The sequence below is a fragment of the Streptomyces sp. NPDC005266 genome, assembly GCF_040607655.1.
Taxonomy (GTDB): Bacteria; Actinomycetota; Actinomycetes; order Streptomycetales; family Streptomycetaceae; genus Streptomyces.
The window spans coordinates 257746-312703 of the sequence record NZ_JBEXHC010000002.1 but is presented as its reverse complement, the minus strand read 5'-3'; the positions used below and the strand labels follow the sequence as shown (position 1 = coordinate 312703).

General features: G+C 71.5%; 58 protein-coding genes and 1 pseudogene (1 of these 59 cut by a window edge). 35 read left to right on the top strand and 24 right to left on the bottom strand.

Going from position 1 to position 54958, the window contains the following annotated elements; all coding sequences use genetic code 11:
* On the bottom strand, positions 1–181 hold the beginning of the coding sequence (locus ABZU99_RS05060; RefSeq protein WP_356045582.1) for a hypothetical protein. 404 nt of this gene lie to the left of the window's left edge; only the first 181 of its 585 coding nucleotides appear in the window; the start codon lies at positions 179–181; its stop codon lies off the left edge, out of view.
* Positions 182–375: 194 nt separating this feature from the next.
* On the opposite strand from ABZU99_RS05060, the gene ABZU99_RS05055 reads away from it, so the two are divergent.
* Positions 376–1095 carry a response regulator transcription factor gene (locus tag ABZU99_RS05055; protein ID WP_355947756.1) on the top strand — a complete coding sequence of 240 codons (720 nt, stop codon included), beginning with the start codon at positions 376–378 and terminating at the stop codon, positions 1093–1095.
* Between the two features lie 152 nt (positions 1096–1247).
* A complete protein-coding gene (locus ABZU99_RS05050) occupies positions 1248–2237 on the top strand; it encodes a hypothetical protein (protein ID WP_356045584.1) in 990 nt (329 codons plus the stop codon).
* A gap of 64 nt (positions 2238–2301) precedes the next feature.
* Here ABZU99_RS05050 and ABZU99_RS05045 read toward each other — a convergent pair whose 3' ends face one another.
* The 3 genes from ABZU99_RS05045 to ABZU99_RS05035 all read right to left on the bottom strand — a co-directional run bounded on the left by ABZU99_RS05045 (position 2302) and on the right by ABZU99_RS05035 (position 4998).
* Positions 2302–4014 carry a GAF domain-containing protein gene (locus ABZU99_RS05045; RefSeq protein WP_355947750.1) on the bottom strand — a complete coding sequence of 571 codons (1713 nt, stop codon included), beginning with the start codon at positions 4012–4014 and terminating at the stop codon, positions 2302–2304.
* A 93-nt stretch (positions 4015–4107) separates the two neighbouring features.
* Positions 4108–4596, bottom strand: a complete 489-nt coding sequence (locus ABZU99_RS05040; RefSeq protein WP_356045586.1) for an NUDIX domain-containing protein — start codon at positions 4594–4596, stop codon at positions 4108–4110.
* 42 nt (positions 4597–4638) lie between these two features.
* Complete coding sequence (locus tag ABZU99_RS05035; protein WP_356045588.1) at positions 4639–4998, bottom strand: hypothetical protein; 360 nt, start codon at positions 4996–4998, stop codon at positions 4639–4641.
* Positions 4999–5001: 3 nt separating this feature from the next.
* Here ABZU99_RS05035 and ABZU99_RS05030 point away from each other — a divergent pair, with 3 nt between their 5' ends.
* Positions 5002–5238 (top strand): hypothetical protein, encoded by a 237-nt coding sequence (locus ABZU99_RS05030; RefSeq protein ID WP_356045590.1) that lies wholly within the window; start codon positions 5002–5004, stop codon positions 5236–5238.
* 82 nt (positions 5239–5320) lie between these two features.
* Positions 5321–5767, top strand: a complete 447-nt coding sequence (locus ABZU99_RS05025) for a DUF2267 domain-containing protein (protein ID WP_355947741.1) — start codon at positions 5321–5323, stop codon at positions 5765–5767.
* 21 nt (positions 5768–5788) lie between these two features.
* Here the strand turns inward: ABZU99_RS05025 and ABZU99_RS05020 are convergent, their stop codons facing one another.
* A complete protein-coding gene (locus ABZU99_RS05020) occupies positions 5789–6127 on the bottom strand; it encodes a hypothetical protein (RefSeq protein ID WP_355947739.1) in 339 nt (112 codons plus the stop codon).
* Complete coding sequence (locus ABZU99_RS05015) at positions 6124–6534, bottom strand: ChaB family protein (protein WP_355947737.1); 411 nt, start codon at positions 6532–6534, stop codon at positions 6124–6126. Before ABZU99_RS05015 ends, ABZU99_RS05020 begins: the two co-directional genes overlap by 4 nt.
* Positions 6535–6691: 157 nt before the next feature.
* On the opposite strand from ABZU99_RS05015, the gene ABZU99_RS05010 reads away from it, so the two are divergent.
* From ABZU99_RS05010 to ABZU99_RS05000, 3 genes are all read left to right on the top strand, one after another.
* Positions 6692–7363: a peptide deformylase gene (locus ABZU99_RS05010; protein ID WP_355947734.1), complete on the top strand. Its 672-nt coding sequence runs from the start codon at positions 6692–6694 to the stop codon at positions 7361–7363.
* A gap of 203 nt (positions 7364–7566) precedes the next feature.
* Complete coding sequence (locus ABZU99_RS05005) at positions 7567–8325, top strand: GNAT family N-acyltransferase (RefSeq protein WP_355947731.1); 759 nt, start codon at positions 7567–7569, stop codon at positions 8323–8325.
* A complete protein-coding gene (locus tag ABZU99_RS05000; protein ID WP_355947728.1) occupies positions 8322–9152 on the top strand; it encodes a lysophospholipid acyltransferase family protein in 831 nt (276 codons plus the stop codon). The genes ABZU99_RS05005 and ABZU99_RS05000 overlap by 4 nt, the downstream gene beginning before the upstream one ends.
* A gap of 128 nt (positions 9153–9280) precedes the next feature.
* Here ABZU99_RS05000 and paaK read toward each other — a convergent pair whose 3' ends face one another.
* The 3 genes and pseudogenes from paaK to ABZU99_RS04985 form a co-directional block, all read right to left on the bottom strand.
* On the bottom strand, positions 9281–10597 hold the full coding sequence (paaK, locus tag ABZU99_RS04995; RefSeq protein ID WP_356045594.1) for a phenylacetate--CoA ligase PaaK: 1317 nt from the start codon (positions 10595–10597) through the stop codon (positions 9281–9283).
* Complete coding sequence (gene paaI / locus ABZU99_RS04990) at positions 10594–11013, bottom strand: hydroxyphenylacetyl-CoA thioesterase PaaI (protein ID WP_356045596.1); 420 nt, start codon at positions 11011–11013, stop codon at positions 10594–10596. The genes paaK and paaI overlap by 4 nt, the downstream gene beginning before the upstream one ends.
* A gap of 146 nt (positions 11014–11159) precedes the next feature.
* Positions 11160–11255 (bottom strand): annotated as a pseudogene (locus ABZU99_RS04985) (MerR family transcriptional regulator); the annotation flags it as partial.
* Positions 11256–11355: 100 nt separating this feature from the next.
* Here ABZU99_RS04985 and ABZU99_RS04980 point away from each other — a divergent pair.
* The gene (locus tag ABZU99_RS04980; protein WP_356045598.1) at positions 11356–11862 is read left to right on the top strand and encodes a hypothetical protein; all 507 of its coding nucleotides are present in this window, start codon (positions 11356–11358) and stop codon (positions 11860–11862) included.
* Here ABZU99_RS04980 and ABZU99_RS04975 read toward each other — a convergent pair whose 3' ends face one another.
* The gene (locus ABZU99_RS04975; RefSeq protein WP_356045599.1) at positions 11863–12060 is read right to left on the bottom strand and encodes a hypothetical protein; all 198 of its coding nucleotides are present in this window, start codon (positions 12058–12060) and stop codon (positions 11863–11865) included.
* 21 nt (positions 12061–12081) lie between these two features.
* Positions 12082–12618, bottom strand: coding sequence for a sigma-70 family RNA polymerase sigma factor (locus ABZU99_RS04970; protein WP_356045601.1), 537 nt, complete (start codon positions 12616–12618; stop codon positions 12082–12084).
* Positions 12619–12913: 295 nt separating this feature from the next.
* On the opposite strand from ABZU99_RS04970, the gene ABZU99_RS04965 reads away from it, so the two are divergent.
* The 5 genes from ABZU99_RS04965 to ABZU99_RS04945 all read left to right on the top strand — a co-directional run bounded on the left by ABZU99_RS04965 (position 12914) and on the right by ABZU99_RS04945 (position 19630).
* Positions 12914–15886 (top strand): BTAD domain-containing putative transcriptional regulator, encoded by a 2973-nt coding sequence (locus ABZU99_RS04965; protein WP_356045603.1) that lies wholly within the window; start codon positions 12914–12916, stop codon positions 15884–15886.
* Between the two features lie 382 nt (positions 15887–16268).
* Positions 16269–16910, top strand: a complete 642-nt coding sequence (locus ABZU99_RS04960) for a DUF4142 domain-containing protein (RefSeq protein WP_355947708.1) — start codon at positions 16269–16271, stop codon at positions 16908–16910.
* Positions 16911–16930: 20 nt separating this feature from the next.
* Positions 16931–18484: a DUF1996 domain-containing protein gene (locus ABZU99_RS04955; protein WP_356045605.1), complete on the top strand. Its 1554-nt coding sequence runs from the start codon at positions 16931–16933 to the stop codon at positions 18482–18484.
* Positions 18484–19419 (top strand): sigma-70 family RNA polymerase sigma factor, encoded by a 936-nt coding sequence (locus ABZU99_RS04950; protein ID WP_356045607.1) that lies wholly within the window; start codon positions 18484–18486, stop codon positions 19417–19419. The genes ABZU99_RS04955 and ABZU99_RS04950 overlap by 1 nt, the downstream gene beginning before the upstream one ends.
* Positions 19420–19465: 46 nt before the next feature.
* Positions 19466–19630 (top strand): hypothetical protein, encoded by a 165-nt coding sequence (locus ABZU99_RS04945; RefSeq protein ID WP_355947700.1) that lies wholly within the window; start codon positions 19466–19468, stop codon positions 19628–19630.
* Positions 19631–19753: 123 nt separating this feature from the next.
* Here the strand turns inward: ABZU99_RS04945 and ABZU99_RS04940 are convergent, their stop codons facing one another.
* Entirely contained in the window at positions 19754–20929 is a 1176-nt protein-coding gene (locus tag ABZU99_RS04940) for a helix-turn-helix domain-containing protein (protein WP_356045609.1), read from the bottom strand.
* 514 nt (positions 20930–21443) lie between these two features.
* On the opposite strand from ABZU99_RS04940, the gene ABZU99_RS04935 reads away from it, so the two are divergent.
* The 4 genes from ABZU99_RS04935 to ABZU99_RS04920 all read left to right on the top strand — a co-directional run bounded on the left by ABZU99_RS04935 (position 21444) and on the right by ABZU99_RS04920 (position 25449).
* Positions 21444–22169: a hypothetical protein gene (locus tag ABZU99_RS04935; protein WP_355947695.1), complete on the top strand. Its 726-nt coding sequence runs from the start codon at positions 21444–21446 to the stop codon at positions 22167–22169.
* A complete protein-coding gene (locus ABZU99_RS04930; protein ID WP_355947692.1) occupies positions 22166–23683 on the top strand; it encodes an NADH-ubiquinone oxidoreductase-F iron-sulfur binding region domain-containing protein in 1518 nt (505 codons plus the stop codon). Before ABZU99_RS04935 ends, ABZU99_RS04930 begins: the two co-directional genes overlap by 4 nt.
* A 192-nt stretch (positions 23684–23875) precedes the next feature.
* The gene (locus tag ABZU99_RS04925) at positions 23876–24874 is read left to right on the top strand and encodes an SCO0930 family lipoprotein (protein ID WP_355947689.1); all 999 of its coding nucleotides are present in this window, start codon (positions 23876–23878) and stop codon (positions 24872–24874) included.
* A gap of 86 nt (positions 24875–24960) precedes the next feature.
* Complete coding sequence (locus ABZU99_RS04920; RefSeq protein WP_355947686.1) at positions 24961–25449, top strand: hypothetical protein; 489 nt, start codon at positions 24961–24963, stop codon at positions 25447–25449.
* A gap of 41 nt (positions 25450–25490) precedes the next feature.
* Here ABZU99_RS04920 and ABZU99_RS04915 read toward each other — a convergent pair whose 3' ends face one another.
* Together ABZU99_RS04915 and ABZU99_RS04910 are read right to left on the bottom strand one after the other, a co-directional pair.
* The gene (locus tag ABZU99_RS04915; protein WP_355947684.1) at positions 25491–26168 is read right to left on the bottom strand and encodes an HAD family phosphatase; all 678 of its coding nucleotides are present in this window, start codon (positions 26166–26168) and stop codon (positions 25491–25493) included.
* Positions 26169–26503: 335 nt separating this feature from the next.
* Positions 26504–27439 (bottom strand): ScbA/BarX family gamma-butyrolactone biosynthesis protein, encoded by a 936-nt coding sequence (locus tag ABZU99_RS04910; protein ID WP_355947681.1) that lies wholly within the window; start codon positions 27437–27439, stop codon positions 26504–26506.
* Between the two features lie 106 nt (positions 27440–27545).
* Between ABZU99_RS04910 and ABZU99_RS04905 the strand changes: the two genes are divergently transcribed.
* Both ABZU99_RS04905 and ABZU99_RS04900 read left to right on the top strand, forming a co-directional pair.
* Entirely contained in the window at positions 27546–28175 is a 630-nt protein-coding gene (locus ABZU99_RS04905) for a ScbR family autoregulator-binding transcription factor (RefSeq protein ID WP_355947679.1), read from the top strand.
* A gap of 763 nt (positions 28176–28938) precedes the next feature.
* Positions 28939–29910: an alpha/beta hydrolase gene (locus ABZU99_RS04900; protein WP_355947676.1), complete on the top strand. Its 972-nt coding sequence runs from the start codon at positions 28939–28941 to the stop codon at positions 29908–29910.
* 14 nt (positions 29911–29924) lie between these two features.
* Here the strand turns inward: ABZU99_RS04900 and ABZU99_RS04895 are convergent, their stop codons facing one another.
* Complete coding sequence (locus ABZU99_RS04895; protein ID WP_355947673.1) at positions 29925–30515, bottom strand: HhH-GPD-type base excision DNA repair protein; 591 nt, start codon at positions 30513–30515, stop codon at positions 29925–29927.
* Positions 30516–30676: 161 nt separating this feature from the next.
* Between ABZU99_RS04895 and ABZU99_RS04890 the strand changes: the two genes are divergently transcribed.
* Together ABZU99_RS04890 and ABZU99_RS04885 are read left to right on the top strand one after the other, a co-directional pair.
* Positions 30677–31462, top strand: a complete 786-nt coding sequence (locus ABZU99_RS04890; RefSeq protein ID WP_356049083.1) for a SigB/SigF/SigG family RNA polymerase sigma factor — start codon at positions 30677–30679, stop codon at positions 31460–31462.
* Between the two features lie 37 nt (positions 31463–31499).
* Entirely contained in the window at positions 31500–32171 is a 672-nt protein-coding gene (locus ABZU99_RS04885) for a dienelactone hydrolase family protein (protein ID WP_355947668.1), read from the top strand.
* Between the two features lie 39 nt (positions 32172–32210).
* Here the strand turns inward: ABZU99_RS04885 and ABZU99_RS04880 are convergent, their stop codons facing one another.
* Complete coding sequence (locus ABZU99_RS04880; protein WP_355947665.1) at positions 32211–33272, bottom strand: ATP-dependent DNA ligase; 1062 nt, start codon at positions 33270–33272, stop codon at positions 32211–32213.
* Positions 33273–33350: 78 nt separating this feature from the next.
* Between ABZU99_RS04880 and ligD the strand changes: the two genes are divergently transcribed.
* Positions 33351–34355 carry a non-homologous end-joining DNA ligase gene (ligD, locus tag ABZU99_RS04875; RefSeq protein WP_355947662.1) on the top strand — a complete coding sequence of 335 codons (1005 nt, stop codon included), beginning with the start codon at positions 33351–33353 and terminating at the stop codon, positions 34353–34355.
* A gap of 33 nt (positions 34356–34388) precedes the next feature.
* The gene (locus ABZU99_RS04870; RefSeq protein ID WP_355947659.1) at positions 34389–35381 is read left to right on the top strand and encodes a helix-turn-helix domain-containing protein; all 993 of its coding nucleotides are present in this window, start codon (positions 34389–34391) and stop codon (positions 35379–35381) included.
* A 12-nt stretch (positions 35382–35393) separates the two neighbouring features.
* Here ABZU99_RS04870 and ABZU99_RS04865 read toward each other — a convergent pair whose 3' ends face one another.
* From ABZU99_RS04865 to ABZU99_RS04845, 5 genes are all read right to left on the bottom strand, one after another.
* Positions 35394–37493, bottom strand: a complete 2100-nt coding sequence (locus ABZU99_RS04865; RefSeq protein WP_356049082.1) for a SpoIIE family protein phosphatase — start codon at positions 37491–37493, stop codon at positions 35394–35396.
* 84 nt (positions 37494–37577) lie between these two features.
* A complete protein-coding gene (locus ABZU99_RS04860) occupies positions 37578–38432 on the bottom strand; it encodes a caspase family protein (protein WP_355947653.1) in 855 nt (284 codons plus the stop codon).
* A 35-nt stretch (positions 38433–38467) separates the two neighbouring features.
* Positions 38468–38977 carry a hypothetical protein gene (locus tag ABZU99_RS04855; protein ID WP_356049080.1) on the bottom strand — a complete coding sequence of 170 codons (510 nt, stop codon included), beginning with the start codon at positions 38975–38977 and terminating at the stop codon, positions 38468–38470.
* 467 nt (positions 38978–39444) lie between these two features.
* On the bottom strand, positions 39445–39930 hold the full coding sequence (locus ABZU99_RS04850) for a hypothetical protein (protein ID WP_355953978.1): 486 nt from the start codon (positions 39928–39930) through the stop codon (positions 39445–39447).
* A 50-nt stretch (positions 39931–39980) separates the two neighbouring features.
* On the bottom strand, positions 39981–40580 hold the full coding sequence (locus ABZU99_RS04845; RefSeq protein WP_356049078.1) for an ATP-binding protein: 600 nt from the start codon (positions 40578–40580) through the stop codon (positions 39981–39983).
* 364 nt (positions 40581–40944) lie between these two features.
* Here ABZU99_RS04845 and ABZU99_RS04840 point away from each other — a divergent pair, with 364 nt between their 5' ends.
* On the top strand, positions 40945–41766 hold the full coding sequence (locus ABZU99_RS04840) for an SDR family NAD(P)-dependent oxidoreductase (protein WP_355953996.1): 822 nt from the start codon (positions 40945–40947) through the stop codon (positions 41764–41766).
* Positions 41767–41920: 154 nt separating this feature from the next.
* On the opposite strand, the gene ABZU99_RS04835 is transcribed toward ABZU99_RS04840, so the two are convergent.
* A complete protein-coding gene (locus ABZU99_RS04835) occupies positions 41921–43324 on the bottom strand; it encodes a hypothetical protein (RefSeq protein ID WP_356049076.1) in 1404 nt (467 codons plus the stop codon).
* Positions 43325–43602: 278 nt separating this feature from the next.
* Between ABZU99_RS04835 and ABZU99_RS04830 the strand changes: the two genes are divergently transcribed.
* The 5 genes from ABZU99_RS04830 to uppS all read left to right on the top strand — a co-directional run bounded on the left by ABZU99_RS04830 (position 43603) and on the right by uppS (position 47368).
* A complete protein-coding gene (locus ABZU99_RS04830; protein ID WP_356049075.1) occupies positions 43603–44469 on the top strand; it encodes a helix-turn-helix transcriptional regulator in 867 nt (288 codons plus the stop codon).
* 25 nt (positions 44470–44494) lie between these two features.
* On the top strand, positions 44495–44710 hold the full coding sequence (locus ABZU99_RS04825; protein WP_355953993.1) for a DUF397 domain-containing protein: 216 nt from the start codon (positions 44495–44497) through the stop codon (positions 44708–44710).
* Positions 44711–44927: 217 nt separating this feature from the next.
* Positions 44928–45539: a hypothetical protein gene (locus tag ABZU99_RS04820; RefSeq protein WP_355953966.1), complete on the top strand. Its 612-nt coding sequence runs from the start codon at positions 44928–44930 to the stop codon at positions 45537–45539.
* A 60-nt stretch (positions 45540–45599) separates the two neighbouring features.
* Positions 45600–46412, top strand: a complete 813-nt coding sequence (locus ABZU99_RS04815) for an SAM-dependent methyltransferase (protein WP_355953963.1) — start codon at positions 45600–45602, stop codon at positions 46410–46412.
* 134 nt (positions 46413–46546) lie between these two features.
* Complete coding sequence (gene uppS, locus ABZU99_RS04810) at positions 46547–47368, top strand: polyprenyl diphosphate synthase (protein ID WP_355953960.1); 822 nt, start codon at positions 46547–46549, stop codon at positions 47366–47368.
* On the opposite strand, the gene ABZU99_RS04805 is transcribed toward uppS, so the two are convergent.
* Positions 47365–48591, bottom strand: a complete 1227-nt coding sequence (locus tag ABZU99_RS04805) for an acyl-CoA dehydrogenase family protein (RefSeq protein WP_355953958.1) — start codon at positions 48589–48591, stop codon at positions 47365–47367. The genes uppS and ABZU99_RS04805 overlap by 4 nt on opposite strands.
* A 168-nt stretch (positions 48592–48759) precedes the next feature.
* Between ABZU99_RS04805 and ABZU99_RS04800 the strand changes: the two genes are divergently transcribed.
* A complete protein-coding gene (locus ABZU99_RS04800) occupies positions 48760–49419 on the top strand; it encodes a TetR family transcriptional regulator (RefSeq protein ID WP_356049074.1) in 660 nt (219 codons plus the stop codon).
* Between the two features lie 34 nt (positions 49420–49453).
* Here the strand turns inward: ABZU99_RS04800 and def are convergent, their stop codons facing one another.
* A complete protein-coding gene (gene def, locus ABZU99_RS04795; RefSeq protein ID WP_356049072.1) occupies positions 49454–50011 on the bottom strand; it encodes a peptide deformylase in 558 nt (185 codons plus the stop codon).
* Between the two features lie 186 nt (positions 50012–50197).
* On the opposite strand from def, the gene ABZU99_RS04790 reads away from it, so the two are divergent.
* The 5 genes from ABZU99_RS04790 (at position 50198) to ABZU99_RS04770 (ending at position 54832) form a co-directional block, all read left to right on the top strand.
* A complete protein-coding gene (locus ABZU99_RS04790) occupies positions 50198–51436 on the top strand; it encodes a MurT ligase domain-containing protein (RefSeq protein WP_355953949.1) in 1239 nt (412 codons plus the stop codon).
* 22 nt (positions 51437–51458) lie between these two features.
* The gene (locus tag ABZU99_RS04785) at positions 51459–52196 is read left to right on the top strand and encodes a glutamine amidotransferase (RefSeq protein ID WP_355953946.1); all 738 of its coding nucleotides are present in this window, start codon (positions 51459–51461) and stop codon (positions 52194–52196) included.
* A gap of 169 nt (positions 52197–52365) precedes the next feature.
* Positions 52366–53391: a 6-phosphofructokinase gene (locus ABZU99_RS04780; RefSeq protein ID WP_355953943.1), complete on the top strand. Its 1026-nt coding sequence runs from the start codon at positions 52366–52368 to the stop codon at positions 53389–53391.
* Between the two features lie 120 nt (positions 53392–53511).
* On the top strand, positions 53512–54462 hold the full coding sequence (locus tag ABZU99_RS04775; protein ID WP_356049069.1) for a cytochrome c oxidase assembly protein: 951 nt from the start codon (positions 53512–53514) through the stop codon (positions 54460–54462).
* Between the two features lie 214 nt (positions 54463–54676).
* The gene (locus tag ABZU99_RS04770; RefSeq protein WP_355953937.1) at positions 54677–54832 is read left to right on the top strand and encodes a hypothetical protein; all 156 of its coding nucleotides are present in this window, start codon (positions 54677–54679) and stop codon (positions 54830–54832) included.
* Positions 54833–54958 lie beyond the last annotated feature (126 nt).

Sequence of the window (54958 nt, the reverse complement as noted above, 5' to 3'; positions counted from 1 at the left end):
CGCGCTCCTGGCGCAGGGCCTCGTCCACGGCGGTGCCCGCGGCCACCCCCGCCACCGGGCCGCCGACCGCCATCACCAGGCCCGCGACCAGCACGGCCCACGCCTCGATCACGTCCGAGCGGCGTCTGAGCGGATTGCGCCGCCACCGCCACATCCACCGCCCCCGCACTTCCGTGCCCATGCCGCGACCGTCGCACGTCCGGGAGCCGGGGCACGAGGGCCGGGCAGCCCCCTGTGCCGGGGGCCTTTCGGTCCCCTCGCCGCCTCGCAGGGGTCCGTTCGGCCCTGGTGCGGTGTCGGCGGGTGCGCCACGATCCTGTGCGGGGGCCGGGCGACGGGCGAAGAGAAAGCCGACGAGGTGCGAGGGGCGCCACCATGACCGAGACACGGGAAACACGGGCGACACCGGCACCCATCAGGGTGTTTCTGCTCGACGACCACGAGGTCGTCCGGCGCGGGCTGTTTGATCTCCTGGACGCCGAACCGGACATCGAGGTGGTCGGCGACGCCGGCACGGTCGACCACGCACTGGCCCGGGGCCCCGCGTTGCGGCCCGACGTCGCCATCCTGGACGTGCGGCTGCCGGACGGGGACGGCATCACGGTCTGCCGTGAGCTGCGCTCCCGGCTGCCCGGTCTCGCCTGTCTGATGCTCACCTCGTTCGACGACGACGATGCCCTGCTGGACGCGATCATGGCCGGGGCGGCCGGCTATGTCCTCAAGCAGATCAAGGGGTCGGACCTCGTCTCCGCGGTGCGCACCGTCGCGTCCGGCCAGTCGATGCTCGACCCGGCCACCACCGCCCGGCTGATGAGCACCCTGCGCGGTGACACCGCCCCGCAGGAGCCCCGGGACGAGGTGCTGGCCGGGTTGTCCCCGCGCGAGCGGGAGATCCTGGCGCTGATCGGCGAGGGGCTGACCAACCGGCAGATCGGCAAGCGGCTCTATCTGTCCGAGAAGACGGTCAAGAACCATATCTCCCGGCTGCTGGCCAAGCTCGGGGTCGAACGCCGCATCCAGGCGGCGGTGCTGGCGACCCACTCGGAACCGCACGCCACGGACGAGCGCGCGGTGCGACCGGCCCCGCACCCCTGACGGCATCCGCCCGTGCTACGCACGTGCCGTCCGGGCCCTCCCCCGGGACCAACGGCCCCTGCCCGTCCCGGGTGCCGCGCCGCACGCTGAGTGCGTGGGGAACCGCCCGCGCCCACCGCCGCCCACCGGCGCCCACCGGCGAGGAGAAGACCATGCAGCCCGCACCACTCGACGCGGCGGTCCTGGAGAAACTGCTCTCCGCGGCCGCGGCCGCCCCGTCCCTGCACAACACCCAGCCCTGGCGGTACCGGCTGGACCCCGACACCCTCACCCTGGAGGTCCGGGCGGCCCCGGAGCGGGGGCTGCGGTGGACCGACCCCATGGGGCGGGCGCTGAGCGTGTCCGCCGGGGCCGCCGTGTTCAATCTGCGCGTCGCCGTGGCCCACTTCGGCTGGGACCCCGTGGTCCGGCTGCTGCCGTACCGCGCCCAGCCGGATCTGCTGGCCACCGTGCGGCTGTGCCCGGCACTGCGCGCCGGCGCCGGGCACCACGAGGATCTGTACGACTTGATCTGGCGACGGCACAGCAACCGGTCCCCCTTCTCCGAGCACCGGCTGCCGACGGCGGTGCTGGCCGAGCTCGCCGACGCCGCGCGCGCGGACGGGGCGACGCTGTACGCGGCGGACCCCGAGGAGACCGCGCGGCTGCTGCGGCTGACCGCCGAGGCGGAGGAGCGCAACGCCCGCGATCCGCGCCGGGTCGCCGAGACCCGCGGCTGGATCCGCGAGGCCGGTCCGTACGGAATCCCCGGCGCCGCCCTCGGCCCGCGCGACGCCGGCGGGCGGCTGCCGCTGCGCGACTTCCATGGGCCCAACGGGCACCACGGTGGCCCTCCGCCGACCGCCGTGTTCGAGAGCGAGCCGACCCTCGCCGTGCTGGTCACGAGCCAGGACCGGCGCGCCGACTGGCTGCGGGCCGGGCAGGCGCTGGAGCATGTGCTGCTGCTGGCGACCTCGCGCACGGTACGGGCCTCGCTGCTGCACCAGGCGCTGGAGTGGTCCGATCTGCGGTGGGCGCTCGGCGACGGCCGCCGGGCTCCCGGCCATGTTCAGATGCTGATCCGCCTCGGCCACGGGCCCATGGGGCCGGCCACCCCGCGCAACCGGGCACACGAGGTGCTGGAGGACGGCCTGGCCACCTGAGGAGGCAGGGCCCGCCGCTCCCGAGACCGGATGCGGCCCTCCGCGCTGGGCGCGCCGGGGCGGGCTATCGGTCCGGCAGCGGGACGTCCCACACCAGACGGGTGCCGCCGCCCGCCGGTGCGCCGAGGACCAGCTCGCCGCCGAGCTTTTCGGCACGTTCGGCCAGATTCCGCAGCCCGCTGCGCCGGCCGCCCTGCGGGATGCCCACGCCGTCGTCGGTAACGGTCAGGGTGAGCCGGCCGGAGGCCACGACCAGGGAGATCTCCGCGGCGTCGGCGTGGGCGTGGCGGGCGACGTTCGACAGCGCCTCCGCCAGGACCGCGACCATGTCATCGGCGACGGGGCGGGGCACATCGGTGTCGACCAGCCCCTCGGTCCGCAGCGAAGGGGTGAAGCCGAGCGTGGTCACGGCCTCCTCGATGGTCTTGGCCGTGCGGACGCGCAGGCCCTGGACGGCGGGGCCCGCCTCGTGCGACCGCAGCCCGAAGATCGTCGAACGGATGATCTTGATGGTGTCGTCCAGGTCGTCCACCACCCGCAGCAGCCGCTCGGAGCCCTCCGGATGCTGGACGAAGCGCATCGTGCTCTGCAGCGTCATCCCGGCGGCGAAGAGCCGCTGGATGGCCAGATCGTGCAGATCCCGGGCGATCCGGTCGCGGTCCTCGAGCAGCGCGAGCTGCTCGGCGTCGCGCCGCCGCTCGGCCAGCTTCATCGCGATCGCCGCCTGGCCCGCGAAGCCGAGCAGGGTGTCGGTCTCGATCTGGGTGAAGGCGGGGCTGGTCACCGCACGGGCCAGCGACAGCACCCCGCCCACCCCGTCGCTGGTGCGCATCGGCACCGCGACGGCCGGGCCGAGGCCGTCCCAGCGCTGGGGCCCGTCGGTGATCCTTGGGTCGTTGGCGACATCGGTGCTGGTGACCGGCTCGGAGCCGGTGAAGGCGGCCCCGGCGAACGTGCCGCGGCAGGGCAGCACCAGACCGCGGTGGGCCTCCGCGTCAGTCCCCGCGGCGAGCCGGACCTCCAGGGCGTCGGAGCCGGTGACGGGCAGCATCAGCACGCCCAGGTCGGCACGGAGGATCCGGCGGGCGTGCTCGACGATGAGCTCCAGCACCCTCGTCTCGTCGACGCCGGACAGCAGGCTCTTGGTGACCTCGGCGTTCGCCTCCAGCCAGCGCTGGCGGTGGCGGGTCTCCTCGTACAGCCGGGCGTTCTCGATGGCCACTCCGGCGGCCACGGCCAGGGTGGCCAGCACCGTCTCGTCCTCGCCGTCGAACTCCTTGCCGCCGCGCTTCTCGGTCAGATAGAGATTGCCGAACACCTCGTCCCGCACCCGGATGGGCACCCCGAGGAAGGAGTGCATCGGCGGGTGGTTCGGCGGAAAGCCGTAGGACGCCGGATGTTCCGAGAGCTCGGCCAGGCGCAGTGGTTCGGGGTGGCGGATCAGTTCGCCGAGGATGCCGTGGCCGGACGGCAGCGAGCCGATCGCCCCGCTCTGCTCCTCGCCGACGCCCACCGGCAGGAACGCGGCCAGCCGCTGATCGTCGCCGATCACCCCCAGGGCCCCGTACTCGGCGTCCACAAGCACCACGGCGGCCTCGACGATCCGCCGCAGCACATGGGAGAGATCCAGCTCCCGGCCGACCGAGAAGACCGCTTCCAGCAGGCTGTGCACCCGGTCCTGGGTGCCGCGCACCGCGTCGATGCGTACCCGCAGTTCTTCCAGCAGCTCGTCCAGGCGCAGCCGGGGCAGGTCCTCGGCACTCCTCGCGCTCTCCATGCCCACCGTGCCTCCGTCGGCTTCAGCGCGTTCAGCGCGGCATCCCGCACGGCCCTCCTCTTCACGGTAGCCGCGCACCGGGCGCCGTGAGCGCTAGCCGTTCTTCTGGCGCTCCGCCCCGTTCACCAGCTCATCGAGCCGCTCCAGGAAGGGCTCCTGCTTCGCGACGATCTTCTTCCGGGCAGTGTCGCGATCGAACCAGGCGGCCCGGTCCACCTCGGGGAACTCCTGTATCCGGCCGGATCCCGACGGCCACTCCATCGCGAAGGTGCCCGGAGTGACCCGCTCCGGGTCGAGATCGCCCTCCAGTGCCCAGACGGTGACGAGCTTGCCGCCGGTCTGCCGTACGGACCCGAGCGGCAGGAGCTCCCCGTCGGGCACCGGCAGCCCGAGCTCCTCCTGGAACTCCCGGCGCGCGGCATCCACCGGGTCCTCGTCCGGCTCGTACTCACCCTTGGGCACGCTCCACGCGTGCTCGTCCTTCGCGGCCCAGTAGGGGCCGCCCATGTGGGCGAGCAGCACTTCGAGGTCGGTGCCCATACCGCGGAAGAGCAGGATTCCGGCGCTGCGTTTCTCGGTCACAGTGCCCAGTGTCCTCCGGGGCGGCCGGACCGGCGCCCGGGCTCAGCCCTTGCGGGCGTATCCGAGATAGGTGACCTGCGGCTTGGCGTCCGGGGCGAGGACGAAGCGGACGACGGGCGGGATCTGCTCATCGCCGATCCGCCCGCGCCGGCGCGCCATGGTGGCCTTGACCAGGCTGCGCGGGTCCTTGGGCTTGAAGGCGCAGGTGTCCTCGTGGCGCAGGCCCTGCCGGTCCAGTGCGGCGGCCAGTTCGGCGGGGGTGCGCAGGCGGGCCGCCGCATAGCGGCCGGCGGGCATGATCCGGGTCATCGGGAGGCGCTGGAAGGCGCCGAGGTAGATCAGCCGGGAGAGCAGGGTGCGGTTGACGGTGTCGTAGACCAGCACTCCACCGGGCCGCAGCACCCCGTGCTGCTCGCGCTGATGAACTGGGGCGACCGCTGGTACTCCGGCACCGCGGGGCCGCTGGCCACGCTCCACCACCTCACCTGCGGCCGGGACACCACCGCGGTCTGCGCGTGCGCGCACTGCGGCGACCCCCTGACGGTGCACAACACCACCCAGCTCCCGGGCCCCGGCGGTCACGTCGGCCCGGGCACCCGGGTTCTGGGTCCGCTGCTGGCCTCCCGCGCCCCGCAACGGTGACGCGGACGGTCCGACGCGGTTCGGGGCCACGGCGCTGGGCACCCGGCGATGAGCCGGGCAATCGACCAAGGGGGCCCCGATCATGCGCTACGAAGAACTGACAGGCCTGGTCCAGGCCCGCGCACAGCTGCCCGACCGGCAGTCCGCCGAGCGGACCGTGCGCGCGACGCTCGAAACCCTCGCCGAGCGGATTCCGGACGGACTGGCGGCCCATATGGCCGCCCAGCTGCCGACCGAGGCGGCGGAGCCCCTCCGCCGGGTCGCCGAGTCCCACGAGGGCTCGCCCGAGGAACGGGCGTACCGGCGCGACCACGGCGAGCGGTTCGATCTCACCGGCTTCGCGGGCCGGATCGCCTGGCGTATCGAGAGCTCCGAGGAGGAGGCACTGCGGGAGGCGAGCGCCTTCTTCGAGGTGCTGGACTCCGCCGTGGCCCCGGAGCTGATGGAGAAGCTGTACGGGGTGCTGCCGAGCGACATCCGCAAGCTGCTGCCGGAGGCGCGGGCGGAGCAGGGCGAGGGCGGGCGCTGAGGTACCGCCTCCCGGGTGGGGTCACTTCGACTGGCCCGGGTGGTCGGGATGGCCGTGGCGCGGAGGGGGACTCGGCTCGGCCGAGGTCTGCGGGGTCACCGGCGAACCGCCGCGCGGGGGAGAGGGCGCCTCGGGGATCGGCCCGGTAGCCGGCTCGCCCGGCGAGGGCGCGGCACCGCTCTCCAGCTGCCGCAGACGCGCCGTGAGCACCTCGATGACCGGGAGCCGGTCGGCGTGCGCACGCTCGTACTCCAGCAGCCGGCGCAGATCATCGGCGTTCAGGGGACGGATACGGTGCTGCAGGGCGCTGAGCGGAAGATGGTCGTAGCCGGGCAGCGGCAATTCGTCGTGGGTACTCATCCTTCCTCCTCCCGGGCTTGCCGGGTGCGCGCGCGGTTGCGCTTGCGGATGGCGTCCAGCAACTCCGGCCGGCTCATCCGCGAGCGGCCTTCGACGCCGAGCCGTTTGGCGACGTCGTACAGATGCTGCTTGGTCGCTTGCTCGTCGACGCCCTCGCCGGTGCGGCCGCCGGCCTGCCGTGGCCGGGCCGACCGGGGGTCGGAGGGCCCTTTGCGCCCCTTCTCCTTGCGCTCCCAGTGGTCGCCGACCTTCTCGTAACTGTGCTTGAGAGCCCCGTAGGCCACGCGGTGGGCGCGCTCCCCCTCGCCGTACTGCTCGACGGCCGAGTCATGGGCCTTGATCCAGGTGCGCTGTGCGTCCTCGGGCGAGCGCTCCAGGGTTGAGGGAAGCTCTTCGCGTCCAGGCACTGGGACACCTCCGCTGTCAGGCCCGAGCGGGTACCCCACGCATTGCAGACGAAAACGGCGAACAACGCCAAAAGCCTGCCGCCCCGCCGTGCCCAAGGGGAGAGACCGCCCGCCCCCGCGGATTGCCCCGGCCTGATCGACTTGCCACGCTGTCCCCATGCCGACCACGACCTTGTCCGAACTCGTCGAGGAACTGCTCGCCGGCACCCGACCGCTGCCGATCATCCCCGCGGGCGTCCCGGTTCTGCGCCGCCCGGCCCTGCCGTACGAGGGCCAGCTCACCGCGGAGCAGTTGGACCGGTTGCTGGGGGCGATGCGCGAGACAATGCACTCCGCCCCCGGAGTGGGCCTGGCCGCCCCGCAGATCGGGGTGCCGCTGCGGCTTGCCGTGATCGAGGACCCGGCCGAGGTGGCGGCCGAGGTGCGGGAGGCGCGCGGCCGGGTACCGCTCCCCTACCGGGTGCTGGTCAACCCGTCGTACGAGCCGGTCGGCGAGGACCGGGCGGCGTTCTTCGAGGGGTGCCTGAGCGTCCCCGGCTGGCAGGCCGTGGTCAGCCGCCCGCAGCGGATCCGGCTGCGCGGACAGGACGAGACCGGGCGGGACATCGACGAGGAGTTCACCGGCTGGCCCGCCCGGATCGTTCAGCACGAGACCGACCATCTCGACGGCGTCCTCTATCTCGACCTGGCCGAGACCCGCTCCCTCTCCTCCGCGCAGGCCGTCACCGACTACTGGTCCCAGCCCACCCCCGCCGCCGCGGCCCGGTCCCTGGGTTTCCCGGTCCGCGGCACCGGCTCGGCCACGGGCACCGGCACGGGCGCTCCGTGACAGCGCGCTGACCGGCGGCATGTGTTCGTCATCGGCTGGCAGCCGCCGAATCACCACACGGACACTGTGACGTTCGCCGCCACGGCAAGACTGAGGCAAGCCGGGCATGCGCACGCCTCCGCGCATCGTCCAGGTGAGTGAGGCGTCTCCTCCGCTGTGCCCAGTCCCCACCGCTCCTGACTTCCCCCGAACGGAGAACAGGAATGCCCGTGCTCACGACGTCCTCGGTATCGGCGTCCACCAGTTCCTACGTCACCTCCATCGCCCACACCGAGGAGCAGATCCACGCCGCGCAGCGGCTGCGCTACCGGGTGTTCGGCGAGGAGCGGGGAGGCCGGCTGGACTCGGCCGTCTCCGGCCGTGACGTGGACGAGTTCGACGAGGTCATGGACCATCTGATCGTCACGGACACGGCGACGGGAACCGTGGTCGGCACCTACCGGCTACTCCCCCCGGGGCGCAGCGAGCGGCTCTACTCGGACACCGAGTTCGATCTGCGCGGCCTCCCGGCGGAGGTCCGCTCCTCCATGGTCGAGGCGGGCCGGGCCTGTGTGCACGCCGACCACCGCTCGGGCGCGGTCATCAACCTCATGTGGGCCGGTCTGGCGCGCTATGTCCTGCTCTCCGGCCACCGCTATCTCGCGGGCTGCGCCTCGGTGCCGCTGGCCGACGGCGAACAGGCCGCGGCCAACGCCTGGCTGCTCGGCACCACCAAGCACGCCGCCCCGCCCGAGCTGCGGGTCCACCCCCACGACCCCTGGATACCGAGCCGGACACTGGACGCGAAGCCCGACTACGCCCAGCTGCCGCCGCTGCTCCGCGGCTATCTGCGGGTCGGCGCCTGGCTGTGCGGATCCCCGCAGCACGACCGGGCCTTCGACGACGCCGACTTCTTCGTGCTGCTGGACACCGAGCGGATGAACGACCGCTACCGCCGCTATTTCCTGGGTGAGTCCCGGTGACCCTGCCGGTGAACGCGAACCTGCCGGCGCATGCCTGGGCCGCCTGGTCCCCGTGCGGCCCCAACTGTGCCACCCACGCCGCCACCCGTGTCCCCGCCACCACGATCGCCCGGCGCTACGCGTCGTTCGGCCGGGCGATCGTGAGCGCGCTCAGGAGCGGGGAGCGGATCGCCGAGCCTGGGACGCTGCGCTCGCGGGCCGTGGCCCTGCTGGACGCGCTGGGCATCCGGCTGGAGCCGACGGGCGACGGACCGCTGAGCGCTCCGGGTGGAACCGGCACGCTCATCGTCGCCAACCACATCTCCTGGCTCGACATCATCGCCCTGCTGGCCGTCGAGCCAGTGATCATGCTCGCCAAGCGGGAGGTCGGGGGCTGGCCGGTGGTCGGCCCGCTGGCCAAGCGCGCGGGCACGATGTTCATCGACCGCGAGAGTCTGCGCGAACTGCCGCGGACCGTGGAGAGGATGGCCGACCGGCTGCGCGAGGGCCGCTCGGTGACGGTCTTCCCGCAGGGCATCACCTGGTGCGCCGGCACCGGAGGCAGCTTCCGGCGGGCGACCTTCCAGGCGGCGCTCGACGCGGGCGCGCCGATCCGGCCGGTGACCTTGGACTACGTCCAGCACGGCGTCCCGACCACCGTGGCCGCCTTCGTCGGCGAGGACGACTTCGGCACCTCGCTGCGCCGGGTGATCAGCGCCCGCGGGCTCACCGTACGGGTGACCGCGCATCCGCCTCTGCTGCCCATGGCCGGGGTCGACGACCGGCGCACGGTCGCCGCGCGGGCGCAGGCGACCGTGTGCGGGGCGCGGCTGTCCGCCCACTTCTGAGCGCGAACAGCCCGCCGCGCCCGCCCCGGAGGCCCGGGGCGGGCGCGGCGGTGCTCCAGGCCGTGGGGGTGCCGAGGCCCTTGGCGGTGCTCAGCCCCAGAGGGCAAAGCCGCCGGTGAGCGGCCCCCTCATCCCTTGTCGCGCAGATCCTTCACCCGGCGGATCTTGCCGACGGAGCGCTCCACCGTCTCCGGGTCCACGACCGCCACCTCCACCGTCAGCCCCACCGCGTCCTTGATGCCCCTGGCGATCGCCTCGGCGGCGGCCTCGCGCTGCTCGCCGGTGGCCCCCGGGCGCGCCTCGACCCGTACGGCCATGTGGTCCATCCGGCCGCGCCGGGTCAGTTCGAGCTGGAAGTGCGGGGCAACGGCCGGGACCCGCAGCACGATCTCCTCGATCTGGCTGGGGAAGACATTCACCCCGCGCACGATGAGCATGTCGTCGCAGCGGCCGGTGATCTTCTGGATGCGCCGGAAGGCGGGCCGGGCGGTGCCGGGCAGCAGCCGGGTCAGATCGCGGGTGCGGTAACGGATGACAGGCAGCGCCTCCTTGGTGAGGGTGGTGAAGGCCAGCTCCCCCTCCTCTCCGTCGGGCAGCACCGCGTCCGTGACCGGGTCGACGATCTCCGGGTAGAAGTGGTCCTCCCACACATGCAGACCGTCCTTGGTCTCCACGCACTCCTGCGCCACCCCCGGGCCCATCACCTCGGAGAGCCCGTAGATGTCCACCGCGTGGATGTCCATGCGCTCCTCGATCTCCCGGCGCATCTCCTCCGTCCAGGGCTCGGCGCCGAAGATGCCGACCCGGAGCGAGGTGGAGCGCGGATCGACGCCCTGGCGCTCGAACTCGTCGAGGAGCGTGAGCAGGTAGGAGGGCGTGATCATGATGATCTCGGGCTTGAAGTCCTGGATGATCTGCACCTGCCGGGCGGTCATGCCCCCGGAGGCGGGGACGACCGTGCAGCCGAGGCGCTCGGCGCCGTAGTGGGCGCCGAGGCCGCCGGTGAACAGGCCATAGCCGTAGGAGACATGCACCTTGTGGCCGGGCCGCCCGCCCGCCGCGCGGATCGAGCGCGCGACCACATCCGCCCACACCGACAGATCGTGCTCGGTGTAGCCGACGACGGTGGGGCGGCCGGTGGTGCCGCTGGAGGCATGGACGCGCCGCACCTGGCTCTGCTCCACGGCGAACATCCCGAAGGGATAGGTGTCGCGCAGATCGGCCTTGGTGGTGAAGGGGAACCGGGCCAGATCCTCCAGGGTGCGGCAGTCCTGGGGCCCGACCCCGGCCTCCCGGAACTTCTTGCGGTACAGCTCCACGTGGTCGTACGCATGGCGCAAGGTGGCCCGCAGCCGGGTCAGCTGAAGCGCCCTCAGCTCCGCACGGCCCATCCGCTCGGCGTCGTCGAGCAGCTCCACGGGCGGGGGCGCCGGCTCGGTGGTCATGAGCCCTCCTCCGTGCGGCGGCCGGAGGTGGTCCGGCTGCGGCCGCGGAACTCCGCGATCACCTCGTCGCCGCGCATCACGGTCACGTCATAGATGCCGCTGCGCCCGAACCGGGTCCGCTCCCGCGCCGTCGCCACCAGCACATCGCCCTCGCGGGCGGGGGCGACGAAGGTGATGTCGGCTCCGGCGGCGACGGTCACCGGGCCATGGCTGTTGCAGGCACAGGCGAAGGCCGTGTCCGCGAGCAGAAAGACATAGCCGCCGTGGGCGATGCCGTGCCCGTTGACCATCGAGGCGGTCACCGACATCCGGAGCACCGCAGAGCCGTCCCCGGTCTCCAGCAGCTCGATGCCCAGACCGCGCGACGCCTCGTCCGCGGCGAACATCTCCTCCGCCGGGCCGGCCGCCGTGTTCATGGAGCCTGCCACCTGGTTTCCACCGCCTCCCAGAACCGACCGAACATTCGGTTTACCTGTGGCCGCGGTCCAGTAATCCAGCATCCGACCTGGGCTGTCAAGGGTTTGAGCGCGTCACTCGACCACGTCATCCAGCCGCCGGATGCCTCGAGTCCGAGTCCCCGTTCACGCAGTGTCCGCACGAGGGTCGGACGAGCGACGGCGTCAGGGGTGCAGCGCCGGTGGCCGGCGGCGGTGCGGTCAGTGGTCGGTCTCCCGGCGGTGAACGATCAGCCGCGCGGCCACGTATCCGTGGATGTGATGTACGCAGTCGCAGCCGGATCCGCCACGAGAGGACCGCTCATGAACGACGCACCGCGCCCGGTCCCGACCGACGACCGCACCACGCGCCCCCGCGGGCCGGGTCTGGTACCGGTGGCGGCGGCGGTGTGTGCGCTGGTGGCCATCGCCGGATGCGGTGGCCAGGGCGGGAAGGCGGACGCCAGGGCCGAGACCGGACGGGACACCGCCCGCCCGAGCGCGAGCGCGAGTCCCGTCGCCAAGCCCGCGCGGGTCGAGCAACTGGCCTCGGCCGCCGGCTGCAAGCCCGACTTCACCACGAAGGTCGACGACTACCGGCAGGCGGTCTGCAAGACCGCCAAGGGCAAGTTCCTCTTTCTGGACTTCGTCAGCGCCAAGGGCGAGCGGGACTGGCTGGACACCGCGCAGATGTACGGCGGTGTCTATCTGGTGGGCAACAGATGGGTGCTGTCGTCGTCACCGAGGAAGAACATGGAGACCCTGCGGGCCAAGTTCGGCGGCACCATCGAGGACGGCGCCCCCTACGGCGCCTCTCCCAGCCCCCGGTGATCAGGTCACGTCAGGGGCCTTCTCGACAACAGTGGTCGGGTACCCGCCGAAGTCCACCTCCGTACGGCCGCCGTCCGGCCGGTACACCGTGACCACGAGCCCGGTCACCCCGGCGGTGGCGAGCCCGCCGAGCGGGGCCGCGTCTGGTTCGCCGGTGAGCGAGGCCAGGGTGACGAAGACGGTGCCGGCCGGATCCACGTGAGCGCGACGGGAGCCGGGTCAGCCGGCGGTGACCCCGCGCGCCGCCAGGGCCCGGCGCAGCGCGCGCATCGCGTAGTACGTGCGCGACTTGACGGTTCCGGGCGGCACCCCCAGCACCTTCGCCGCCTCATTGACGGTGCGGCCCAGGTAGTAGACATGCAGCAGGACTTCCCGCTGGAAGGGGGCGAGATCCGCCATGGCCTCGATCACCACCTGCGCGGTGAGCGCCTGCTCGACCGCGTCCGGCGCGGCCATCGGGGGCAGCTGCGCGTCGCCGAGCTCCAGGGGCCGCGCCGCCTGGGCCCGATGGCCGTCGATCACCAGATTGCGGACCACGGTGAACAGCCAGGGGCGGGCGCTGTCGTCCGCGGGGTCGATGTCGGCGCAGTGCTGCCAGGCGCGGATGGCCACCTCCTGCACGATGTCCTCGGCACGGTGCCAGTCCCCGCCCAGCATCCGGGCGGCGTAGCGGAGCAGCGCGGAGCCGTGCCGTTCGTAGAGCACCCGCAGAAAGGTCTCGGCCGCATCGTGGCGTGGCGCTTCCAGGTCGGGCACGGCACAGAGATAAGGGGTGCGGCGTAGGGGTCTTGGCGCCGCCTCGGTCACCACGGCTGCTGCGCAGGTATGCATCGTCCGATCCCCCCGGGTCTGCGATCGCACCGGTGCCAATGGGTCGGCGGTAATGGCGGGCCGGTGCGGCGAATACGGTCTGACGTCGGTGGCGTTGCGACCCGACGTCGGTGGCCCGAGCGTAGGGTGACCCCGATTCCGAATCAGTGCCGAAAGACTGACGGTGGCGGCGGCTGGAAGAGCGCTACCGCCAAAGGCCGCTCGACTACACTCCCGACTTGTGCGATTTACGGTGTTAGGCCCGGTCAGAGCGTGGCGGGGTGAGGCCGAGCTGGAGCTCGGGCCGCCCAAACAGCGTGCGCTGCTGGCGCTGTTGCTGGTGCGGGCGGGACAGCCCGTGGCGCTCAGCGAGATCGTCGACGTTCTGTGGGCGCAGGATCCGCCGAGCAGCGCCGTGAATGTGGTGCACCGGCACGTCGGGGCGGTGCGCCGGCTGCTGGAGCCGGGCCTGCCGGCGAAGGCCGCGGGCAGCCGGCTGGTGCGCAGCTCGGGCGGCTACCGGCTGAACGCCGACGCCGACGCGCTGGATCTGCTGCGATTCCGGCAGGTGAGCGAAGCGGCCCGCCAGGCCGCCGGAACGGACGCGCCGAACGAGGCCGCGGAGCTGTTCGCCCAGGCCCTCACCCTGTGGCAGGGTCCGACCGCCGCCGGGATCCCCTCGGACATACGGGCCCATCCGGTCTTCTCCGGGGTGGACGGTGAGCTGCTGGCCGTGGCCAAGGTGGCCGCGGAGGCGGCCCTGGAATCCGGGGCGCCGGAGCGGCTGCTGACCACCCTTCAGCCATTCGCCGCCCACCATCTACTGGACGAGACGCTGCAGGCCAGGCTGATCCTGGTGCTCGCCGCCACCGGCCGGCGGGCCGAGGCGCTGGAGCTCTATGGCACGGTGCGGGACCGGCTGACGGAGCAGCTGGGGGTCGAGCCCGGCCCCGAACTGCGCGCCGCCCACCTCCAGGTGCTCCCCCAGCCCGCCCCTGTCCCGGCCGCCACCACGCCGAAGGCCCGTACCGGCGGGGGCGCCCGGGCCACCGGAAGCTCCGCCGGGGCCGCCCCGCCGGGCGCGGAGCCCGCGCCCGGCCCCCCGTTCCCGCCGCCCCCGCGACCGCCCCTGCCGCCGCAGGAGCCGCCCGTTCCCGTCGTACGGCCCGCCCAACTGCCTCCCGATCTCGCCGCGTTCAGCGGCCGGTGCGCAGAGCTCGCCCGCACCCGTGATCTGCTCCCCGAAGGCGCCGAGGAAGGGTCGCCGACCCCCGTGGTGATCAGCGCGATCGACGGGATGGCCGGGATCGGCAAGACGACGCTGGCCGTGCACTGGGCCCATCAGATCGCGCACCGCTTTCCCGATGGTCAGCTCTACGCCAATCTCCGCGGCTTCGATCCGACCGGTTCGGTGATGCCCCCGGACGAGGCGGTGCGGTCCTTTCTGCACGCTCTCGGGGTCCCGCCGAGCCGGGTACCGGCCGGTCTGGACGCCCAGAGCGCGCTGTACCGCAGTCTGCTGGCGGGGCGGCGGGTGCTGATCCTGCTGGACAATGTGGTGGACTCCCAGCATGTCCGGCCACTGCTGCCCGGCTCCCCCGGCTGTCTGACCATTGTCACCAGCCGCAATCAGCTCCATGGTCTGATCGCCACCGAGGGGGCACGTCCGATCACCCTCGGCCCGCTGTCCCCGGCCGAGTCCCGTGAGGCGCTGGTCCGCCGGCTCGGCGCCGACCGGATCGCCGCGGAGCCGGAGGCCGTGGCCACCATCATCGCGCTGTGCGGGCATCTGCCGCTCGCGCTGGCCGTGGTGGCCGCCCGCGCCGCCACCCGTCCGGCCTTTCCCCTTTCTTCTGTCGCGGCGGAGCTACGCGAGAGCCATGGGAATCTCGACGCGTTCTCGGGCGCCGATCCCAGCACCGACGCGCGGACCGTCTTCTCCTGGTCCTATCGAGCCCTGCCCCCGGAGGCCGCACGGCTGTTCCGGCTGCTCGCCGTGCATCCGGGCCCCGATATCTCCACGGCGGTGGCCGCGAGTCTGGCCGGGCTCCCGGTCCGCAGGACCCGGGCGCTGCTGGCCGGACTGACCCGTGCCCATCTGCTGATCGAGCACGCTCCGGGCCGCTACACCTTCCATGATCTGCTGCATGCCTACGCGGTGGAGCTCGCCGAGGACCACGACCCGGCCGATGCCCACCGGGACGCCCGCCACCGTATGTTCGACCACTATCTGCAGACCGCGCACGCGGCCGCCACCCTGCTCGCCCCGCGGCGCATGGAGCGCATCCCGCTGCCCCCGCCCCGGCCCGACGCCATGCCCGAGCGGCTCACCGGGCAGGAGCGGGCCGAGGCATGGCTCACGGCCGAGCGGCCCGTGCTGCTGTCGGTCATCGACCACGCGCTGCACACCGGATTCCAGGCGCACGCCTGGCAGTTGGCCGTGACCCTGGAGCTCTTCCTGGACCGCCGGGGCCACTGGCAGGAGCAGGCCGCCATCCAGCGCACCGCGCTCGGCGCGGCCCAGCGGCTGTCCGACCGGATCGGGCAGGCGCACGCCCACCGCACGCTGGGTTTCGCCGAGGGCCGGCTGCGCCGCTACGAGGAGGCGTACCGCCATCTGGGGCGCGCCGTGGCGCTGTTCACCGAGCTCGGCGACTTCGACGGCCATGCCCGTACCCTGCGCAGCCTGGCGTTCCTCGCCAACACCGAGGGCCATTACCGGCAGGCGCTGCAGCACTACGAGCCCGCGCTCGAGCACTACCGCGCCTCCGCCGACCTCAGCAGACAGGCCAGCGTGCTCAATGAGATCGGCTGGACCCACATCCTGCTCGGTGAGTACGAGCACGCCCTCGCGCAGTGCGGGGAGGCGGTCGAGCTGCACCGGCGGATCGGCGATTCCAACGGCGAGGCCGCCGCGCTGGACAGCCTGGGGTACGCGTACCACCACCTCGGCCGGTACGAGCCCGCCCTCAGCTGTTACCGGCACGCGCTCGGCATCTACCGCGAGATCCACGACGGCTACCTGGAGGCCGACACGCTCACCCATATAGGGGACACGCATCTCGCCCAGGGCGACGTCGACACCGCGCTCACCGTCTGGCGGCAGGCGCTGGTCATTCTCAAGGAGCTCAACCACCCCGACGCCCGGGTCCTCGGCGACAAACTGCAGTGGTACGAGCAGCCCTCGCGGCTGACGCCGACGCTCAGCGGATGACGGCGGCGGACCGGGGTGGAGGTCAGGGACCGCGTCGGGTACCGATGTCCCGGACCGTCCCGACCTGCCGAAGGGACGGCGTCGGCCTGGTGTTTCCGGCTCTCACTGCCATGGCGGGCGCCCTTTCGTCTCGCGGGTCGCCGGCGGCCGGGGGCCGTGGACGGCCCGCCCGCACACCGGGTTCTCCCTGCCATACGTACCGGCGCGGCCAGTTGCTCAACGGGCGGGAAAAAACTTTTGAGACGCCCCCAAATGTGCGGCCGGGCAGGGTACCAGCCCGTAATGATCTCTGTCCCCGCTTTATTCACTAGTGATGAGGTCTCCACGACCGAGCTACACGAGGTACTAGCGTCCGGTGTCACTCCGAACCAAGGAGGGCGCTGTGCGATCAGCAATCCTCAGCAGATCCAACGCATCCAGCCGTACCATCGGCACCGGGCTCATCATTGGTGCTCTGGCCGTGACACTCGCGGCCATCCTCATCCCCGTGTCACTGTTCAGTCAGAGCAGCGCCGCGGCGCCGCGCAACGGTGTCACGGACGACGGTGGCGGGACGGTCAGCACCCAGTACGGGCCGCTCACGGCCGCTGACCGGGACTTCGTCCGCAAGGTCAGGCTCGCAGGAACGTGGGAGCTTCCCGCGGGCCGCATGGCTCAGGAGCGCGACAGCCGGGACGCGGTGAAGACCGCCGGTGAGCACCTCATCGAGGGGCACACCGAGCTCAACCGGCGGGCCGAGGAGGCCGGCAGGGCGCTCGGGATCCAGCTGCCCACCCAGCCCAACGCACAGCAGCAGGGCTGGCTCAACGAGATGAACAGCGCACAGAGCAGCGCCGATTTCGAGCGGGTGTTCGCGAACCGGCTGCGGGCCGCGCACGGGAAGGTGTTCAATCTCGTCGCACAGATACGGGCGGAGAGCCGTAACTCCATGGTCAGATCACTGGCCACCAGGGCCAATGCCGTCGTTCTCGACCACATCACGGTCCTCGAGGACACCGGGCTTGTCGACTACGACGCCCTCTAACGACTAAGTGAAGTGATCTTATGAGGCAACAGACCCACAAACGCGGGCGGTTCACCAACAAAACCGTCGCCATCGTCGCAGCGCTCGCGCTCGGCGGAGGCGGGGCCGCGATCATCGCCGCGAACGCATCCGCCCATGGTGACAAGAGCGACTCCGGCCAGAACAGCACCCTGTCAGCGAAGGCGGGGACGATCCAGTGCCCCGATGTGGGGCAGCAGCTGAGCGACGTGCCGGACAAGGCCCGGCCCGAGGTCGACAAGAACCTGGCCGAGCTGGACAACCAGGTGGCCAAGGCCTACCAGCAGATGAACTCGGAGCAGGGCTCCCAGCAGGGCGCGAGGGACGCGACGCTCTCCAAGCTCAACCAGCAGCGCTCCCAGACGCTCGACAACATCGGCACGGCCATGGGCGGCGACAACTCCCAGCAGCTGCAGGGAATGGCCGACTGCAAGTGGCAGGAGGTCGCCACCGCCGACGGGCAGGACCAGAACAACCAGCAGGCCGGCGACCAGCAGCAGGGCGACAACAACCAGCAGGGCGACAACGGCCAGCAGGGCGACAACCAGCAGCAGGGCGACAACGGCCAACAGCAAGGCGACCAGCAGGGCGGCGACCAGCAGGGGGACGGCCAGCAGGGCGGCGAGGGCGCCAACGACGTGCCCGGCAACGCCGGCGGCCAGGCGGGCAACGGGCCGTCGCAGGACGACTTCGTCGACATCACCAAGGTGCAGCCGAACGTCAAGCAGCCTCCGCAGGCACAGAACAACGGCTCCACCGGCACCTTCACCTCGGACTGCGGCGTCGGCGACCCGAACCTCCGCAACAGCGACAACGTCATCGTCGCGCCCGGTGTGGGCAACGGCGCCCACCACATGCACGACTACGTGGGCAGCGACAGCAACGACGCCTTCGCCAACAACCAGACCTTCGAGCAGGGGGGTACCTCCTGCGCGAACGGCGACGACAAGTCGACCTACTACTGGCCCGTGGTCCGCGCCCAGGACGGCAAGGACGAGCAGGACGCCAATGACCTCGGCGGTGGCCAGGAGGGCAACGTAGGCACGATCCTGACCCCCAAGAGCTCCACGATCGAGTTCAAGGGCAACCCGCAGAGCAAGGTCACGGCCATGCCGAAGTTCCTGCGGATCATCACCGGTGACGCCAAGGCCTTCACCAACGGCGACAAGAACGCCAACACCTCCTGGAGCTGCACCGGCTTCGAGGACCGGCAGCTGACGGACAAGTACCCGCTCTGCCCCGAGGGCAGCTCGGTGACGCGTACCTTCGACTTCCAGAGCTGCTGGGACGGCCAGAACATCGACAGCGCCAACCACCGGGACCACGTCGCCTTCGCCAATGAGGACGGCTCCTGCCCCAACGGCTTCAAGGCCATTCCCCAGCTGGTGAACACCATCACCTACGATGTGCCGGCCAACACCCCGTTCGCGGTGGACGGCTTCCCGGAGCAGCTGCACAAGCCCATCACCGACCACGACGACTTCATCAACGTGATGTCGGAAGACCTGATGAACAAGGCGGTGGACTGCATCAACAGCGGCCAGCAGTGCAACTGATGGCGGACAACCACCCGGCGCGCGTCGGCCGTAAGGCCGGCGCGCGCCGCGCTGCCATGCACCATGAGGCCGCGGACGACGCGGCCGCCGGCCACCCCGCCGCGGAACATCCGGACCCCGCCGCACGCCCGGGACATACCGACCGACCGGTCCGCCCCGGCACCGCCGGCCCGCTCTCCGACCAGGAGCTGACCCGGCAGCTCGTGGAGGGCCATGCGTCGGGCACGCACAGCCCGGCCGCGGGCGACATCCTGTACCGCCGCCATCACCCGGCGACGCTCGCCTACGCCCGCACCCGCTGCCGTGTCCCGCACGATGCCGAGGACCTGGCGTCCGAGGCGTTCTTCCGCACCTTCCAGGCCGTACGGGCCGGTGGCGGCCCTCGCGGCTCCTGGCGCCCGTATCTGCTGACCGTGGTGCGCCACACCGCGCTCGAATGGCACTCCGGGGAGCGTCAGATCCTGCTCACGGCCGACTTCGAGTCCTGGCGGCAACTCGCGCCGGCGGCCGATCCCCAGCACCATCTGGTGACCACGGAGGACCGCAGGATGCTGATCCGCAGCTTCCGCAGGCTGCCCGAGCGCTGGCAGACCGTGCTGTGGCTGACCCTTGTCGAGGACGACTCCCCGCACCGGGTGGCCGCCGTGCTGGGCATCTCCCCCAGCGGTGTGACCTCCCTGGCCTTCCGGGCCCGGGAAGGGCTGCGGGAGTCGTTTCTGCAGGCCCACCTGGAGTCCGCGCACACGGACCGGTGCCGCCACTTCAGCGCCATGATCGGCGCCTCCGTACGGCGCGGCGGTGTCCGCGGCCACGGGCTCGCGCGCCATCTGGCCGAGTGCGCGTTCTGCGCCCATGCGTACACCGAGTTAGTGGGGCTCAACGCCGCGATGCGCACGGCCTCGCGTACGGCGGCGCCCGCCGGGGCCAGGAGCTGAACCGATCCACTCCGGCCGCCCCGACGGGTGCCGCCACTTCAGCGCCATGATCGGCGCCTCCGTACGGCGCGGCGGTGTCCGCGGCCACGGGCTCGCGCGCCATCTGGCCGAGTGCGCGTTCTGCGCCCATGCGTACAACGAGTTAGTGGGGCTCAACGCCGCGATGCGCACGGCCTCGCGTACGGCGGCGCCCGCCGGGGCCAGGAGCTGAACCGATCCACTCCGGCCGCCCCGACGGGTGCCTTCTTCATGTGACTTCTTCACGCAGCCGACCAACAGCCGACATGGGACCGCCGGCCGCGACGCACGCGGCCGGCGGTTCAGCGTGCCCGGCTCACAGTCCGTTGACGCGCGCCTCCCGGGCGATCCCCAGCGGCCGGATACCGGGGGGTGCCCCGGTGCGGGTCCTGCGGCCCACCCGCGACGCCTGACGCCGTATTCGGTCCATCTGCGCGATCAGCCTGCGTCCGCGCAACGCCATCTCGAGCTCGAAGCGGATGCGCGGGTCCCGCAGGCCCGGCCCGAAAAGCTTCTCTATCTGGCGCAACCGGTACCGCACGGTCTGCGGATGCACCTTGAGGGCCTTCGCCGCCTCGGGCGCGCCACCGCCCTCCAGCCAGGCCAGCAGCGTCATCTGCAGGCGCTCGCTCTGTCGGGGGGTCAGCCCGACCAGCGGCTGGAGCCAGCGGGAGGCCAGCGCCCGGAGCAGCGACTCGTCCTGCAGGAGCAGCAGCATCGACAGATGGTCGTCGACGAAGAGCACCCGGGCCTCGGGACCGGTGCGCACCGGCGCCAGGGTCAACAGGCGCCGCGCCCAGCGCACCGAGGACGCCGCGTCGTTCAGCGGCACCACATGGCCGACGGCGGCGGTGCGGCCGCGCAGCGCGGTTTCCAGTGCGCCGCGGGTGCCGGCGTCCACGGGGACCTCCCGGTCCGGGTCCCGCTCGCCGTCCTGGGTCCGGTCGGCGGCGGGGTCCGGCGCGGGGCCGCAGTCCGCGTCCGGGTCGGGGATCAGCAGGCACAGCTCGTCACCGACGGCGCCGATGAGGGTGTCTCCCAGCACGGCGGCCAGCTGCGGCGCCTCGCCCGGGGTGGGCAGGGCGATGGCCTGGACCGTCTCGGGAAGGGGCCACCGCGCGGCCCGGGACAGCTCGTTGAGGGTCCGCTCGGAGACCGCCACCTCACCGATGAGGGCCTCGAACAGCTCGCGCCGGGCCCGCTCGGGCGGTACCTCGGTGGGCGCCTCCTCGGCGAGGGCGGAAGTGGCGGCCGCCTCGCCGGCGCAGTCCTCACCGGGCTTGCGGTAGCCCAGTGCCGTCAGCAGAGCCTGTTCGACTCCCCAACGGACCTTGTCACGCTCAGAGTCCTCCAGAAGGTCGGCGAATCCCGGAATTCTGTGGCGGAGGTTCTCTAGCACCTCATCGGCCACGGAGGGGAGTTCATTACGCAGCACCCGGGTCCACTCGCCACGGGGGCGGGACCAGATGCGGTTCACGAGTTCGCCCATCATTACCTCGTTCTTGCCGGGGGGAGGCCTGGCCGTTGGGGGGTCGGTCAGGCCCGATGGAGGTTGCCTCCGTCTCCGGTTCGTCCGGTCCGGAAAGGGAGTCGAGGGTCCTCCACTACGTCATAGAGGACTCCGACCCCTTCCGGTCCCGGCACTTTGCCGGTTCTTTGCCATAGGGATGACTATGGCTCAGCAGGGGACGGTGTGGGCACCGTTTGTCCATCAGAAGTTGTCACGTTACGACAAATCTTATGGAGATCAGGTGTACTTCCGAGAAGCTGCTGCTCCCAAGACGACTTTGACGTATCTCGTCACCCGCGCGAATCCGCGCGATCGGGAGGCTCCAATGTCCATGTCCCAAACGCCGACTCCCTCCCAGGGGCGCCAGGGGGGACGCCAAGCACGTGGAGGACGACGAGCCGCTCGCCGGACTCGGCAGCGCGACCAGCCCGGGATCGGGTGGCCACGCAACCTCAGGCTCTACGCTATCGGCGGGACGGTCATACTGTCCCTCATTGTGGCGAACAACGCCGGTGCCTTCAGCAAGACCTTCGCGTTCCTCGACTTCGGTGCGGGCGTGCTCGCGCTGGTCTGTCTCACCTCGGCGGTGCTGTGGGGGCTCGCCGCGACCGACCAGATGATTCTCCACTCCAACCACCGGCTGATCGCGCAGGGCGTCCACCGGGCCGCCGCGGTCGGCGGGCTGCTCTTCCTCGCCATCCACATCTGGGTCAAGGTCGCGGAGAGCCACACCAGCGCGGCGGCCATCGTGTTGCCGTTCGCTGACGCAAATCAACCGCTGCTGATCGGCCTTGGCACCGTCGCCGGATACCTCTTCGTCATCGCGGCGGTGACCGGGGCGATGCGCAGCTCGTTCGCCTCGGCCGGCAACTCCCGCTGGCGGTACCGCTGGTGGCGGGCGCTGCATGTGGGCGCCTACCCGGCCTGGTGCGCCGCGCTGATCCACGGCCTGAAGGCCGGGCGCGCGGCCAAGACCTGGGCCACCTACGGCTACATCGCGGCGCTGGTCGGCGTCGCCATCGCGCTGTGGCTGCGGCTTGTCGCCCGGCGGCGTCAGGACGACGGCCGCGACGGTGGCATCGCGGTCAGGAACCCTCCCGCCCGCAGCCTGCAGGAAGGCCGGACCAGGCGCGCCGAACCCACCGTGCCCCGGCCCCGCGCGGCCGGCTCCGGACGGCGTGACCGTGCGACCCTTGGCGCCTCCCGTGGGTGGGACCGTTGATCACGACCAAACCCAGGCTCGCCTGTGTCGACCCGCCCCGACTGCTGGCCGGGCTCGACGAGGTGTACCGGCTGGACCGGGTCGGTCATCTGACCGTGCACGGCCAGATGCCCGCCCTGCGCGCGGACGAACTCGTCGCCCTCGCCGAGAACATCGACCTGCGAGGACGCGGCGGAGCCGGATTCCCGTTCGCCAAGAAGGTCCAGGCCGTCGTTGAATCGGCCGGCCGACGGGACGGCCGCTGTGCCGTCGTCGTCAACGGCAGTGAGGGTGAGCCGAGCTGCCTCAAGGACACCGCGCTGCTGCTGCACACCCCGCATCTGGTGATCGACGGCGCCGTGCTGGCCGCCGAGGCGCTGGGCGCCGAGGAGGTCGCCATCGCCGTGCACCGGCCGGATGTGGAGGAGTCGCTGGCCGCCGCCATCGCCGAGCGCGGCCCCAGCGGGGTCCCGGTGCGGGTGGGCCGCACCGACGACCGGTTCGTGGCCGGTGAGGGCGGCGCGGTCATCAACGGCCTCAGCGGCGCCCCGGCCATCCCCAACGGCCGCAAGATCCGGACCAGCGACAGCGGGCTGAGCGGTCTGCCCACCCTGCTGTCCAACACCGAGACCTTCGCCCAGCTCGCCGTCGCGGCGCGGATGGGCGCCCTGCCGTACCGCTCGGTGGGGCTGCCCACCGAACCGGGCACGACCATGCTGACGGTCGGTGGCAAGTACGTCATGGAGACGCCGACCGGGGTGCCGCTGACCTACGTCCTGGAGCTGTGCGGTCTCACCCCCGGCCAGGGGGTGCTGGTCGGCGGGTACCACGGCAAGTGGCTGGATCCGAAGAGCATCCATGCCGCCACGATCTCCCGTGAATCGATGAAGAAGTACGGTGCGCGGCTGGGCGCCGGGGCGGTGCTGCCCATTCCCGAGGACACCTGCCCGCTCGGCGAGACGGCGCGGGTGGCCCGCTGGCTGGCCGCCGAGACGGCCGGTCAGTGCGGGCCCTGCTTCATCGGACTCCCCGCCCTCGCGGACGCGATCGGCCAGGTGGAGCGCGGCGGCGGCCAGTCCTCGATCGACAATGTGCGCGCCTACATCAACTCGGTGAAGAAGCGCGGGGCCTGCAGCCACCCCGACGGCACGGCCGGTTTCGTGACCACCGCGCTGGACGCCTTCCCGGAGGAGTTCGAGCTCCATGCGCTGGGCGTCGGGTGCGGGCGGCCGACGATGGGTGTGCTGCCGCTGCCGGAGGACTCCAAGCCCCTGCTGGCGCTGCCGGCCGGCCCGCTGTCCGAGGCGTCGCGGGGAGAGCGCAGCCAGCGGGGGCCGATGGAGAATCTCCTGGTGGACTGGTCGCTGTGTCAGGGCCATGGGCTGTGCGCGGACATCCTCCCCTCGGAGGTGCTGACGCTCGGCATCGACGGCTATCCGGCCTCGGCCAAGATGGAAGTCCCTCGCCATCTGCGGGCGCAGGCCGTCCGCGCGGTCCGCCGCTGCCCCGCCCTGGCGCTGCGCATCGAGGAGTGAGTCAGCACAAGATCCGCGTATCGCCCCTTGCGACGGCCGTCAGGTACGGCCGTCGGTTGCTGTGCGCTCAACGATCCGTCGTTTTTTGCGCCTGATGACAAATTCCGGACCCGCTGAACGTCGGCCGGCACGGGCTACGTATGCACATGGCGTCGGCGCAAAACACGCCGGACCGATTGAGATTGCAGAGGAATGGTCATGGAGAAACGGCGTCAAATCGCATTCGCTGGCGTGTCCGTAGCGATGGTTGTGCTGACCGCGGCGTGTGGGGCCAGCAAGGACAACTCCGCGGGTCAGAGCGCCAATGTCCAGCCGGCGGGCGGCAGTCAGACGGTGGGTGCGGGTGCGACGGCGGGCGCCGGTGCGGGGGCGGCCGACACCGGTTACGGTGCCAGTGGCGGGAACGAGGCGGGCGGCGACACGGGCGCGGCCGCGGGCAGCGCATCGGCCAGGACGGGCCCGGCGAAGGAGCTCGAGGTCAAGAAGGACGCCAAGCTCGGCTCCTTCGTGGCCGACAGCGAGGGCTGGACGCTGTACCGCTTCGACGAGGACACCCCCAAGCCGCCGAAGTCCAACTGCAATGACGACTGCGCCACCAAGTGGCCGGCGGTGCCCGCGGACGACGTCAAGGCCACCGCCGGGATCGACAAGAGCAAGCTCGGCTCGGTCACCCGCTCCGACGGCACCAAGCAGCTGACGCTGGCGGGCTGGCCGGTCTACCGCTTCGCCGGCGACGACAAGCCGGGCGACACCAAGGGCCAGGGCGTGGGCGGCACCTGGAAGGCCATCTCCCCCGACGGCAAGCCGGCCGGTGTGACGGACGCCGCGGACGACAGCCTGCAGCTGATGGTCAACAACAACGCCGAGCTCGGTAAGATCATCGTGGACGGTAAGGGCATGACCGTCTACCGGTTCGACAAGGACAGCGCCTGGCCGATGAAGACCGGCTGCCTGGGCGCCTGCCTGGACACCTGGAAGCCTGTCAAGGCCGTCGACACCACCAAGGTCGCCGGACTCAATGCCTCGAAGGTGACCTCCTTCACCCGCCCCGACGGCTCCAAGCAGGCGGCGTTCGACTGCTGGCTGCTCTACACCTTCACCGGTGACAAGAAGCCCGGCGACACCAAAGGCCAGGGTGTGAAGGGCACGTGGTTCGCGGTCACCGACAAGGGCAAGAAGGCGGGCCAGTAAGGTCCGGACGACGGTCCACCCCAGCGGGAGGCCCGAGGCCGAAGGCGCCGCCCGGGCCTGCCCGCTGGACCCAACGGGAGGTTGACGTGTCACCCGCACTCCGTGCCACCGTGCTCTGCGCGGCTTTGCTGTTGTTGAGCGGCTGCGGCGGAAGCAGCAAGGCGCATGACGCCAAGCACGAGAAGAAGGCACCCGCGGCCAAGGCGTTCGGCAAGGCCGGAAAGCCCGCGCCGCTGACCGGGATCGCCGATGCCATCGGCTGCAAGGCCAAGGTCATCACCGAGGCGGAGGAGCTGCGCCAGGGGGCGTGCGAGGCCGGCAAGGACCGGTTCACGATGCTCACCTTCGCCACCGACAAGGGCCAGCACGACTGGCTGTCGGAGTCGAAGGACTACGGGGGCACCTACCTGGTCGGCAAGCGCTGGTCGGTGACCGGCCAGTCCACGGGTTCACTGAAGCCCCTGCGCGAAAAGATCGGCGGGTCCCTGGAGAGGGGGTCCATGTCCCACGGTGGCATGGGGATGGGGGACGGTAAGGACGACTCCATGAACCACTCTGGACACGGCGGGAAGTGACCTTACGCGCCGCCGACCAGGCGGTGAGTCGGATCAGCCCGTCATGCGGCCCGTGAGTCGGCCCACTTGACCAGCTCGGGGTCGGCGAGGGTGGAGACCCACAGGTCCACCGGCGGGACCTCGTCCACCGGCTTCCGTGGCCCGACGGCCAGCACCCTCAGTCCGGCGCGCGAGGCGGACAGAAAGCCGCAGTGGGAGTCCTCCACCGCGAGGGCGTCGACGGGGGCCGCACCGCACAGCCGGGCGGCCTCGAGATAGACGTCGGGATACGGTTTGGGCCGTACCTCCCCCTCGGGGACCAGCACATGGCCGAAGTAGCGCAGCAGCCCGGCCTTGGCGAGCCCGTCCTCGACCACGTCGCGCGGGCAGTTGCTGGCGACGGCCAGGGGGGCGAATGCCGCCGCTTTCTGGACCAGTTGCGGCGCCCCGGGCATGGTGACCGGGTCCTCGGCCACCAGGCGCCGGAAGGTGTCCAGCAGTTGCTCGGTCATCTGCTCGGCGAGTTCGGGGAGTCCGGCGAATTCCGCCATCATGCGGCCGCATTCGCTGTAGTGGAGCCCCTTGGTGCGCCGGGCGAACTCTTCGTCGGAGGCGGCTCCATGGCTTCTGAGTACCAGTTCACGCGCCTCTTCCCAGTGTCGTTCGGAATCCATCAGGGTGCCGTCGCAGTCGAAGACAATGGCGGCTGGGGTCCATGCGAGGAGCTTTTCGGCTGTCATCTTCCTGCCGTTCCGGGGGAGGTGGAGGAATCGGCGCAGGAGGTACCTGTACCTGCGGGGAGCAGCGCAGTGAATTTCCTGGCGGCTCAGTGCGCGAATTGCGCTGACCGCTGCGGTCCGATGCGCGAGCGCTTTTCCGCGTGCGCGACATGGGAGGGCCGTACAGGCGGAGAATCGCCTGCCCGAAACATAACGATCACTACGGTAGTTATATGACCTGCGGTAAGCAAGGGGCTACTGAGCGTCGGCGATTTGTTCGCCGCTCAGGGCGTTCCCTGTACAGGATGTTCGCCATCCATACGTTCGTCGTACGGCGCGTTCCTCGCTCACCCGTGTCAGAGGTACTGGAGCACACCGACCGCCGTGCAGATGTCCGCCTGGCGCAGCCGGAACACGCAGGTTCTGCCGTGGGAGGTGCACTCGACCACGGCGGGCGGAAAGGACTCGGTGAAGCGGATGGCCTTCATCCGGCAGGCGACGGGCCGGATCAGCGCCCCGCCGGTGGCCAGCGCCGCGGCCTGCCGGGCGGCTTCCAGCAGCACCAGCCCCGGCACATGATCGCTCCAGTGGTCGAAGAAGAACGGGTGGCGGGGGTCGGCGGGATCCAGATAGACCACTCCCCCGTCCCGGACCACCAGCACGTCCCGGGCGGCAGGGACGGCCAGTTGCCCAGGTGAGGGCCGTACGGCTGCGCGCAGCCGGCGCCGCGCGGTGTGCCCCGACGCCGCGGCCCGGGTCTCCGCGTACGTCGTGCCGTCGAGGAACCGCGCGGTCCCGCCGGCCCATGCGAAGCGCTTGCCGGCCGCCGACAGAGCGACATCCAGCCGCATCCCGGAGACAAACCGTCCACAGGGTGTGGTGCGCAGGTCCGTGACGGCCGCCCGGCAGGTGATGTCGGTGGCGCCGTGCGGCGCGCGGGGCTCGGCCTGGGGGTCGAGCCGGAAGAACATGTCGCGGATCAGAAAGTGCGCGCCCGCGGGCACGGCGTAGTACCGCGTGGGGATGTAGATCCCCAGTTCCCGCAGGGTTTCGGCGATCATCAGCGGATGGTGCCGGCCGTCCCCGCCGTGCGGGAAGGTCGGATGGGAACGGGGCCACTGGGCGGCGGCCTCGAAGCGGTCGTCGCCCTGCGTACGGACGTCGGTGAGCAGCACCTCGGCCACCGAGACCCGGTGCACCGCCTCCCGCTCCACCGTGCGGGACCAGTTGAGCGGCCGGCCAGTGGGACCGGATGGCTCCGAAAGGCCGTGAGCCTCACGAACGATCACCATAAAATACTAATAATGTTTGACCTGTCTTGCCTCATCACCATCGGGGGAAGAAAGTTCGCTAGGTTCTCTTCCACACCCCCAACTGGCTGATGAAGGACGCGAACACGTGCAAGAGCGGGCCGAGCAGACACGCCGATCTCTTCTGGAGGCCGCCGCGTCGCTTTTCGACGAACGGGGCTATGCCGGCACGAGCATCAGCGACATCACCGCCCGGTCCGGTCACACCAGCGGCGCGATGTATTTCCATTACACGAGCAAGGAAAGGCTCGCACTCGCAGTGATGGAGGAACATTTCGCCACCTGGCCGCCCCTGATCGAGCGATACGCCGCCATCGAAGCCCGACCCCTGGACCAGCTCGTCCGGCTCAGCTTCGCGGTGGCCCGCGCCTTCCGCGACGACATCGTGGTCCGGGCGGGCGCCCGGCTATGGACCGAGCGCACCCTGATCCAGGCACCGCTGCCGCCGCCCTTCGTGGGGTGGATGGACGCCGTCGGGCAGATGATGGAGAAGGCCCGGGCGGAGGGCGACCTGGCCGCGCATGTCGACCCGCTGCCCGCCGCCCGGACCGTGGTCTGCGCCTTCTTCGGTCTGCACACCGTGTCCGAGGCCCTCGATGGACGGCGCCTCGTCGAGGACCATCTGACCGACCTGTGGACGCTGCTGCTGCCCTCGCTGCGCGCCCGGCCCGGGGACACCGCCGCGCTGCTCGCGGCGGCGCGGGAGCCGCACGTATGAGCGCATCTGAGCGCACCGGGAATTTCGCACGCAACGCCCAGGAATATGGAAATGCGCGGATTACTCGAAAGCCGTAACAGATAGGGTGTAGGTGAGCGATGGTCTGGATTTCCGCGCTGCCAACGGTGCCGTATGCGCCGGGCGGGTGAAGTCTTCCGCGTTCGGCGCGCGGGCCATGCGTGGACGAGGGGGGACAGGGCACCCGCCCCTGCGTACGACTGCGTACGACGTGGCCACTGTCGCGAGCTTTTGGAGGACACCGTGGCACGGCAGCAAACCGACCCGAACCTCATTCATCCGACGCTGCGCGATCCCGGACCGCCGTCGCCGACCCCCTCGCCCGGTCCGGGTGGCCCGGAACCGGGTCCCGCTCCGGGGCCCGTGCCCGGACCGCCGCCGGGTCCGCCGCCCGACCCGATTCCCGCCCCTCCGCCCGAGCCGCCGCCGAACCCGGCACCGGCCCCCGTACCGGGCCCCTCCCCCGACCCGGTGCCCAGCCCGCCGGGGCCCGACCCGGTCCCGGACCCGGGTCCGCTGAGGTAACCCTGGGATCTTCGCGCCGCGCCCACCGTGCCCATCCGGCACCGGTGGGCGCGGCGCCGTGTGCTGTGTGCCCTCGCGGTCACAGCGAGGACTCCGAGTGGCGTAGTCGCGATGTGTTCCCGGACGGCCGGGATGAGATCGTCGAATTCCTGACCGGCCGGCGCGGAGGGGCGGCGCTGCCGCAGCCGTCGTATCCCTCGAAGAGGCAGAGGAGAAGCAGATGCTCCGCAGCACCGCCCCGGCCCGGACGGTCCTCGAGCCCGCCGCGGCCGCGTTCGCCGAGTCGACCGCGAAGCCGCCCTACCTGTATCAGATGTCGCCCGCCGAGGGCCGCCGCACGGTCGACGAGGTGCAGTCCGGTGAGGTCTCCAAGCCGGAGGTGGACGAGGAGTGGATCAGCGTCACCGGAATCCCGGCCGGCGGGGTCAAGGCGCGGATCATCCGCCCGCCGGAGGCCGTCGGCACGCTCCCGGTGATCCTCTACATCCATGGCGCGGGGTGGGTGTTCGGCAATGCCCACACCCATGACCGGCTGGCCCGGGAGCTGTCCGTCGGCACCGGCGCCGCCGTCGTCTTCCCGGAGTACGACCTCTCCCCGGAGGCCCGCTATCCGGTGGCCCTGGAGCAGAGCTACGCGGTCGGGCAGTGGATCGTGGCCCATGGCGAGGCGGCGGGGCTCGACCCGTCCCGGATCGCGGTGGCCGGGGACTCGGTGGGCGGCAACATGGCCACGGCCCTCACCCTGCTGGCCAAGGAGCGCGGTGACCTGTCCCTGGTCCAGCAGGTGCTCTTCTACCCGGTCACCGACGCCGGCTTCGACACCGGTTCGTACGAGCAGTTCGCCGAGGGGTACTTCCTCACCCGCGAGGGGATGAAGTGGTTCTGGGACCAGTACACGACCGACCCCGCGCAGCGCGACGAGATCACCGCCTCCCCGCTGCGCGCCACCGTCGAGCAGCTCGCCGGGCTGCCGCCGGCCCTGGTGATCACTGGCGAGGCGGATGTGCTGCGCGACGAGGGCGAGGCGTACGCGAACAAGCTCCGTGAGGCGGGTGTGCCGGTCACCGCCATGCGGATGCAGGGCATCATCCATGACTTCGTCATGCTCGACGCGCTCCGCGATACCCATGCGGCGCGGGCCGCGCTCACGATGGCCGTGGACACGCTGCGCCGCGCGCTGTACGGCTCCTGACCTGATGAGGGGGGTCAGCCCCCGGCGGCGCCCTCCTTGGCCTGCCGCTTCATCTGCTGCTTGTGGGCGCGGACCCTGGCCAGCGAGTCGGGCCCGGTGATGTCGGCCACCGAGCGGTAGGCGCCCTCCTCGCCGTAGGCGCCGGCGGCCTCCCGCCAGCCCTTGGGCCCGGCCCCGAGCCGCTTGCCGAGCAGCGCGAGAAAGATCTGGGCCTTCTGCTTGCCGTAGCCGGGCAGCGCGTTCAGCCGCCGGAGCAGTTCCTCGCCGGTCTCGACGTCGCGCCACAGGTTCGTGGGGTCTCCTTCGTAGTGCTCGACCAGGTACTGGCACAGCTGCTGGATCCGCTTGGCCATCGAGCCGGGGTAGCGGTGCACGGCCGGCTTCTCCGAGAGCAGCGCCGAGAACCGCTCGGGGTCGTACGCGGCGATCTCATGGGCGTCCGGATCGTCGGTGCCCATGCGCTGCGCGATGGTGTACGGACCGGAGAACGCCCACTCCATGGGCACCTGCTGGTCGAGCAGCATCCCGATCATCAGGGCCAGCGGACTGCGCTCGAGCAGCGCGTCGGCCTCGGGCTGCTGGGCGAGGCGAAGGGTGGTGTCCATCCCCGGTGGGTACCCCCGCACCGGCCTCGCCAACCGGCCGACGAACCCATGCCCACCAAAGGTGGACGAGCCACCACCAATTCGGTCGAATTGCGAGTCGTTAAGGATCATGCGACTCTGGTGGCGACCGCCGTGACATCGGACCACGGAGGCGAGTGATCATGTCAGCAACCGCGACTCGCCGACGACGCCATGACGACACTCCCGACACCGGCGGTGCCTTCCTGCGTCTGTCCCGGCTTCCGTCGGGGCCCGAACGCGACGCGCTCCGCGAGGCGATCATCTGCGCCTGGCTGCCCGTCGCCAAGCGCCTCGCACTGCGCTTCCGCAACAAGGGCGAGAACATCGAGGACCTCACCCAGGTCGCCTCGCTCGCCCTGGTGAAGGCCGTCGACCGCTATGACCCGGACCTCGGCCACGCCTTCCCCTCCTATGCGATCCCCGTCATCACCGGTGAGCTCAAGCGCCACTTCCGCGACTATCTGTGGACGCTGCACATCCCCCGCAACATCCAGGAGGTCCGCTCCCGCACCCGCTCCGCCCGCGACGCGCTGGAGCAGGAGCTGGGCGGCCGCACCCCCACCGTCAAGGAGATCTGTCTGCGTACCGGCATGCCCCAGGAGGATGTGCGGGCCGGCCTGGAGGCCAGCGCCTCCTGCACCCCGCTGTCCCTCAACGCCGCGGTCCAGGGGGCCGAGGAGCGGCTGCTCGCGGAGACGGTGGGCTCGGACGACGCCGCGATCGAACGCGTCGTCAACCGGGAGGCGTTGCGGGTACTGATAGCGGAGCTCTCGGAGCAGGACCGCTATGTCCTGTATCTACGGTTCTTCGCCGGGCTCTCACAGAGTCAGATCGGCGAGATCCTCGGCTTCTCGCAGATGCACATATCCCGCAGGCTCTCCCGGCTCTACAGCGAGTTGCGCCAAGGGCTGCTGGCCTACGCATAAGCCCGAATTTCTCGGTAGGAGGGGCAGGAGGTGGCCGATGCGCTCCGAGACCGCCCGTATCGCCGCGGACGACGCCATGCTCGTGGGCGATCTGGCCCTTCCCGAACCGGCCTTCGGCGTGGTGGCGTTCGCGCATGGCAGCGGCAGCTCCCGGCACAGCCCGCGCAACCGCGCGGTGGCCCGGGTGCTTCAGGACGCGGGTCTGGCCACGCTGCTGTTCGATCTGCTCACCGAGGCCGAGGAGCGAGTGGACGCGATCACCGCCGAGCACCGCTTCGACATCCCGCTGCTCGGGCGGCGGCTGGTGGCGGCGGTCGACTGGCTCGCCGGGCATCCGGCCACCTCCGGGCTGCCGGTCGGCCTGTTCGGCGCCAGTACCGGCGCGGCGGCCGCCCTGACCGCGGCGACGGAGCGGCCCGAGCGGGTCGGGGCCGTGGTCTCCCGCGGTGGCCGTCCCGACCTCGCGGGCGGGGCGCTGAGCCGGGTGCGGGCCCCCGTGCTGCTGATCGTGGGCGGCGACGACCACGAGGTGCTGCGGCTGAACGAGCAGGCGGCCGCCATGCTCGCCGCCCCGCACGAGATCCATGTGGTACCCGGGGCGAGCCATCTCTTCGAGGAACCCGGGACCCTGGAGCAGGCCGCCCAGGCGGCGCGCGACTGGTTCGTCCGCGCGTTCAAGCGCCCTGCCCGCAACAACGCCAAGCGGTGACCTCGCCGGAGGCGGTCTACGAGCCCAGCACCTCCCGGTCTACGAGCCCAGCACCTCCCGCAGGTCGTAGGAGAGGGGCTCCTCCAGCTGTGCGTAGGTGCACTCCCGCGGCTCGCGGTCGGGCCGCCAGCGCCGGAACCGGGCCGTGTGCCGGAAGCGGTCGCCCTGCATGTGGTCGTAGGCCACCTCGCACACCCGCTCCGGCCGCAGCGGCACCCACGACAGGTCCTTGACTCCGGTCCAGCGGCTGGGCGCGCCCGGCATCCGGCCCTGGGCATGCGCCTCCTCGCGTGCCCAGTCGGCCCAGGGGTGGCCCTCGACCGTCTCCATGCGCAGCGGCTCCAGCTCCGTCAGCAGCTCCTGGCGGCGGCGCATGGAGAAGGCGGCGCAGACGCCCACGTGCTGGAGGCGGCCGGTGTCGTCGTACAGGCCGAGCAACAGGGAGCCGACGCCCTGGCCGGACTTGTGCATCCGGTAGCCGGCCACCACACAGTCGGCGGTCCGTTCGTGCTTGACCTTGACCATGGCCCGCTCGCCGGGCCGGTAGCCGAGGTCGTGGCGCTTGGCGACGACGCCGTCCAGCCCCGCCCCCTCGAAGTGCTCGAACCACTGCCGGGCCACATCGATGTCGTCGGTCCAGGGGGCGGTGAACACCGGGTCGGCGGCGTCGCCCAGCGCCTCGGTCAGCGCGTCCCGCCGCTCCCGCAGCGGCGTGTCCATGAGCGAGGCGTCGTCCAGGGCCAGCAGGTCGAAGGCGACGAAGCTCGCCGGGGTGGTCTCGGCCAGCATCCGGACCCGGGAGTCGGCGGGGTGGATGCGCTCCAGCAGGGCGTCGAAGTCCAGGCGGCCGTCGCGCACGATGACGATCTCGCCGTCCACGACACAGCGCGGCGGAAGGTTGGCGAGGAGCGCGTCGGCCAGTTCGGGGAAGTAGCGGGTGAGCGGCTTTCCCGAGCGGCTGCCGATCTCGATCTCCTCCCCGTCGCGGAAGACGATGGCGCGGAAGCCATCCCATTTGGCCTCGTAGCGCATTCCGGGCGGGATCGTGGCCGCGGACTTGGCCAGCATGGGCGCCACGGGGGGCATCACCGGAAGGTCCATGATGTCCGATTGTCCGCCGGTCCCGGCCCGGGCGCCCGCCGGGAGGTGACCTTGGGCGGGCGGGCCTAGCGTGGCGTTATGGGAGAAGCGGTGGAGCTGACGGTCGGCGAGCGCACGGTGCGGCTGAGCAATCCCGGGAAGGTGTACTTTCCCGAGCGCGGGTTCACCAAGCTCGACGTGGCCCGCTACTACCTGGCCGTCGGCGAGGGAGCACTGCGGGCGCTGCGCAACCGGCCGACCATGCTGGAGCGCTACCCGGACGGCGTAGAGGGCGAGTCGTTCTTCCAGAAGCGGGCGCCGAAGAACCTCCCCGACTGGATCCCGACCGGCCGTATCTCCTTCCCCAGCGGGCGGCACGCGGACGAGATCTGTCCCACCGAACCGGCCGCGGTGGTGTGGGGGGCGAATCTGGGGTGTCTGACCTTCCACCCCTGGCCCGTGCGGTGCGATGACACCGAGCACCCCGATGAGCTGCGCATCGACCTCGATCCGCAGCCGGGCACGGACTACCCGGACGCGGTGCGCGCCGCCGGAGAGCTGCGCGAGGTGCTGGACGAGCTGGGGCTGCGCGGCTGGCCGAAGACCTCGGGCGGCCGGGGGCTGCACGTCTTCGTACCGATTGCGCCGCGGTGGACCTTTACACAGGTCAGGCGGTCCGCGATCGCCATCGCACGGGAGCTGGAGCGGCGGGCCCCGGAGCGGGTCACCACCAAGTGGTGGAAGGAGGAGCGCGGCGAGAAGATCTTCGTGGACTACAACCAGACGGCCCGCGACCGCACCATCGCCAGCGCCTACTCCGTACGTCCCAGGCCGCACGCGCCGGTCTCCGCGCCGCTGCGCTGGGAGGAGGTGCCCGACGCCCGGCCGCGCGACTTCGACCTGGCGACCATGCCGGTGCGCTACCGCGATCTGGGCGACGTGCACGCGGACATGGACGAGCACGCCTACGGGCTGGAGGCGGCGCTGGAGCTGGCGGACCGGGACGAGCGGGACCATGGGCTGGGCGACCTCCCCTATCCGCCGGAGCATCCGAAGATGAAGGGCGAGCCGAAGCGGGTGCAGCCGAGCCGGGCCAAGCACTGAGACCGGCTCATGGCGGTGTGCGAGACTCGCGCCATGCCCGTCTTCTCGTCCGCCGGCCGTCATCGGGTCGCGGTGCTCGTCCGGCACGGGCTGCTGCCGTTCGAGCTGGGGATGGTGCACCGGCTGTTCGGCCGGGCCGCATCGGCCGCGGGCGAGCCGCTGTACGAGGTGGTGACCTGCACGCCGGCCCCCGGTGAGGTGCGGACGGACTCGGACGTCACCATGAACGTCACCCACGGCCCGGACGCACTGCGCGAGGCCGACACCGTGATCGTCCCGGCCGCCAACGAGCCGGACGAGCCGCAGACCGACGGCCTCCTCGGCGCCCCGCTCACCGACGCCTTCGCCCGGATCCGCCCCGGCGCCCGCACCGCCTCCATCTGCACGGGCGCCTTCGTCCTGGCGGCCGCCGGACTGCTCGACGGCCGCCGGGCGACGACGCACTGGCAGGCCGCCGACCGGTTCCGGAAGCTGTTTCCGGCGGTGGAGCTGGACCCGGACGTCCTCTACGCGGACGAGGGCGAGGTGCTGACCTCGGCCGGGGACGCCTCCGGCATCGATCTGCTGCTGCATATGATCCGGCGCGACCACGGCTCGGCGGTGGCGGGCGAGGTCGCCCGCGGCGCGGTCGTGGCTCCGCACCGCGACGGCGGCCAGGCACAGTTCATCCGGCGGCCGGTCCCCGAGCCGCGCTCCACCTCCACCGGCGCGGCCCGCGCCTGGGCGCTGACCCGGCTCGACCGGCCGCTGAGCCTGCGGGAGCTGGCCGAGCGGGAGTCGATGAGCGTACGGACCTTCTCCCGCCGGTTCCGTGAGGAGGTCGGGATGACCCCGGTGCAGTGGCTGACCCAGCGGCGTATCGAACGCGCCCGGCAGCTGCTGGAGGAGACCGATCTGCCGGTGGACCGGGTGGCCGCGGACTCGGGCTTCGGTACGGCGGCCTCGCTGCGGCAGCATCTGCACACGGCCCTCGGCGTCTCCCCCAGCGCCTACCGCACCACGTTCCGGGGCACCGCCCGGGCCTGACCGGCTGCGGGATCAGCCACCCGCGACGGCCACGCCACCGGACCGCGAGGGCCGCCGCAACCGGGCCAGCAGCAGCGCCACATCGTCGTCCGGCGCACCGTGCAGCGCGGCGAGCACCTGGTCGCAGATCCGCTCCAGCGAGCCGTGATGGCGGCGCAACAGCTGGACCAGGGTGTGCAGACCGACGTCGAGGGACTGATGGCGCTTCTCCACCAGGCCGTCGGTGAACAGGGCCAGCACCGCTCCCTCGGACAGTTCGCAGGTCACCGCCGAGAAGGGGACGCCGCCGACACCGAGCGGCGCGCCCGACGGGATGTCGAGGAGCTCGGCGCCGCCACCTGGGTGCACCAGGACCGGCGGAAGGTGGCCGGCGGTGGACATTTCGCAGTGTCCGGTGTGCGGATCGCAGACCGCGTAGAGGCAGGTGGCGATCGACTCGCCCAGGCTGACGGTGATCTCGTCGAGGTGGCCGAGCAGCTCGGCGGGGGCCATGTCGAGCTGGGAGAAGGCCCGGGTGGCGGTGCGCAGTTGGCCCATGATCGCGGCGGCGTGGATGCCCTTGCCCATGACGTCCCCGACGACGAGCCCCACCTTGCCGCCCTGCAGGGGCAGCACATCGAACCAGTCGCCGCCGGCGGCGCTGACGGCGGGCAGATAGCGGGAGGCGATCTCCAGGCCGTCGAGGTCGCGCGGCTGCTGGGAGAGCATGCTGCGCTGAAGCGTGAGCGCGGCGTCGCGCTCACGCCCGTACAGCCGGGCGTTGTCGATGCACAGGGCGGCCCGGATGGCGAGTTCGCAGGCGAGCGTGAGGTCCTGTTCGTCGAAGGGCTTGGCGTTGATGGTGCGGTGCAGGCTGAGGGTGCCGAGCACACTGCCGCGGGCGATCAGCGGGGCGGCGAGATACGAGTGGACGCCCTCGCGCAGCAGCACATCGGCGGCGGCCGCGTCGCGGGCTATCCGGCGGACGTCCCCTTCGGTGACGTACGGCACGAAGATCGGCTGAGCGTCGCGCACACACTGGGTGATCATGCGCGTGGGGTCATAGCGGGCGATCTCACCGACCGGGTCGGCGGCGTGGACGGCCTCGGTGGGATAGCCCGCCGCGACGGCCAGCGCCCGGAAGCGGGCCGAGCCGTCGGTTCGCACCCGGGCCATGGCCTCGCGGTGCACCACGGCGTCGAGCACATCGACGGCCGCGAGGTCGGCGAGCCGGGGCACGGTCACATCGGCGAGTTCCTGGGCGGTCTGGCGCAGGTCCAAGGTGGTGCCGATGCGGACGCCCGCGTCGGCGATGACGGCCAGCCGCTCCCGCGCCTCCGCGATCTCGCTGGTCGCCCGGTGGCGCTTGGACACATCGATGATCGAGACGGCGATGCCCAGGACCCGGCCGCTGGGATCCTCCAGCCGGTAGTACGACCCCGACCACGCGTGGTCGTGATCGGGATCGGCGGGGGTGCGGCCGACGCTCTGCTGGTCCAGCAGCGGCTCCCCGGACTCCAGCACATGCCGCATCGCGGCCTCCATCGCATCGGTGTCCAGGCCCGGCAGCACGTCGGCGATCCGGCAGCCGCGCACCAGGTGCTCGGTCACGCCGTTCATCTGCTGCAGGGACGGGTTGGCGCGCACCCAGCGCAGGTCGGTGTCGAACACCGCGAGGCCCACGGGCGACTGTTTGACCAGGAAGCCCGAGACGGCCAGATCGGTCTCGAGCTGCCGTACGGTCCCCTCGTCGGCGGCGAGCCCGAGCGCGTACGCCTCACCGTGCACATCGCGCAGGCCCATGGTGCGGAACTCGACCTGGAGGGTGGAGCCGTCCTTGTGCCGGACCGGGAAGATGCCCGCCCAGGTGTCGCCGGCCCGCACCCGGGCGAAGAGGTCGACGGCCGACCGCCGGTCGTCGGGGTGGACCAGCAGCCGGTCCGCGCGGCGCCCCAGCGCCTCGGCCGCACGATATCCGAACAGCTGTTCCGCCTCGGGGCTCCACAGGGCGATACGCCCGTCGCCGTCCAGCACCACGGCGGCGACCCGCAAGAGGTCGAGCACGCCTTTCGGGGCGGCCAGGGCGCTCATGCCCGCCTCGCCGCCCTGGTCAAGACGGTCATGCGTCGTCATACCGGCACCTCACCGGCTCGCCGTACCCTTCTTTGATACCTCGCCCAGCGTGCCGCCGCACACCAGTGGGGTACGTCGGCACCGTCAGATGGTGAACGGCCGCTGCCGGGCGAAGGCGGAGTTCACCGCACCGGCCTGGAACAGGTTGGGGGTCTGGTCCGGGGGCATCTTCTTGACGATCTCCCGGTGCAGTCCGCGGTAACTGCCCGCGAAGGCGCCACCGCGCCAGACCTCCAGCAGAGTGCCGGTGAACAGACCGTTGACGATACCGTCCGCGGAGGTCTGATTGTCCTGGCAACCGGAGATCTGCAGGACACTGGCGTCGATCCGGGCGAGGTCCTTGGCTGTGCGGTCGTTCTGGATCCGGTCGTAGAGGTCGCGGTCGCGCTGGTAGACGGCGGACTGCACCGGATGAGGCATGGCCCTGACCTTCTTGGCGACCTCCCGGGGGTCGGACGTGTTGAAGCGGCTGTCGAGCTCTCGGGCGCTGAGCAACTCGGCCAGCTGCCGGGCCACGGTGCCGCTGTGGCAGCTGTCGGAGAGCATCCAGATCCGTACCCCCTTGGCGAACTTCCCGAACTGTTCGAAGAGTTCGTCGTCGACCAGCTGCCGGTCGTAGAGCACCCAGGTCTCGTCCCGGCGGTCGCCGGTCTCGTCGTGGTTGAGGTCGGGGACCTGGCCGCCGTGGCCCGAGTAGGTGAGGAAGAGGATGTCGCCCTCGGCCAGCTGCCCCGCCGCGGCCTCCAGAGCGGAGGTGACGCGTTCCGCGGTGGCGTCCGAGGTCATCAGCGGATCGGTGACCTCGAAGCCCGCTGTGTCGGCGAGCCGGGCCATGTCCGTGGCGTCCTGCTCACAGGCGTTCAGCTCACCGCTCCAGCCGTCGTATGCCGCGGGGTCGACCTGGTTGAGTCCGATGTGGACGGAGAGGCCGATGGCCATGGTGGCTCCTTGGGTGCGTGTCGGGTGTGCTCAGGTCAGGAGGGCGGGCAGGCCGGCTCCGTAGTCCGGGGAAGGTTGGGCTCCACGGCCAGGCTCGCCAGGAAGGCGGGGTCGGCGCCGGCCGTCAGGACGTTGAGGACGAGCGCGGTGAGCGCGGCGGGCGGCCGCCCGCCGCGCGGGGTGGGCTCGGGGCCGCTGGGGCCCGTCCGGGCGGCGCCGCGCGGGGGCAGGCGGGGGCGCAGCTCCGTGCCGTTCGGCCGGATCTCGTCGGGGGCCAGCCGCCCTCCGGGGCTCTCCTCCCGCACCGGTGGCCGCTCGGCCGCCCGGGTGGCAAGGGCGGGCAGCTCGGCGAGGGCTCGGGTGAGCCGGTCCGTGGCCTCGGCCAGGGTGGGGTCCGCGAGGACCGGGTCGGCGGACGTCCGGTACAGCTGGACGCTGCGCCGCGCGGGCGCCCCGTCGGCGAGCGGCTCCAGGGTGGCCGGGTCGGGGGTCAGCTTCGCCATCAGGGTGGTGGTGCCGTAGCGGGGCGTGCCGTCGCCGGCCACGAGTGACGATCCGGCCCCGCAGCGCGAAGCGCGGAGCTTCCTCGGGAACCACCGGAGGTGGCATGGCGCGTCCCTTCACCTCGCCCCCTGGGGTGCGGGCGCCCGCGAGCGACCGCCACCCCACTAAGCGATGATGAGGTGACTCATTCCGCCATGCCCTGTTCTCCGGGCCCATCCGGAGGAGACCCCCAGGCAGGAGGAACCCCGTGCACGACTTCGACACCGGCTAAGCCCCGGGCACGGGCTGAACCCACGGTGCTCGCCACGGGCACGAGCTGAACCCACGGTGCTCGCCACGGGCACGACCGGGAAGACCGGCTCGCGGACCGTACGGCTGCTGCGGGAGCGCGGCGTACCGGTGCGCGTGGCCGCCCGGCGGCCCGGTCCAGCGGCGGGCGCGGACGGGGTGCGCTTCCACTCGTACGACCCCGCCACGCACGGCGCGGCGCTGGACGGAGTCACCCGCCCTAACGGAACAGGGCGTCCGGGAGGCCGGGGTGCTCGGCGGCCTCTTCCAGGGCCGCGCGCAGCGTGTGGCTGTCGGTGAGGCCGCCACCGGGCCGGATCAGCCAGACATGGCCCTGCCGGACACAGCCGGGCCGGGGGCAGCGCAGGATGCGGCCCGGTCCGGCCGCGGCCACCGTACGGCGGCGGGTGTACGCCGTCCCCGCCAGCCATGTCTTCCACTGCGCGGCGGACCCGGGCGGTACGAGGAACGAGAGCACATGGCTGGTGGTGGCGAGCATCACCGGGCCGGTCGCCGCGTCCCGCCGCTGCAGCGCCTGGATCACCGCGGTGCCGATGTCGTCGGCCATCCGTACCAGATCGAAGACCGTGCCCACCGGCAGATCGGCGAGCCCGTTGCCGCTGGCCCACTGAAGCCTGGTCAGGCCCGGATCCTCGCTTGCCGACAGCAGCCAGTCGGCCGCGTCGGTCTCCACGGTGACCCGCATCCGTCGCTCCCCCCGCTCCCCTCCGTATCCCGCTCCCCCGGTGCCGCGCTTCATGACGCGAGCCCGAGCGCCAGGGTGAACCACACCTTTTTGCCCCGGCCGCCGGGGCCGGGCGGTTCGGTGCCCCAGTCGCTGGCCAGATCGTTGACGATGGCCAGGCCCCGGCCGGACTCCTCGGTCAGCTCCGCCGCCCGGAAGGTCGGGACGACGGGCGAGCCGTCGGCCACCTCCACGCGCAGCTCACGGCCGAAGCGCTCCAGGGACACGGTGATGGTGACGGTGTCGGCGGGACCTGAGCTGCCGTGCTCGACGGCGTTCGCGAACAGTTCGTTGGTGGCCAGGACGGCGTAGTCCACGAGCGCGCCGAGCCGCCAGTCGCGCAGATGGCCTGCCACCATGCGGCGTACGGCCGCGGCCCGGTCGGGGAGGGCGGGGAACTCGGCGCGGAAGAGCCGGCGGGTGTCCAGCGGAATCACCGTCCTCTCCCCTCCCGGGCAGGGGCCGGCCACCACACCGGCAACCGGGCCGGTGACCGGTTCGGTTCGCGGGCGGCCCATGGACACCGCGACGGCAGGAGCCGTGCCCATGGTCTCGCCCCCCTCATCGGCCGACGTCGGCCGCTGCGACAGTCCTTGGACGGATCGGCTCACGGTGTCGGTCCTCACGGTCCTCGTGGGTCTGTGGGCTCTCATGACATACAGGCACATGGAGTGGTTGATGTCGTGGTGAGCGGGTAGGCGCATTCCGGCGACTGACGGCGTGGCATCTGGGCAGGTGACAGGTGGTGTACGCGCCCTTGCCGACCCGCCCGGACCGGCTGCCACGGGCGGAATCGGCCCGGTCGCGGTGTGTGCCGGATACCGGCATGGCTCCTCCTTCGAAGGCAGCGCGAAGCGTCATCGGTCACGGTTCAAGTAGACAAACGGTTGGACCGACCGACCGGCGAGAGGGCATGGGGGTTGTCCGGTTGTACAGGCGTAGTGGTTTGGGCTGTACGGTCCCGGCGTGGCACGCGTGAGCGAGGACCGCGGCGGGCGGTTCCGCCCCCGAGGCGGGTGCGGGTTCGGGCTGGACGGCAAACGGGTCCTGGTCACCGGGGGCGCCCGGGGGCTGGGCGAGCACATCGTGCGGTTGCTGGCCGCGGACGGGGCGCGGGTGGCCACCTGTGCGCGGACGGCGCGGGATCTACGGACGCTGGCGGCGTCGCTGAGCGACGAGGGTCAGGAGCCGCCGTTCGTGCGGGCGCTGGATGTGACGGAGCCGGATCTGCTGGAGGAGTTCGTCAGCGCCGCGGCGGAACGTTTCGGCGGACTGGACGGCGTGGTGGCCTGTGCCGGCGGGGCCCGAGGCCGCGGCCTGGCCGTGGCCGACGCCCGTGACTGGTCCCTGACCTGGGAGATGAACGTCGGTCATACGGCCCGGCTGATCAAGGCCGCGGCGCCGCGTCTGCGCGCCGCGGGCGGCGGATCCATGGTGGTGATCGCCTCCATCTCCGGGTGGAAGCCGGGGCCCCAGACCCAGTACGGAGCCGCGAAGGCCGCCCAGATCCACCTCGCGGCCTCGCTGGCCCGCGAGTTGGGTCCGGACGGCATCCGGGTCAACGCCGTCTCGCCGGGGTCGATGCTGATCCCCGGGAAGCGCTGGGACCGAATGCGCACCGAAGAGCCCGAGGCATACGCCCGGTTCACGGCCGAGTTCCCGCAGGGCGAGCTGGTCGCCCCGCAGGAGGTGGCCCGCGTCGTCGCGTTCTTGCTGTCGGACGCCTCCAGTGGCATCTCCGGTGCGCATCTGCCGGTCGACCGCGCCCAGAACGCCCCCACGCCGGGAGGATATTGATCCCCCCGGCGCTCCCCCGAGCGGGGGCGCCCCCCTTTTCTGGGCTCGGTTCGCCTGGGGGCGCCAAAGCCTCCCCCAGCTACCGCTGGGAGGCGCCCCCCGGCCGGAGGACCGGGGCACCCCGTAACGCTGAGAGGTGCCCGGGCCCTCCGGTTCAGGCGGCCGTGCCGAGCACGGTCCGGGAGCGGTGCTCGAATTCCCGGACCATGGGCTCCCCACGGCGCGGCCGCAGCCTGGTGCGGAAGTCGCGCAGCGCCTGGATCGAGCGCTCGCTGTGCACTCCGCTGAGCGTGTCGAGCGCCTCGCCGGCGGTCCCGATGGCCTCGTCCAGCCGGTTCTGCTGGAGATAGGCCGTGGCCAGGACGGATCGGCTGATCGCCTGGCGCCGGCGCCGGTCGGCGTTGGCGCGCACCGACTCGGCGGCCGCGTGCTCGGCCTCCGCGGCGTTGCCGAGGTCGCGGAAGCACAGGGCCGCCTCGGCCGCCAGATAGTGATGGTCGAGGAAGCGCACCCAGGGCGACTCCTGCTCGGCGCCGCGGCTCGCCTCCAGCTGGGCGTCGGCCGCACGCAGCGACTTGGACGCCTCCCGGGGCTGGTCGAGCGACGCGAATCCGCGGGCGGCCATGGCGTGCAGCCGCATCAGGCCGAGCGGGCTGCCGGCGTGCTTGGCCGTCGCGACACCGACCCGGGCCAGTTCGACCCCCGCCTCCGGCTGGCCCAGGTTGGTCGCGAGATGGGAGAGGCCGGCCAGGATCTGGCCGCCGAGCACCCGGTCGCCGCCCTCGGCGCACAGCCGCAGCGCCTGGGTCATATAGCGCTGGGCCAGGCCGTATTCGGCGTTGTCGTAGCTGCTCCAGCCGGCCATGGCGGCCAGCTTGGCGGCCGCGGTGAACAGCTGGCGCCGCTCATGCGGCGGCGCACCGCGCTGCTGGAGCATGGGGACGACCTCGGTCGACAGATAGAGCACGATGCTGGCACGGACCTGGCCGCCGCCGAAGCGGTTGTCCATCTCGTCGAACATGGTGATGGCCGCGTGGACTTGCTCCACGCGGCCGCCGTCGGCCGCGGGGGCCGCACGGGCGGCGTCCTGGTTCTCGACCAGCCACAGCAGCCATTCGCGCTGTGGGGTCACCAGCGCGCCGGCGACGAAGGGCACCGCGCCCAGCAGGCTGCGGCGGGATATGTCGGTGGAGCCGAGTTCGGCGAGCGTGTGCAAGGTTTCTGCTACGTCCTCGCGGTAGGCCAGCGCCCTGGCCACAACCGGGCGCTGTCGGTCGGAGATGAAGCCGAGCTCGGCGGGGGCCACGGGCCTGCCGAGCCGGTGGGAGAGAACGGCGGCGATGAGCTCCGGCGTATCGCCGCGCGGCTGTCCGCCCTGCAGCCAGCGGGTGACGGACGCTTTGTCGTAGTTCGACTCACGTCCCTGTCTACGTCCTAACTCATTGACCCGCAGGGCCAAGGAGGCGTAGGAGCACCCGGATTCCTTGAGAGCGGCGGCCAACGCGCCGTTGGCGGCGGAGACTTGGCGCCCGCCGGCCGACTGTGCGTGATGTGTCACCGTGACCGCCCTGAGCTCGAGCCACGACGGTCTGCGGGATCCCCGTCGCGCGGCGCCGACCGGGTGGTCGGGGACCTCAACGACGCTGCGCACAAGGGTGGTTGGGAGCCCTTGCCATGGAAGGTGAGATGGGTCACGTGCTCACTATGCGTGGTGAAGTGCTCACCCCGCAACCTTCGTTCTGATAATTTCAAAGCGATTGACTCGCTCTGTATGTGTCGTCAGTCGCGTGGCACACTGTGCAGGCATATGACAGCCATTCCTCCGGGAGGCGGGACGTGAGCGAGGCACGGCCGACCAGCGCCGCCCCCACCGTCTTACGCAGAGTCCTCGGCAAACGTCTGCGTCATCTGCGGGAGCGGGCCAAGGTCTCCTTCGAAGAAGCAGCCCAGGCCATCGAGGTGACCCCGCTGACTGTCCGCCGGATGGAGAAGGCGGAGGTCGGCCTCAAGATCCCGTATGTGAAGGAGCTGCTGCGGAGCTACGGAGTCCGCGGCCCGGAGATCGAGGACTTCCTCGCCCTGGCACGGGAGGCCAACCGGCCGGGGTGGTGGCATCAGTTCCGGGATGTGCTGCCGGACTGGTTCAGTGCGTATGTCAGCCTGGAGAGCGAGGCCACCGTCATCCGTGCGTACGAGCCGCACTACGTACCCGGGCTGCTCCAGACCGAGGACTACGCTCGCGCGGTGCTGCGCATCGGCTTCCCCAACGTCACCGAGGCGGAGCTGGAGCGCAGGATCGCCCTGCGGGTGAAGCGGCAGAGCCTGCTCGCCAAGCCCGACGCGCCGATCATCTGGGCCATCCTCGACGAGACGGTGCTGCGTCGACCCATCGGGGGCCGTGAGGTGATGCGCCGGCAGATCGACCACATGATCGACAGCTTGCAGATGCCCAAGGTCAGGCTGCAGATCATGCGGTTCGCGGCGGGTGGGCACCCCGGGGCCTTCGGCCCCTTCCACTACTTCCGCTTCGGATTCTCCGAACTGCCGGACGTGGTTTACACCGAGAGCCTGACCGGCGCGGTCTACATCGACCAGCCGGCCGAGGTCGTCGCCTATCTGGAGGTCCTGGACCGGATGGCCGTCCAGGCCGAGCCGATCGGCGACACCAGCACCAGCCTGGCCGAACTGAGTAAGGAGCTCTGAGGTGACGGACCCCGTCTACAGCGGTATGCCGGCCAAGGACCTGGGCACGGAGGGCTGGGAGAAGCCCTGGAGCGGGTCCAACGGAGGCACCTGCATCGAGGCCAAACGGCTGCCGGACGGCCGGGTCGCGCTGCGCCAGTCCACCGATCCGAACGGCCCCGCCCTCATCTACTCCCGCTCCGAGGTGGCGTCCTTCCTCGCGGCCGCCAAGGCCGGAGAGGCCGACTTCCTCATCGCGTGAGGTGCCCCCTTTTTTTTGGGCTCGCTTCGCCTCCAGCTACCGCTGGGAGGTGCCCCCAGCCAGCCGGGACACCCGAAACCACTACGCCCGCACAACCGCACAACCCCCCACCGCACTCCCGCCCCCGCCACCCCGCCACGCACACTGAGGACGCCGTGGCGGGCGGCGGCGTCGTCCCCGACGAGTGAGGGGACGCATGGGACGACAGGATGCCGTGATGAAGCTTGACCACGCGGTCGCAGCGCGCCGCACACTGATAGTCGAGGGCTGCGACGGTGTCCGCCGCGAGGAGCTGCTGACCGGGCTCGCGGACCGGCACGGATACACCGTCGCCCGCGCCTCGCCGGACCTCCCGCATGTGGACCCGGTCCGGCCCTACCGCGAGATCCTGCAGCACAGCCTGCAGCACAGCGGGGTGCTCGCGGTGGACGCCGGGCTGGTCGGCGAGCTCGTCTACGGACCGCTGCGCCGCGGCCACTCGCGGGTGAGCTGGATACAGGCATATGACTTCGCCGAGGCGGTGGCCGAACGGGACGGCGCCTTCGTCCATGTGACGGCGCCGGTGACGGTTCTGGAGGACCGGCTGACCGCACGGGGCGCCTCGGCCGCGGAGCTCGCGGAGGTCGACGCCGCCGTCACCGGGTACGACCACGCCTTCTCCACCCTCGCCCAGCTGGCCCCGGTGGTCACCGTCGACGACGAGCCGCTGGCCGGCCCCGGACCGCATCCGCGCCCGGGGGAGGCGGACCCCGCGCTCCCCGTGGCCTCGTACGCACGGCGCCTGCCCCGCATCCGCTCGCCCGTTCCGTTCCGCGCGCCGGAACCCTGAACTCCGCTGTAAGAACGCAACGTTGGTATCTCGAACCGCAGACGGCAGGAGACCCTCCCGATGGCAGACGGCTCGTCCACCCCCGGCCCGCAGGCCCTGACGAAGATCGACACGACCGTGCCGCATTCGGCCCGGATCTGGAACTACTGGATGGGCGGCAAGGACAACTACGAGGTCGACCGGATCGCCGGTGACCAGTACCGGGAGGTCGCCCCGAACATCGAGACCATGGCCCGCGCCTCGCGCGCCTACCTCATCCGCACCGTCACCCATGTGGCGGGCGAATGCGGGATCCGTCAGTTCCTGGACATCGGCACCGGCCTGCCCACCTACGACAACACCCACCAGGTCGCCCAGCGGGTGGCGCCCGAGGCCCGGATCATCTATGTCGACAACGACCCGCTGGTGCTCCGGCACGCCCAGGCGCTGCTCACCAGCACCCCCGAGGGCGTGACCGACTACATCGACGCCGATCTGCACGACCCCGAGCGCATCCTTGAGACCGCGGCGAAGACGCTGGACTTCGACCAGCCCGTCGCCCTGATGCTGATGGGCATCCTCGGCCATGTCCATGACTACGACGAGGCGGTGTCGATCGTTCGGCGGCTGCAGGCCGCGCTGCCCTCGGGCAGCTACTTCGTGCACTACGACAGCACCGACACCGACCAGGCGCTCAAGGAGGCCCAGCAGGGCTACGACGACACCGGCGCCATCCCGTATGTGCTGCGCAGCGTCGAGCAGCTCACGCGCTTCTACGACGGTCTGGAGCTGCTCGAGCCCGGCATCGTGTCCTGTCCGCTGTGGCGGCCCGGTCCCACCGACAGCGCCATCGAGACGACGGATGTCTACGGGGGCGTGGCGCGTAAGCCCTGACCTGGCCCGGCCCCCGGTTGGCGGTAGCCATTACGAATGGTTCGGCCCCCGGAGAGGTAACCCTCACCCCTGCCGTATCGTCAGACACGGCGTCGGAAAGCCGGGGACGAGGGCGAGGCGGAGGGACGGCGCACGTGTTCGAGGTCAGAGCCTGGGGAGTGCCTTCCGTCAAGCGGCTGCTGCGAGGGGTGCCGGGGCCCACCGAACCGCCCGCGGTTGTCCGGCAGCGCCGCGGGCCGGGGCAGGCACCACTGTCCCGGCCGCGCCATGTGGCGATCATCATGGACGGCAACGGCCGCTGGGCCGCCCAGCGCGGGCTCTCCCGAACCCGCGGCCACGAGGCCGGAGTTCGGGCCCTCCCCCGAGTGGTGGACACCGCACTGGAGGAGGGCATCGAGCATCTGTCGCTGTTCTTCTTCTCGACCGAGAACTGGAACCGGCCGCGTGGTGAGGTGGCCGCCCTCATGCGGCTCACCGCCCAGCTGGCCGACGTCTTCCGCGGTTACGGCGCACGGGGGGTGCGGCTGCGCTGGCTCGGCTCGGAGGCGCGGCTCCCCCGCCCGACCCTCGCCGCCCTGCGGCGGGCCGAGGCCGAGACGCTCGGCAACCGCGTCATGACGCTGGCCTTCTGCTTCAACCACGGCGGCCGCGAGGAGATCGCCCGCACCGCGACCTTCCTGGCCCGTGCCTCGGCGGACGGGGCGCTGGACCCCGGGCTCATCGACGAGGCGCTGTTCACCCGCCATCTGCCGCATGCGGATCTGCCGGACATCGACATGCTGGTGCGGACGTCGGGGGAACAGCGGATCTCCAACTTCATGCTGTGGCGGGCGGCCTATGCGGAGCTCTTCTTCGTGGACACGCTGTGGCCCGACTTCACCGGCGAGGAACTGCGCACCCTGCTGGCCGACTTCGCCACCCGCAAACGCCGCTTCGGCGCGGGCGTGAGCCCTTAGCGGATCTGGACGCCGGACAGCGTGCGGGCGATGACCAGGCGCTGGATCTCGCTGGTGCCCTCGAAGATGGTGTAGATCGCGGCATCGCGGTGCATGCGCTCGACCGGGTACTCACGGGTGAAGCCGTTGCCGCCGAGGATCTGGACCGCCTCGGCCGTGACCGTCTTGGCGGTCTCGCTGGCGAACAGCTTGGACATGGAGCCCTCGGCCGAGTCGAAGGGCTTGCCGTTCGCGGCCATCCACGAGGCGCGCCACACCAGCAGGCGCGCGGCGTCGATCCGGGTGCGCATATCGGCGAGCTGGAAGGCGACGCCCTGGTTGTCGATGATGGGGCGGCCGAACTGCTGCCGGGTCTTGGCGTAGTCGAGCGCGACCTCGTACGCGGCGCGGGCGGTGCCGACCGCCATGGCGCCGACGGCCGGACGGGATGCCTCGAAGGTGGCCATCGCGGCGTTCTTCAGCCGCTCCCCGCCCGCCTTGGCCCGCTCACGGGCGCGCGCAAGGCGTTCGTCCAGCTTCTCCTTGCCGCCGAGCAGGCAGCTGCCGGGCACCCGCACATTGTCGAGGACCACCTCGGCGGTGTGCGAGGCGCGGATGCCGTGCTTCTTGAACTTCTGGCCCTGGGACAGGCCCGGCGTGTTCGGCGGGATGATGAAGGACGCGTGGCCCTTGGAGCCGAGCTCGGGGTCGACGACCGCGACCACGACGTGGACGCCTGCGATACCGCCGTTGGTGGCCCAGGTCTTGGTGCCGTTGATGACCCATTCGTCCTTGGCCTCGTCGTGGACGGCGCGGGTGCGCATCGAGGAGACGTCGGAGCCCGCGTCGGGCTCGGAGGAGCAGAAGGCGGCGACCTTCACATCGTTCGTGTCGCCGTACATCTGCGGGATCCAGGTGCCGATCTGCTCCTCGGTGCCGTTGGCGAGCACGCCGACGGCGGCAAGGCCGGTGCCGACGATGGACAGCGCGATGCCCGCGTCGCCCCAGAAGAGCTCCTCCATGGCCATGGGGATGCCGAGACCGCTCGGGTCGAAGTACTGCTGGGCGTAGAAGTCCAGGGAGTACAGGCCGATCTTGGCGGCCTCCTGGATAATCGGCCAGGGCGTCTCCTCGCGCTCGTCCCACTCAGCGGCGGCCGGGCGCATCACATCCGCGGCGAAACCGTGGATCCAGTCGCGCACCGCCTTCTGATCGTCGCCCAGCTCGAACGAGAACTCCGCCATGACGTGCCCCTCCACCTGCTTGTTACCTGCGGTAACAATAGTGTGTTACTCACGAGTAAAAAATGTCAACTCCCCCAGCCGCCCGAACGCTCCGGGCCGCGCGGGTGTTACGTTGCGGCAAGACACATCGAGGCATGTGCGGACGTCAGGGGGCGGGGAGGCACCATCATGGAGACCGAGACCAGTCAGCGCGACGACCAGCGGAAGGCGGCCGAGCGGCGGCGCAAGGAGCTGCTGGAGGCCGCCGACCGGGTGGTGCTGCGCGACGGGCCCGAGGCCTCGATGAACGCCATCGCCGCCGAGGCGGGCATCACCAAGCCGATTCTCTACCGTCACTTCGGCGACAAGGGCGGACTGTACCGCGCCCTCGCCAAGCGCCACACCGACGCGCTGCTCGACTCGCTGCGCGCCGCCCTCGACGCGCCCGCCGCCGACCGGCGCGAACGCGTGGAGGCCACGCTGGACACGTATCTGGCGGCGGTCGAGGCGCGGCCCCAGGTGTACCGCTTTCTGATGCACCCCGCCGACCAGGGCCAGCAGCCGGAAGCGGAGCAGGGCTTCGAGGTCGGCCACCACTCGGCCCCGCTGCTGCGCCGGCTCGGCGAGGAGCTCGCCACGGTGATCGCCGAGCGGCTGGAGCTTGGGCCCGGCGGCGATGAGCTGGCCCGCGTCTGGGGCCATGGGATCGTCGGCATGATGCACGCGGCGGGCGACTGGTGGCTGCGTGAACGCCCCTGCTCACGCGGCCAGTTGGTGCACCATCTCGCCGAGCTGCTGTGGGGGCGGCTGGCGCTGGCGGACGACCGGGACGGCGCCCCGGGCTTCTGAGCCCCAGGATTAGGCGGGCTTCTGAGCCCCAGGGTCAGGCCCCAGCGGTGTTCTCGCGGGCCCACGGCGCCCGCCGGGCCGCCCGCAGCGCCCGGCGCCGCCCCAGCCCGGTGAGCCGGTCCGTGAACAGGCCGCCGTCCAGGTGGTCGCTCTCGTGCTGCAGACAGCGCGCGAAGAAGCCGGTGCCCTCGACCCGCGCCGGCTCCCCGGTCACCGTCACGCCCTCGACCACCGCGCGGTCGTAGCGCGGGGTGCCCGCCTCGATGCCCGGCAGCGACAGGCAGCCCTCCGCTCCGCGCACCGTCACCCCGTCGGCCGCCACCAGCCGGGGGTTGACCACATGCCCCAGGTGCCGGTGGTCCTCGTCGTCCGGGCAGTCGTAGACGAACACCCGCAGGGGTACGCCGATCTGGTTGGCGGCGAGCCCCACCCCGTGCGCCGCGTACATCGTGGCGTACATGTCCTCGACCAGCCGGGAGAGCGCGGCGTCGAAGACGGTGACCTCCTCGCACGGTATGCCGAGGCCCGGATCGCCGAGCAGCCGTATGGGCCGCACCACTCCGCGGCTGCCGGGGATCGTGCCATTTCGCATGAGAGCCAAGCGTACGGGCACCCCCGGCGCGCACTGTGCGGGTGACGGGATTCGGGACACCGGCAGGATCTCGATAGGCTGATCCCCGACCGTGGCCTCCCGGCTGGCGATTCGGCACGGAGGGGGCGTACCACCGGTGCCTCGGGGGGCGGAAGCGGCGCTGGTATGCGAGGAGGATCTAGGACGATGGCAGGCAATTCAGAGCCGCTGTCGCCACGGGCCAAGCTGGCCGTGACGGCGGGCAAGGCCGCGGCGGCGGTGTCGAAGGCAGCGCGCCGCGGCAGCGGATCGGTGATCGGCGGCAAGGTGGCTCTGCGCCTCGACCCCGATCTGCTGAGCAGGCTGGCGCAGCACCTGGACGTGATCCTGGTGTCGGCGACCAACGGCAAGACCACGACCACGCGGCTCATCGCCGAGGCGCTGGGGGCCGCGGGCCCGGTCGTCTCGAACGCGCTGGGCGCCAATATGCCGGCCGGTATCACCTCGGCCCTGGCCGGCGGCTCGGATGCCCGCTACGGCGTCATCGAGGTCGACGAGAAGTACCTCGCGGGTGTGGCCCGCGACACAGAGCCCAAGGCCATCGCGCTGCTCAACCTCTCGCGCGACCAGCTCGACCGCGCCGCCGAGACCCGGATGCTCGCCGAGAAGTGGCGCGAGGGCCTGTCCGGGACCAAGGCGGTCGTGATCGCGAACGCCGACGATCCGCTGATCGTCTGGGCCGCCTCCTCCAGCCCCAATGTGGTGTGGGTCGCCGCGGGGCAGGAGTGGAAGGACGACGCCTGGTCCTGCCCGTCCTGCGGCGGTGTGCTGCAGCGCCCGGGCGACGACTGGGTCTGCGCGGAGTGCGGCTTCCGCCGTCCGGTCCCCAGCTGGGCGCTGAACGGCGACTATGTGCTGGACCCGCACGGCGCGGCATGGCCGATCCACCTCCAGCTCCCCGGCCGCGCCAACAAGGCGAACGCGGCCACCTCGGCGGCCGTCGCGGCGGCCTTCGGGGTGCCGCCGCAGGTCGCGCTGGAGCGGATGTACCAGGTCAAGGCGGTCGCGGGCCGTTATGACGTGGTCACCTTCCAGGAGCGCCAGATGCGGCTGCTGCTGGCGAAGAACCCGGCCGGATGGCTGGAGACCTTCTCCCTGATCGAGCCGCCGCCCACCCCCGTGATCCTCTCGGTGAACGCGCGGGGCGCCGACGGCACCGACACCTCCTGGCTGTGGGACGTGGACTACACCCGGCTGGCCGGCCACCCGATCTGTGTGCTCGGTGACCGCAAGCTGGACCTGGCGGTCCGACTCGAGGTCGCCGGCCTGGACTTCCGGGTCTGCGCGGATGTGGACGAGGCGGTGCGGATCGCACCCCCCGGGCAGATCGAGACGATCGCCAACTACACCGCGTTCCAGGACCTGCGCCGGCGTGTCGGCAACTGACCCCGTACGAGAGGTGCGAAAGATGCGTAGCACGAACCAGAACGGCCTGCGTCTGGTGTGGGTCTACCCCGACCTGCTGAGCACGTACGGCGATCAGGGCAACGCGCTGGTCGTGGAGCGCCGGGCGCGCCAGCGCGGGCTGGACGTCTCCCGTCTCGATGTCCGCTCCGACCAGCAGATCCCCACCTCCGGGGACATCTACCTGATCGGCGGCGGCGAGGACCGCCCGCAGCGGCTGGCCGCCGAGCGGCTGATCCGGGACGGTGGGCTGAATCGCGCCGTCGCCAACGGGGCGATCGTCTTCTCGGTGTGCGCCGGATACCAGATCCTCGGCCACGAGTTCGTCAACGACCTCGGGCAGCGCCAGCCGGGCCTGGGGCTGCTGGACGTGGTCTCCACCCGTGGCGAGGGCGCACGGTGCGTCGGCGATGTGCTGGCCGACATCGACGAGCGGCTGGGGCTCCCGCCGCTGACCGGCTTCGAGAACCACCAGGGCGTGACCCATCTGGGCCCGAGCGCCCGCCCGTTCGCCCGGGTCCGGTTCGGCAACGGCAACGGCACGGACGACGGCTACGAGGGCGCGTACAACGACACCGTCTTCGGTACGTACATGCACGGCCCGGTGATGGCCCGCAACCCGCACATCGCCGATCTGCTGCTGAAGCTGGCGCTCGATGTGAACGCGCTGCCGCCGGTCGACGACCAGTGGTACGAGGCGCTGCGCAACGAGCGGATCGCGGCGGCGAGCCAGCCCGCCTGAGCCGCGGCCCCGGCCGCTCGAGCCGCGTTCGCGCGGTGGGTGCCCGGATGCCGGACACATGCTGGACGGCGCCGACCCCGTCACCCGGCCGCTTGTAGGGTGGCGGGGTCTTCCGCCGGACGACGCGGTCCGGCCGTCAGCCCCCATCGCAGACAGAGGTATGCGTGCCATGCGCATTGGTGTGCTCACGTCCGGCGGCGACTGCCCCGGCCTGAACGCGGTCATCAGGTCCGTCGTCCACCGCGCCGTCGTCGATCACGGCGATGAGGTGATCGGTTTCCACGACGGGTGGAAGGGCCTGCTGGAGTGCGACTACCGCAAGCTGGACCTGGACGCTGTGGGCGGCATCCTCGCCCGCGGCGGCACCATCCTCGGCTCCACGCGGGTACAGCCCGCGCATCTGCGCGACGGCGTGGAGCGGGCGAAGGGACATGTGGCCGAGCTCGGTCTCGATGTGGTCATCCCGATCGGCGGGGAGGGCACGCTGAAGGCGGCCCGGCTGCTGTCGGACGCCGGGCTGCCGATCGTCGGGGTCCCCAAGACGATCGACAACGACATCGCCTCGACCGATGTGACCTTCGGCTTCGATACCGCCGTAGGAGTCGCCACCGAGGCCCTGGACCGGCTCAAGACGACCGCCGAGTCGCATCAGCGGGTGCTGATCGTCGAGGTCATGGGGCGGCACACCGGCTGGATCGCGCTGCACTCGGGCATGGCCGCGGGCGCCCACGCCATCGTCGTACCGGAGCGCCCGTTCGACATCGACGAGCTGGCGAAGACCGTCGGGGCCCGGTTCGAGGCGGGCAAGAAGTTCGCGATCGTGGTGGCGGCGGAGGGCGCCAAGCCGCGCGAGGGCACGATGGAGTACGAGGCGGGCGGTACGGACGTCTACGGCCATGAGCGGTTCGCGGGCATCGCCCGCCAGCTCTCCGTCGAGCTGGAGCAGCGCCTGGGCAAGGAGGCGCGGCCGGTGATCCTGGGGCATGTCCAGCGCGGCGGCACGCCGACGGCGTACGACCGGGTGCTGGCCACCCGCTTCGGCTGGCACGCCGTCGAGGCGGCGCACCGCGGTGAGTTCGGGAAGATCACCGCGCTGCGCGGCACGGACATCGTCCTGGTGCCGCTCGCCGAGGCCGTCGAGCACCTCAAGACGGTACCCGCCGAGCGGTACGCCGAGGCGGAGTGCGTACTGTAGGGACGACACGAACCGGAAACAGCCGATTCGCACCGCGACCATCCATTGTGGCAACCCCCACGGCGAGCAACCAGGTCCGCGAGAGCGGCGCCGGTTCAGGCGCAAAGAGGGAGCTGGCTGATGGATCACGGCGGGCACGGCATGACCATGGATCTGCCGCCGTTCACCTTCTCGCGGGGGCTGGAGTTCGGCGGCGATCCGTTCTTTCTGGTCGGCTGCGTGCTGGCGCTCGCGCTGTACGGGTGGGGGGTGGCGCGGCTGTGGCGGCGGGGGGACTCCTGGCCGGTCGGGCGCCCCATCTCCTTCGCGCTCGGCGTGCTGACCATCGCCGTCGCGATGTGCACCCGGCTGAACGACTACGGCATGGTCATGTTCAGCGTCCATATGGTGCAGCACATGATCATCAGCATGGTCTCCCCGATCCTGATGCTCCTGGGCGCGCCGGTCACCCTGGCCCTGCGCGCCCTGCCGGCGGCCGGGCGGGGCCGCAAGGGACCGCGGGAGCTGCTGGTCGCCCTGTTGCACAGCCGGTACATGCGGATCGTCACCCATCCGGCGTTCACGATTCCGCTGTTCATCGCGAGCCTGTACGCGCTGTACTTCACCCCGCTCTTCGACTTCCTCATGGAGAGCAAGACCGGGCACATCGCGATGATGATCCACTTCCTCGCGGTGGGTCTGGTCTTCTTCTGGCCGATCATGGGGGTGGACCCGGGTCCGCACCGGCCCGGCTATGTGATGCGGATGCTGGAGCTCTTCGCGGGCATGCCCTTCCACGCGTTCTTCGGGATCGCGCTGATGATGGCGTCCGAGCCCATGATCGGCACCTATGAGCACCCGCCGGCCTCGCTGGCCATCGACGCGCTCTCCGACCAGAACGCGGCGGGCGGCATCGCCTGGGCCTTCAGCGAGATCCCGTCGGTGATCGTCCTGATCGCGCTGGTCTATCAGTGGTACAGGTCCGAGCAGCGCCAGGCACGGCGTTCGGACCGCATCGCGGACCGGGACGGCGACCAGGAGCTCGCGGCGTACAACGCCTATCTCGCCTCGCTCCAGGGCCGCGGGCGCTAAGCGGGCGCGGTGAAGTTGGCCGCTGATCCCTCGCCGTTCGGCCTGGCCGAGAGCTTGGACGCCGAGAAGGACCAGCACTTGACTTCGCCGTAACCGCTTAGGTCCGTGGCAAGGCGCTAGCCGCGGGGCCCCGGCCGCGAGACGATGGCCTTCGGGCCCGTGGGGGCCATGGTCCTGGCGAAGGGGCGTCGGGGCCGCCGTGAGGAGGTCGGGGATGCCCGGATCCGCGAAGGCGATGACCGTGTGCACGATGGGGGGCCTGATCCTGGTGACGGCCTACACCGTGGCCCTCGGAAGCAATGGCTGGCTCTGGTTCGCCTGGGTGGTACTCGGTCTGCTGACCGTGGGGGTGCTGGCGGCCCGGGCCTGACCGGGCCGCCACCGCGCGTTCAGCGGTCCGACGGGCGGCCCAGGAGCCGCCGCCACAGGACCACCCACCAGGGGACGCACGGAGCCGGCACCTCCTCCTCGGCAGCGGGCACGGGCCGTCGCGGCG

Bases quoted from the DNA above. Each gene is read 5' to 3' on its own strand.
- ABZU99_RS05055 (WP_355947756.1), top strand. From the start codon at position 376: ATGACCGAGACACGGGAAACACGGGCGACACCGGCACCCATCAGGGTG.
- ABZU99_RS05050 (WP_356045584.1), top strand. From the start codon at position 1,248: ATGCAGCCCGCACCACTCGACGCGGCGGTCCTGGAGAAACTGCTCTCC.
- ABZU99_RS05045 (WP_355947750.1), bottom strand. From the start codon at position 4,014: ATGGAGAGCGCGAGGAGTGCCGAGGACCTGCCCCGGCTGCGCCTGGAC.
- ABZU99_RS05025 (WP_355947741.1), top strand. From the start codon at position 5,321: ATGCGCTACGAAGAACTGACAGGCCTGGTCCAGGCCCGCGCACAGCTG.
- ABZU99_RS05020 (WP_355947739.1), bottom strand. From the start codon at position 6,127: ATGAGTACCCACGACGAATTGCCGCTGCCCGGCTACGACCATCTTCCG.
- ABZU99_RS05010 (WP_355947734.1), top strand. From the start codon at position 6,692: ATGCCGACCACGACCTTGTCCGAACTCGTCGAGGAACTGCTCGCCGGC.
- ABZU99_RS05005 (WP_355947731.1), top strand. From the start codon at position 7,567: ATGCCCGTGCTCACGACGTCCTCGGTATCGGCGTCCACCAGTTCCTAC.
- paaK (WP_356045594.1), bottom strand. From the start codon at position 10,597: ATGACCACCGAGCCGGCGCCCCCGCCCGTGGAGCTGCTCGACGACGCC.
- paaI (WP_356045596.1), bottom strand. From the start codon at position 11,013: ATGAACACGGCGGCCGGCCCGGCGGAGGAGATGTTCGCCGCGGACGAG.
- ABZU99_RS04980 (WP_356045598.1), top strand. From the start codon at position 11,356: ATGAACGACGCACCGCGCCCGGTCCCGACCGACGACCGCACCACGCGC.
- ABZU99_RS04955 (WP_356045605.1), top strand. From the start codon at position 16,931: ATGAGGCAACAGACCCACAAACGCGGGCGGTTCACCAACAAAACCGTC.
- ABZU99_RS04950 (WP_356045607.1), top strand. From the start codon at position 18,484: ATGGCGGACAACCACCCGGCGCGCGTCGGCCGTAAGGCCGGCGCGCGC.
- ABZU99_RS04945 (WP_355947700.1), top strand. From the start codon at position 19,466: ATGATCGGCGCCTCCGTACGGCGCGGCGGTGTCCGCGGCCACGGGCTC.
- ABZU99_RS04940 (WP_356045609.1), bottom strand. From the start codon at position 20,929: ATGATGGGCGAACTCGTGAACCGCATCTGGTCCCGCCCCCGTGGCGAG.
- ABZU99_RS04925 (WP_355947689.1), top strand. From the start codon at position 23,876: ATGGTCATGGAGAAACGGCGTCAAATCGCATTCGCTGGCGTGTCCGTA.
- ABZU99_RS04915 (WP_355947684.1), bottom strand. From the start codon at position 26,168: ATGACAGCCGAAAAGCTCCTCGCATGGACCCCAGCCGCCATTGTCTTC.
- ABZU99_RS04910 (WP_355947681.1), bottom strand. From the start codon at position 27,439: ATGGTGATCGTTCGTGAGGCTCACGGCCTTTCGGAGCCATCCGGTCCC.
- ABZU99_RS04900 (WP_355947676.1), top strand. From the start codon at position 28,939: ATGCTCCGCAGCACCGCCCCGGCCCGGACGGTCCTCGAGCCCGCCGCG.
- ABZU99_RS04895 (WP_355947673.1), bottom strand. From the start codon at position 30,515: ATGGACACCACCCTTCGCCTCGCCCAGCAGCCCGAGGCCGACGCGCTG.
- ABZU99_RS04890 (WP_356049083.1), top strand. From the start codon at position 30,677: ATGTCAGCAACCGCGACTCGCCGACGACGCCATGACGACACTCCCGAC.
- ABZU99_RS04885 (WP_355947668.1), top strand. From the start codon at position 31,500: ATGCGCTCCGAGACCGCCCGTATCGCCGCGGACGACGCCATGCTCGTG.
- ABZU99_RS04880 (WP_355947665.1), bottom strand. From the start codon at position 33,272: ATGGACCTTCCGGTGATGCCCCCCGTGGCGCCCATGCTGGCCAAGTCC.
- ligD (WP_355947662.1), top strand. From the start codon at position 33,351: ATGGGAGAAGCGGTGGAGCTGACGGTCGGCGAGCGCACGGTGCGGCTG.
- ABZU99_RS04870 (WP_355947659.1), top strand. From the start codon at position 34,389: ATGCCCGTCTTCTCGTCCGCCGGCCGTCATCGGGTCGCGGTGCTCGTC.
- ABZU99_RS04865 (WP_356049082.1), bottom strand. From the start codon at position 37,493: ATGACGACGCATGACCGTCTTGACCAGGGCGGCGAGGCGGGCATGAGC.
- ABZU99_RS04860 (WP_355947653.1), bottom strand. From the start codon at position 38,432: ATGGCCATCGGCCTCTCCGTCCACATCGGACTCAACCAGGTCGACCCC.
- ABZU99_RS04850 (WP_355953978.1), bottom strand. From the start codon at position 39,930: ATGCGGGTCACCGTGGAGACCGACGCGGCCGACTGGCTGCTGTCGGCA.
- ABZU99_RS04825 (WP_355953993.1), top strand. From the start codon at position 44,495: ATGCCGGCCAAGGACCTGGGCACGGAGGGCTGGGAGAAGCCCTGGAGC.
- ABZU99_RS04820 (WP_355953966.1), top strand. From the start codon at position 44,928: ATGAAGCTTGACCACGCGGTCGCAGCGCGCCGCACACTGATAGTCGAG.
- ABZU99_RS04815 (WP_355953963.1), top strand. From the start codon at position 45,600: ATGGCAGACGGCTCGTCCACCCCCGGCCCGCAGGCCCTGACGAAGATC.
- ABZU99_RS04805 (WP_355953958.1), bottom strand. From the start codon at position 48,591: ATGGCGGAGTTCTCGTTCGAGCTGGGCGACGATCAGAAGGCGGTGCGC.
- ABZU99_RS04800 (WP_356049074.1), top strand. From the start codon at position 48,760: ATGGAGACCGAGACCAGTCAGCGCGACGACCAGCGGAAGGCGGCCGAG.
- def (WP_356049072.1), bottom strand. From the start codon at position 50,011: ATGCGAAATGGCACGATCCCCGGCAGCCGCGGAGTGGTGCGGCCCATA.
- ABZU99_RS04790 (WP_355953949.1), top strand. From the start codon at position 50,198: ATGGCAGGCAATTCAGAGCCGCTGTCGCCACGGGCCAAGCTGGCCGTG.
- ABZU99_RS04785 (WP_355953946.1), top strand. From the start codon at position 51,459: ATGCGTAGCACGAACCAGAACGGCCTGCGTCTGGTGTGGGTCTACCCC.
- ABZU99_RS04780 (WP_355953943.1), top strand. From the start codon at position 52,366: ATGCGCATTGGTGTGCTCACGTCCGGCGGCGACTGCCCCGGCCTGAAC.
- ABZU99_RS04775 (WP_356049069.1), top strand. From the start codon at position 53,512: ATGGATCACGGCGGGCACGGCATGACCATGGATCTGCCGCCGTTCACC.
- ABZU99_RS04770 (WP_355953937.1), top strand. From the start codon at position 54,677: ATGCCCGGATCCGCGAAGGCGATGACCGTGTGCACGATGGGGGGCCTG.